This is a genomic window from Trichormus sp. NMC-1 (assembly GCF_001858025.1).
In the GTDB taxonomy this organism is placed as follows: domain Bacteria; phylum Cyanobacteriota; class Cyanobacteriia; order Cyanobacteriales; family Nostocaceae; genus Anabaena.
On sequence record NZ_LZQD01000001.1, the window covers coordinates 1,317,254 to 1,373,904 of the forward strand.

Below are 56,651 nucleotides of genomic sequence, written 5' to 3' on the forward strand. Positions count from 1 at the left end.
GGTTTCAAAGGTAACACCTTTGCCAATTTCAATATGATACCAGCATAAGCCCATAAAGAAGCGCGTGGGATAAGGGCCTGCATCACCCACGTCATCAGGATTAGATTCCATTGGCACCCAGCCAAAATTAGGGATATAGAACTCTAGCCAAACATGATTAAAGTCAGGTTGTAGAGGAACACCTTGCTGTTCTCCATAGGGAGGGCATTTATATCTACCTACAGTGCGACAAAGAATTCCATTCAAACGGCACAAAGCCAGTAATACACCTACGTATTCGCCACAAGAACCAATACCGCGTTCTAAAACTACATCAGGCGTGTCAATGTATGGCTTAATTCCATAGGATAACTCATCATAGACGTAGTTACGGATGCTGTACATTTTCCGTAACATATTAGTTTCTGAACCAACTGCTTCACGAGCAGCACGACGGACAGTAGGCGTTTCCATAGCTAAATCATCATCATCGACCAAGTAGCGTTCTTGGAATTCTGGTGTAGGTTCAGGAAGTCCTTCTACATCTTTAGGTGTGATGCGATACTTAATTCCTCGGACTTCTAAAAGTGCTTTCCAGCCAAATATATGCCGTTCACCTGGAGTCAGGGAATCAAACTTAAATACTGCTACCCGTTGCCCGTCAATGATTTCTTCTGTGAAGGGTAAACCAATCGGTTCAATTTGCTTGAGCTTTTGGCGTTCAGTTTCTGAAGGTAGGGCGATACGCCATTCTACATTGGGTAAATAAACCTCGTCGAGGGGTGCAATTTCCTCAACATAGGACATTTCTATAAGATAACCATTAGAGAGGGCGTAGCGCTTATCTGGCTGATAATGATAATACAGGGGATGAATAAAAGTCATATCCCGATAGGTTAACTCATGACAAGGGTCAGCATTGGGATTATCGCGAATATAAGGCTCCTCAGTGGCATAGGCAATGTAGAGATTTTCCTGTGTCGTATCGTTATTTCTATGTACTGCTATTCCAGTAGGAGATGCAAAAGGTGTCAGCACACTGAATCGAATTTCCCCAGTTGCCCTATCCATAGAATAAACACTTTGTTCTGTGCGATCGCAAACCCACAGAGTTTCCTGAGTTACGGCCAAATTTTCTATGCCCACACCAGGTGCATGAAACCTAGTAATTTCTTTGCGTGTCTCCCGGTCAAAGACTAAAATACAGCCAAGTCTTTGACAACTGACATAAACAGTTGATTCCCAAACAGCAACGCCATCGGCAGTATAAGGTAAAGTAACAAAATGCTCCAAACCTAAAGAGGAAAGTTTACACAGATAAACGCTATTATCACGGCTAACCCACAGAGTATCTTCCCACACGGCTAAACCCGTAACTTCAGTAAACTCCTTAACTTGGTGAGGATTGAGGATTGTACTGTTATCAGAGATGGGGTCAATCTCTAATAAATGTCCTTTGATCGTGTCGATGGCAATCAGTCTATCTTTGATGAAAGCAATGCCATATAAAGTAGCAGCAGTAAGCGGTCGGATTGTTTTTTGGCCAAACATCTGGCTAACAGTCAAACTAGGGAGTGCAAAACTCATATTATTAGTCATTAGTCATTGGTCATTAGTCATTAGTCATTGGTCATTGGTCATTAGTCATTAGTAAAAGGCAACAGGCAACAGGCAACAGGCAACAGGCAACAGATTATTCTCTGCGTCAGAGCTTAAGCGCGTCCTCTTCCGCGTCCCCGCATCCCCAATGTAACTTTAGTTGATGGAATTCCTGCCATCACTAAATTATGATCGAATTTTGTAACCATTTCCTGTGACTTACACGATGTCTGCTCATTCTTTACCTGAAGGTGCCGCTGCTTGGCATAATTTAGAAGTTGATAAAGCGCTAGACCTGCTCGATAGTAACGTAGACAGTGGGTTAACACCGCAAGAGATTCAACAAAGGTTGCAAAAATACGGACCTAACGAACTAGAAGAACATGGCGGTCGAAGCGCTTGGGAGATTCTTCTAGATCAGTTCAAGAACATCATGTTGTTGATGTTGATAGGTGTAGCCCTGATTTCTGGTTTTTTAGATTTTTGGGCGTTACGAGAAGGCACATTAAAACCTGGTGAAGTGCCATTCAAAGACACAATTGCGATTATGGCGATTGTTATCCTCAATGGTATCCTGGGCTATGTGCAGGAAAGCCGTGCTGAACAAGCCTTGGCGGCTTTGAAAAAAATGACCTCTCCTTTAGTGAGAGTCATTCGCGGGAGCAAACTAGTAGAAATTGCAGCCAAGGAATTAGTCCCTGGGGATGTGATGCTGCTGGAAGCTGGTATGCAAATAGCGGCTGATGGACGCTTAATCGAACAGTCTAATTTACAAGTGCGGGAGTCGGCACTAACGGGTGAAGCCGAAGCTGTGAATAAGCAGGCAAATCTCACATTACCAGAAGAAACATCTTTAGGCGATCGCCTGAATGTAGTCTATCAAGGAACGGAAGTTGTTCAAGGACGCGCCAAGGTTCTCGTCACTAAAACCGGGATGCAAACTGAACTGGGCAAAATTGCCACTATGTTGCAGTCGGTGGAAAGTGAACCTACTCCATTACAGCAGCGAATGACCCAACTGGGTAATGTTCTGGTAACTGGTTCTTTGATTTTGGTTTTGATTGTAGTTGTCGGTGGTGTTATTCAAGCCAGAGGCTTCAGCAACCTACAAGATCTTTTAGAAGTTTCTTTGAGTATGGCAGTGGCTGTAGTCCCAGAAGGTTTACCAGCGGTAATTACCGTCACCTTAGCACTGGGAACTCAGCGCATGGTGCGCCACAATGCTTTAATTCGTAAATTACCAGCAGTAGAAACACTAGGGTCTGTCACCACCATTTGTTCTGATAAAACCGGTACTCTGACTCAAAACAAAATGGTAGTGCAGTCAGTGTACATGAATCAGCAAAATTTCCGTGTTACGGGAGAAGGTTATGCTCCCAATGGAGATTTTCAGTTAAATGGACAAAAAGTGGCTGTAGATGAGTTTCCCGAAATACCTGCTTTGCTAGTTGCTTGCGCCGTTTGTAATGATTCTGTACTGCAAAAAGAAGCCGGGGAATGGGCAATTTTAGGCGACCCCACAGAAGGTGCATTAGTCACCCTCGCAGGGAAAGCGGGAATTGAAAAAGACCAATGGAATAGTAAATTACCCCGTGTGTCTGAGTTTCCCTTTTCTTCGGAACGCAAACGCATGAGTGTAATTTGTCAAGTGGAAGAAGTCGCCACCTCGGATGCGTCTCTGAGTGCAGTTGATCCTGTCATTGCTGGCTTTTTAGAATCTGAACAATATTTAATGTTTACCAAAGGTTCGCCAGAATTAACCTTAGCTCGTTGTACTCAGATTTATTTAGGTAATCACGCCTCTTCTATTAATGAAGCACAACGCCATCAAATTCTGGCAGCCAATGACCAAATGGCAAGTCAAGGTTTGCGGGTGTTAGGTTTTGCCTATAAACCACTGCTGGAAAGACTTCCTGACGGTTCAGAAGAAACATCAGAGCAAGATTTGGTCTGGTTGGGATTGGTGGGAATGCTTGATGCACCACGCCCAGAGGTGAGAGCCGCAGTTGCAGAATGTCGCCAAGCAGGTATTCGCCCAGTTATGATTACTGGCGACCATCAATTAACAGCCAAAGCGATCGCTGTTGATTTGGGAATTGGTCGAGATGATGATAGAGTCCTCACTGGTCAAGAATTGCAACGCATGACTGACACAGAACTGGAGGAACAAGTTGATTTAGTGAGTATTTACGCCAGAGTCTCTCCAGAACACAAACTGCGAATTGTCCAAGCATTGCAACGTCGTGGTCGATTTGTGGCTATGACGGGCGATGGAGTCAACGATGCCCCCGCCCTCAAACAAGCCGATATAGGCATCGCTATGGGCATCACAGGTACAGATGTGAGCAAAGAAGCCAGCGACATGGTGCTACTAGATGATAACTTTGCCACCATAGTTGCAGCCACCAAAGAGGGTAGAGTAGTCTATACCAACATTCGCCGTTTTATCAAATACATTTTGGGTAGTAACATTGGTGAAGTTCTCACTATTGCTGCTGCACCTTTAATTGGTTTAGGAGGTGTACCGCTAACTCCTCTACAAATTCTCTGGATGAACTTGGTGACAGACGGTTTACCAGCCCTAGCTTTGGCTGTAGAACCCCCAGAACCAGATGTCATGCAGCGTCCCCCTTTTAGCCCCCGTGAAAGTATTTTTGCCAGGGGTTTGGGTTCTTACATGATTCGCATTGGTATCATCTTTGCCATTATTAGCATTGCCTTGATGTGGTGGGCTTATAATCATACCCATGCAGCAGGGTATCAGGGTAATCCTGAAGCTTGGAAAACAATGGTATTTACGACTTTGTGTATCGCGCAAATGGGTCATGCGATCGCTATTCGTTCTAACAATCAACTCATCATTGAAATGAATCCTGGGTCTAATCCTTTTGTTTTGGGTGCTGTAGTCGTGACAACTATTTTGCAGTTAATGCTAGTATACGTTGCACCCCTACGAGATTTCTTTGGCACTCATGAACTGAGTCTCTCAGAATTAGGTGTTTGTATTGGTTTCAGTGCCTTGATGGTTGTCTGGATTGAAGGTGAAAAAATATTCTTCCGTTTGAGGGGTAAAAAAACTGTCTAAAAATTAAAAATTACAACTTCACAAAACTGGAATTTTTAATTGTTGATGAGGGCAATACTGGTGATGTGATGCTAGGAAATTGTGTAAGAATTCAGGAGTCAGGAGTCAGGAGTCAGGAGAAAGAAAGAAGGATGAAGAATATTTTCTCTTCTGTTCCCTGCTATCAAACATTCTGTATCCTGAATCCTTACGAAATTGTTTACCAAAAAATATCCTGTCACTATCATCAGTAAATTAAAATCTTTGATAGGAAAATTAAAAATTAAAAATCCTAGCAAGTTTTTTAATTTTTAATTGTTATGGCAACGGACAGGGCGGTTAGGACACCAACTGATTATAAAACCTAGACACCAAAAGACTCTTCAGACTGTCACCTGTCACCTGTCCCCTGTCACCTGCTATAAATATGTACCTGAAAACCCTACACATCCGACAGTTTCGCAATTACCAAGATCAGAAGATTGAGTTTACCGCTGCTAAAACAATTTTGGTAGGTGATAATGCTCAGGGAAAATCGAATTTGTTGGAGTCCGTGGAGTTATTAGCAACATTGCGATCGCACCGAATGGCACGCGATCGTGATTTAGTTAAAGAAGGAGAAGCGATCGCCCAAATTAATGCCACCCTAGAAAGAGCAGCTGGTATCAGTGACTTAACCCTGACACTACGCCGTAATGCTCGTCGCACTGTGGCTATTAATGGCGAAGCGGTTCGTCGTCAAATAGATTTTCTTGGCGTGATCAATGCAGTTGAGTTTTCCAGTTTGGATTTAGAACTAGTGCGCGGAAGTCCTGAAGGTCGTCGTAACTGGTTAGATACACTATTAATTCAACTCGAACCTGTTTATGCTCACATTTTGCAGCAATATCACCAAGTGCTACGTCAACGCAATGCTTGTTTGAAAAGGAGTCAGGAGTCAGGAGTCAAAAGTCAAAATGCAGAACTTGCTATTTGGGATGCACAGTTAGTCACTGCTGGAACCAGGGTAATTATCAGGCGTGATAGAGCTATTCAAAAACTAACACCTATTGCCGCTGCTTGGCACGCTAGTATAAGTGGTAGTACAGAAATTCTGAAAATCAATTATGCAGCGAATGTACCCCTAGAAAAAAATCATCCCGAAGCTGTACAACAAGCTTTTTTAGCCAAAATTCAACAGCGAACTCTGGCAGAATTACATAGAGGTATTACCCTTGTCGGTCCGCACCGTGACGAAGTGGAATTGATTATTAACCAAACACCTGCTCGTCAATATGGTTCCCAAGGACAGCAACGAACATTAGTTCTAGCTTTAAAATTAGCGGAATTACAATTAATTGAAGAAGTCGTCAACGAGCCACCCTTACTGTTGCTGGATGATGTTTTAGCAGAATTAGATCCATCCCGTCAAAATCAATTGCTTGAGGCTATTCAAGACCGTTTCCAGACTTTGATTACTACTACTCATTTAGGTTCTTTTGAACAAGATTGGTTAAAATCTTCGCAAATTCTCTATGTGAAAGCAGGAGAATTATCAACATCTGCTCAATAGGTAAGTAGCCATCATGAACTGCGTACACCAGGACACATGAAAAACTTCTTATTCCCCTCATCGCTTGCGGAGAGCAGCGCTGTGCGGGGGTTCCCCCCGTTGAGGCGACTGCGGGGGAGGGGTTAGGGGTGGGGTCTTATTTTCAAGTCAGGTAGGCGAAAATAAAGAGAACTATGTTAAGTAAGGTAACAAATTCTGAAATTAGCTCGTAGTTAGGGCTAAAGCCCGAATTTCAGGTCTAAAGACCTGACTACAAACCTTTAATTATTTACGTTACTCTACTTGGTAGCGCTTTGCAAAATTAAAAATTAAAAGTTAAAAATAAAAAAAAGCGATGAGGGGGCTAAGATGTACCTCATAAAAGCGGAAACCGCTGTATATAGCACCTGCCAAAACGGTTAGGACTGTGTTGATTGCTCAAAGTGTTGAAGTACCGGGGTTTATACTCAACTGCTATATCAAGTATTTTATGAAATGGGATTAAATATGAATCGCAGAAATTATGTATTAGATAAGAATGAAATTAAATTACTAGGTGCATCATTAAGGACAATTGAGCCAAAGCTACTCAAACCATCTCCAGAAGCAGATACAGTTAGAATTTGGTTACAAGGTGGAGAACCTTATTTTGATATTTTTATTGAATTAAGTAATAATGAAATTGTATGGTTTCAATTTACGTTGCGTGGTAAATCCCTGTCTTGGCATAGTAAAAATACTAGATTACAAACAGGTATTACCAATGAATTAAAAATTGATAATGTTAGTTTTTATGCAGCTAGTAAAACTGTAGAAAATGATGATATCTGTGATGATGAATTTATCGATTTGGTCAAATCTATTCTGCAAACAAGAGCGGAAGAAGAAATTTTTACTAAAGCATTGACATTGTTTAATTAGTCAGTATTAACTTGGATGATTACCAATGACAATTAACCAATAACTAAGGTAATCTTTCTACTTTTTTGAAAATATGGAGAACGACAACAGTGAACACAGCACCAATTAATCCTAGCTGCCATAAACCACATCCAGAAGCAATTCCTAAAGCAGCTGAAACCCAAATCGCTGCGGCTGAAGTAAGTCCGTGAATTGCTAATGAGTTTGATTGTTGAGAAGATTCGCGTAAAATTTCTCCTGCACCCAAAAATCCTACACCAGAGGCGATACCTTGAATCACCCGACTGAGAGCATCAGCACTAATTTGTTCTCCACCGACTTGGATAGCAATGATAGTAAACACAGATGAACCCAAACTGACCAACATATGGGTTCTTAAACCAGCGGGTTTATTCCTGAGTTGGCGTTCTAAGCCAATAATTCCCCCAATTATCAATGCAAGACTTAGCCGAAAACAGATGTTCAGCCAATCATTACTGGCAATGTAGTAGGAGTTTGTCAATTAATTTATGATTGCGAGAAATAATCTTATATTCTATGTTAATTGGTAATACAGCAGATTGCAGATCAATGAGGCTTCGCCGTGAGCGTCAGCCGATAGCTTGCGTGGCGTAGCCATACGGTACAGAATCAAAATTGAAACCTAGACACATTCGCCAGTTTTACTCCTGACTCCTGAACCGATAGCGCAGCGTGGCGTAAGCCATAGGTCTGCGAAGCGCCTCCTGAATTCTGCTGTATACTTTCAAAAAGTCAGTAATTAATAATATTGACCTGAAATCTGGATCATAAAACGACTGTGTAGGTTGGCATCATTAAATATAAATGCTGAAGTTGCATTTTGGCGCTGTATTCACCTCAGGCTTTAGCCTGTAGCTACACAAACAATTCCTGCCCATGCAGGCAACCTCAGCGCTTTTTGATCAAAAACTTGTATGACAACTGACACCTAAGTAATTGAGTGGATAAACTCTACTGGCTTGACCAAATTAAACTACAAGACCGCGCCAAAGTTGGCGATAAAGCGTTTTATTTGAGTAAATTTCTGCAAAAGGGCTACCCGGTAGTGCCTGGTTTTGTAGTTTCGGCGGATGTTTGGCGGCAATTTCTAGAAACCCTCAATAGCTCAGAGTCATTAGTGGCTGATTTACCTTATTCTTCTTTACATTTGGATGTAGCTAATTGGCAACAACTACAGCAGGTGGCTGGCCGCTTGCGTCAGGAAATTATTTCTGCTACTGTGCCGCAGCATTGGGTGAGTACGATTTTCCAAGCGGCTCAAACATGGGAAAAGAAATGTTTAATTTTGCGTCCCACCCTAGCAGTATCAGCCGCTACGCAGGTGATAGGGAATATTTCTGGCTTGCTAGAGTCGGTGTTTTGTCCTTGTGATCAAGAAGCGATCGCTCAAGCATTAAAGCAGGCTTGGAGCCAGTTGTTTCGTGCCAGAAGTCTACTCTACTGGCAAAATGTCGGCATTAACTTACAACAAATTAATTTAGCGGTATTGGTGCAACCAGTAGAAAATGCGATCGCTTCTGGTTTATTTAACGCCAATACGTTAAGCGCAGATATTGAAGCTACGTGGGGATTAGGTGTGGCGATTACCAACGGTGAAGTATTGCCAGATGTTTATTATATCCAAGACAAAACAGAAGTTGTCCGCGAACGACACTTGGGAAATAAAATTCTCGCTTATCGTGTTCATGATCCTGCATCTGTAGCTGTTGGGGAATCCGCATCCAAATCAGTATTAATGATAGATAACAATTGTCTGCTGGCTTATCTACTGGGTGAGGAGCAACAAAAACAGTATGCTTTACCAGAAGAATTACTGACAGAAGTCATTGTTTTAGGAAATCAACTAGTACGTGAACTAGGTACAAAGTTAACTATGAAGTGGACAATCGCCCAAGAAACTTCATCGACAAAACTCTATATCACTCAAGTTAGCGCCCCCTCATCGGCAATTCCCGGTTCATACTTTATTAAGGGAATAGGGGCGGCTAGAGGACGTGTGAGGGCTACTGCCTATGTGATTAGTTCACAACCAAAACCAGCACAAATCCCCCAGGGAGTGATTTTAATCGCATCAGCAATTACTCCTGATTGGTTGCCTTTACTGCATGATGTGGCGGGAATTATTACAGAACAAGGTGGATTAACCAGCCACGCGGCGATTTTGTCCAGAGAATTGGGTATTCCCGCCATAGTCAATGCTATAAATGCCACAAACTTGATTCAAACTGGCGAAAGACTACTGCTGGATGGTGACAGGGGAGAAGTTTATCGGAGTCGAGGAGATGGAGGAGTTGGGGAAATCGGCAGGTGGGGTGATAGGAAAGTTGAGGAAGAGAGGAAAGTCATATCTTCTCCACCTTCTTTACCACCCTCACATTCTCAATCAATGATTGCAACCCAACTACTGGTTAATCTCAGTCAGCCGAGTCTGATTTCCAAAGTGCAAGTTTTACCTGTAGATGGGGTGGGATTATTACGTTCAGAACTAATGATTCTCAACATTTTGGATGGACAAAATCCTCATGCTTGGCTTTTGAATGGACGACACACAGAATTATTAGAATTATGGTCTGAGCAGATTATGCAATTTGCTGGCGCTTTTGCACCCAGACCAATTTTTTATCGGTCTTTAGATTGGCGATCACAGGATTTGCCATCATTGAATGATAATCGACAATCTTCTGCTGAATCGATATTAGGTGAACATGGCACTTTAAGTTATTTACGAAATCCTGCTGTTTTTGAATTAGAATTAGCGGCTTTAGCTGCTGTACAGAAACGTGGTTACAGCAATGTTCATCTCATTTTACCTTTTGTGCGGACTGTAGAAGAATTTGTATTTTGCCGCCGTAAAGTTGAGCAAGCCGGATTAACTCAGAATACCCATTTTCAATTATGGATGATGGCGGAAGTACCAAGTGTGCTGTTTTTGCTGCCAGAATATATTAAAGCGGGTGTGGCTGGGATTTCTATTGGCACAAATGACCTCACCCAATTAATTTTAGGGGTAGATAGAGAGCAAGGACAACTAGGAAGTGTCTTTGATGAGCGTCATCCGGCCGTTATGGGTGCGATCGCTCAATTGATTAAAATAGCCAGAGAAGCAGGTATTCCTTGTTCAATCTGCGGTCAAGCACCAGCCTCATATCCAGAGATTATTGATAAGTTGGTGGAATGGGGTATTACTTCGATTTCTGTGGAACCGGAAGCGGTGGAGAGGACATATAGAGCGATCGCTCGTGCTGAACAAAGGTTGATTTTAGCAGCAGCACGGAAGCAATTGGGGAATTAAAATAATTTATAATTCGTAATTCGTAATTAAGAGGATGTCTGAGTGGAAGAAAAAAAATTTACATAGTAGATGGATTCAGATTTTGTAGGGTGCGTTGCCCCCCTTCGACAACACACCATTAACCATCAATATCTAAAAATAGCCGCCACCGTTGCTCCATTTGGCATTTTGTCAGATTCAAGAGTGTAAACTCTGCCACCATTTAACAGCGTGTGAACAGCAGCAAAATCTAACATATCTTCATCATCTGGTTCTGCTTCTGTGTGTAAATCCACAGTCGTTGTTTCTGAATCAAATTTACCCCATTTCTGCTCACCTACCGATACGAACAAAGAATCGACTCTCTGATAGTAAGTCGCTGGAATAATTTCTTTGATATCACTAGATGCCTTTCCATTACCTTCACCGGCGAATCGTTGATAAAGTTCTATTGCTGCCTTTTTGTTTTCCTGAAATGAAGGTGCAACAATTCTCCAAGCTTCATCATGTAATTGTCCTAAATTGATAGTTTCTGGATTACCATTAATGCTTTCTGCTAACAAATGGGGATAAGTATTTGCTTCTTGGTAAATAGGGAATAGATATTCCACTCCTGCTAATACTAATGGTGCTTTTTCTTCCCTTAATTTCTCATGTAATGCGCCATCAATAGCGTAACAAAATTGGAGAATATCTTCTTCGTGCTTCTCTCTATCTGGGCTACCTTGTCCATGAACTGAACCTGGATGTTGAGCCGCAGCCGTTGCTCCTCTGGGTGTACCAATTCTGTGCTGTACACCTTTTTGTAACTCATCTTCCAGGAGAGTTTCTGCTAGAAGATGTGGCAGATTTTCTACTTGAAGTTCATTGAGGCTATAACCTGTACCTTCAAAAAATTTCACATCTTTTTGACTCAAAGCCAAAAGATAAAATCTACCATCGTTGTTGATTAAATGCAGTAATGGTTTGAGGTGAAATTGCTCGCCAACAACAACTAATTCGGGAAATTCAGTTGGTAAACAATAGTAACGAAATAAATTTTGGGAAAGAAAAATTACCAATCCCTGATCTTGGTGTTCCCAGAAATCGCCTTTATCCAGTTCTATAGCTGGTTTGAGAAGATTTAACGCTTCAGTTTGGCTTATTCCTATTGCATCTAAGCGTTCCTCTGCTTCCCGAACTAAATTTTTGAAGCGAATGGGATTTTGTCGAATCTCTGGCCCGGCTTTGTACATAGGCATATACAGAGATACACATGGGGGATCGGGATTTGCAACTAAATTTTTGAGTTCATCAATAGACAATAGTGTCATATTATGATTTAACCCACTTCAATAAATTTGAATAATCTAGATTTATTCAACCTCTGCCGTGGTATCGCCGCATCTTTCTTTTGATAAGAAATTACACTTTCATATTCCTTTCTTTAGATAGAATCATTATGATTCGTAAATCTACCCTTTCATATTGATTTGTAATACTTGGGTCACTCTGGCTGTTAATTCAATTAATTCTGCTTTCATACGCAATAAGTTTTATTAATTTAGTATGATTTGGTTAAATTAACTATCCCTGCCTCTTTTATTGAGGTTGACTACAGTACTCATTCAGTTGATTCCCGAAGACATCTGATTGTTTACCAGCAGTTGTGGCTGCTACTGTCAGTGATGAGTCAATATCTTTTCTGGCCTTTTGAATTTTTTCCCTACCAGCAGATGAGGCTTCTGCTGTCTTAGCTGCACCAAGAGCCTTAGCTGCTGTGGAAATGGATTGACTGAGGTTATCAAAAACCTTTACGAAACTGCTTTGAAACTCTTTCAACTTGGGATCTGTTAACCGTAGTTCCCCAATAGATTTAGTAACATTTTGCAAATCTTTGGACAATTGCAAGCTAGTTGTCACCTGTTTTCCTTTATTCGTATCAATCAAAGATGTACCTTGATTGACAGCTGTAATCAATCGTTGACACTGGGAAACTTTACTCTCACTACAACCAGTCACCAACAAAGCAATACTTAGACCAACAGGAGCAATAATAGTATACTTACGTAAAATGAACATTAATTTCTTAATTTCCCAACAGCAGTAAAATCCCATTAATACTAGCCAATAATTTAGCGATTGTGGTGTAAATCAATTGGGTGGAATTTAAAATCCACAAATTCGTAATTCGAGTTATTAATTACGAATTACGAATTACGAATTATTATGAATTACCAATCTACCGGTAAACCTAACTGGTCTAAGGTTTTTCCTTCTTGCAAAAGTGGCTGAATATGGCTGTCTATTTGAATTTGACCAGCAGAGAGAACTAAAGCGCGTTGAGTAACTCTACCTAACCAATGTAGGTCATGGGAAGCAATTAACATTACTTGCACCGGCAATTTTAATAATACTTGGGCTAAATGCCTTCTCCATGCTGGATCAAGTCCGGTGGTTGGCTCGTCTAGAATGAGAATTGATGGCTCTAAGGCTAATATGGTGGCTAGAGCGGCTAAACGTCGTTGTCCTCCTGATAGTTCATGGGCAGAACGATGAGCATAAGCTTCTAGACCAAAATCAGCTAATAATTGCAGTGCTTTATCAATTGCTATTGCTGGTGCTACGCCGTAGTTACGAGGACCGAAGGTAACATCTTCCAATATGGTGGGCATAAATAATTGGTCGTTGGCATCTTGGAAGGTAAAACCGATTTGCTTCCGTATTTGGGGTAAGGTGCGTGGTTCTACGAGAGTGCCGTTGATGAAAATTGCACCACTTTGGGGATGTTTTAAGCCGATGAGGTTTTCTAGGAGGGTGCTTTTACCTGAGCCGGTTGCACCCATTAAGGCGACGCGATCGCCTGCATTCAAGCTAAAGGAAATTTCTTTTAATACTGGTTCCTGGTGGAAATAGGTATACACCAGGTTTTGCACCTCAATCACAGCATTGTGACGGTGAGAGATTGAAGTTTGGGGATTAGATGTTAAAGATGTCAAAATTCACCACTCAAATATAAATGGTCATTGGTCATTGGTCATTGGTCATTTGCATTCTGACTTGTGAGTTTTGACCTGTGACTTTTGGGGGTTAACAGGTAGTACAGCTAAAAGTAGGAATTGAAGGTTATACAAGTAGCAGTTATTCCTACTATTATTAGTGTAAAACGTTCTTTTGGTCTGAGGGTGGAATCTATGGGTAATTGCCCGTTATAACCACGGGCTATCATGGCGCTGTAAACTCGTTCTGCTCTTTCTAAAGTGCGAAGATACAAAGCCCCAATCATAGAGGCACTAGCATAGCGTAGCCATCCCCCAGCACCATTCAAACCCCGTAATTGGGCGCTACGTTGCATTCGTGCTACTTCTGAGAGCAAAATTTCTAAGTATTGTCCAGCTAGGAGTAAATTTTGCTTTAATGGGGCTGGCACGGGTAAGCCTTTGAGGGCGATACCGAAACTATGGGGCGGTAAAGTTAACAAAAAGCTATTCATGGTAATTAAACAGATTAGCGATCGCACGAGCAGAAAACTAGCTCGTTCCCATCCCAAGGGTAAAGCCATCAATGACAGAAAAATTAATTCTGTACCTAGTAACCCGCCTAATTTGCGAATGGGGACACGCAATAACCACGCCCACAAAAGTGCGATCGCTCCATACACAACCAAGTTAGACCAAGCATAATACTTTAATAAAGCTGCCCCAATCACAATTACTAGAGACAGTTGCAAGCGTAAAGGTAAAGAAAGTTTAAGCATTCTTTGGTTTAATGACTTTGGCAATTCCAAAAGCTACCGCAAAGCAAATCGCAGCACCTATCAAACCTGCAATACTAGTCCCGATTTGCTCCAAACCCTCAATACCATAATCAGCAAAGGGTGTTGGTACTTCTACTCTGACTTCCTCTGCTAAGTTGATAAAGCCTAAATTTTCCGCTACTTTTTCTAAACCATCAGGCCATGCAGAAGCAAACAGCGACAGCACACCGGCAACCAGAATAATGCTGACAATGGGTACTAACAAACCTTTGAATTTCTCTTCTTCTCCTGGTAACAAATCTGGTCTGACTGTGGCTAGGTAAGTCAGCACACCTCCTGTAATCACACCTTCACCAATACCAATCAAAATATGTACACCAGTCATGCTGGGTAAAACTATGTTGACTGGTGCTGTTCCCGAAAGGGCTAATTGAATGGCACAAGCGATCGCTGAGACAACTACACTCACACCAGCGGCAATTCCGGCTGCTAGGGGTAAACGTCCTTTAGAACCACCAAGTAGTCGTTGTAAGGTTTGAGTTAATCCCCACCCTACCCAAACACCTATTACTCCGAGGTTGAAAATATTTGCACCCAAGGCAGTAATACCACCATCAGCAAATAGCACTGCTTGAATAATTAAAACTGTTGCTATACATAGCATTCCCGCCCAAGGGCTACCCAAAATAATCGCCGCTAAAGCACCGCCGCACAAGTGTCCGCTAGTACCTCCCGCTACGGGAAAATTAATCATTTGGGCAGCAAAGATAAAGGCTGTGGTTAAGCCTAGTAGGGGAGCGCGACGAATTCCATAAGCTTCTTCTGATCGCCCAAAAGCAATAAACAAAGCTGCCGCACTCGCTAAACTAGTTGCTCCTGCAACTGGTACAGAAATAAATCCATCAGGTATATGCATATTTTGCCCTTTATTTTCATGTTTTTCTTCACACCAATGCAAGCAATTTAATTACGGCATCAATTTAATAACAAACTATAAATTTCCTTTTTTTACAATGCCATATTGGGGGATTTTTAGCTGCTACTTAGGAAGAATTTATAATAATATATACGTTAAATATTATACTTATTTTTTATATAATTAATTTTTGTCAATTTATCTTGCGGGAATGTTTATAAATCTTGAATAAACAATTTAAAATTCAAAACGCAAAGACACAAAAAACACTTTGCGTCTTTGCGCGAAACTATCCTAAATTAATTCCCTTCCCGTAACTTATCCAAAACACTGCGGTCTTCCAAAGTAGAAGTATCACCAGACACTTCCTGACCAGCTGCTAAATTCCGCAATAAACGCCGCATAATCTTACCAGAACGGGTTGCTGCCAAATTTCTTAATAAACGCCGCATAATCTTACCAGAACGGGTTTTTGGTAAAGCGTCAGTAAACCTGATTTCACCAGGACGTGCGATCGCCCCAATTTCACTAACAACGTGCTTTTTCAGTTCCTTACTCAGTTCTTCACTGGCTTGATAAGTTCCCTCTAAAGTCACAAAAGCCACGACTTCTTCACCCTTTAACTCATCCGGTTTACCCACCACCGCAGCTTCTGCAACCGCAGGATGAGACACCAATGCAGATTCTACTTCCATTGTTCCCAGGCGATGTCCAGATACATTCAGCACATCATCTACACGCCCCATTACCCAGAAATAACCGTCTTCATCTTTTCTGGCACCATCACCAGCAAAATACGTATAATTACCATTATTGGGCGGAATATGTTCCCAATAAGTACGGCGGAAGCGTTCTGGATCACCGTAAACATTCCGCATCATTCCCGGCCAAGGATGACGAACCGCTAAATATCCACCTTCGTTTTCTGGGACAGAATTACCTTCTAAATCGACTACATCGGCAATAATCCCAGGGAAAGGACGAGTTGCAGAACCGGGTTTGGTGGAAATTGCACCTGGTAGAGGTGTGATCATGATCCCACCGGTTTCGGTTTGCCACCAAGTATCAACAATCGGACAGCGTTCACCACCAATGATTTTATGATACCACATCCAAGCTTCGGGGTTAATGGGTTCACCGACAGTCCCCAGTAAACGCAATGAAGATAGATTCCGCCCATTGGGTAAATGTTCACCCATTTTAATAAACGCCCGAATTGCTGTAGGTGCTGTATAAAATGTGGTAACACCATATTTCTCAATTACATCCCAGAAGCAACCAGGATTAGATGCACGCGGCGCACCTTCATACATGACAGTGGTTGCACCGTTGGAAAGAGGCCCGTAAACAATATAGCTATGTCCAGTAATCCAACCTACATCGGCAGTACACCAATATACATCTGTATCCTGGAGGTCAAATATCCATTTGGTGGTGATGTGGGTGTATAAGTTATAACCGCCTGTGGTATGCACAACGCCTTTCGGTTTGCCGGTACTACCGGAAGTGTAAAGGACAAACAGCATATCTTCGCTGTCCATTGCTTCAGCAGGACAATCAGCGGAAACGCCTTTTTGTAAGTCATGCCACCAGTGGTCGCGCCCTGGTTCCATGTGTGTTTTTTGACCTGTGCGCTGTACGACTAGTACATCTGTCACGCTGGGAACAACGCCGTTATCTAAGGCTTTATCTACTTGTTCTTTGAGAGGGACGATGGCATCTTTACGCCAACCACCATCAGATGTGATGACTAGTTTAGCCTCAGCATCATTCAAGCGATCGCGCAAAGCTTCGGCACTAAATCCTCCAAAAACTACGCTGTGAGGTGCGCCAATTCTAGCACAGGCTAACATAGCAATAGCCGCTTCGGGTATCATGGGCATATAAATACCGATGCGATCGCCTTTTTTTGCTCCCAACTGCTTCAGCACATTGGCAAATTGACAAACTTCCCGATGTAATTGAGCATAAGTAAGAGTACGAGAATCTCCGGGTTCTCCTTCCCAAATCAAAGCTGCTTTATTTTTGCGCCAAGTCGTGAGATGTCTGTCAAGACAGTTGTAAGAAATATTAATTTTCCCATTGACAAACCACTTGGCAAAAGGTGGTTGCCAGTCTAGCACTTTGTCCCATTTTTGGAACCAGTGCAACTCTGTTTCTGCTAATTCTGCCCAGAATTTTTGAGGATCAGCTTTAGCTTGATCATACAGAAGCTGATAGTCTTCTAAGCTTTTGATATGAGCTTTTTGCGAAAATTCACTCTGAGGATGGAAGAGGCGCTTTTCTTGTAAGATGGATTCTATAGTCGGTTGAGACATGGTAATGTATGCAAACGATATTGTGACTGAAAACTATTTTTAACGGAGTTGTGTTCAATAGTGTTGAGATTTTTGTTAAGCTGGCTCAAAGTCTCCAAGTTACTTAGTTTACACCAATCGCAATTAAGCCGGGATGTGCAGTTGACGGCGGATTAAAGCTAACAAATAATATTAAGTGTAATTGAGCAAATCCCAAATTACACCTCTTGCAGCTTGCGAAAAGGTAAGATAATAGTGTATCGCTAAGTTAATAGGTATTTTACACCAATTAACTAGGTTGGAACCTGTAGTCTCATAGAATAAAATTTTGTCAATAAAAATACTTTGGAGATGTTGTCGGTGAAATCTTTTTTTAACCAAAATTTAATCACTCAACTATGATTCAGATCACTCCCAGCAAAGGTATAAATTCTTAAGAAAATTTTTAGTTACTGAAAAGTAGGGCGTAGTTTGCAAGCAAAAGAAATAAAGGATAAACTAAAGTCACTGACCGAGCAAGCCTCTTTGATAGATCCTCAATTAGCGAACAGACTAAATGAGATCAATCGTTGGGTTAAATTTATTCGGCCTGGTTCCCTGACTGCTAAACCATTTGTCCTGGCCTTTCTCCTAGAAGTAATTACGGATTCAACAATTTGGCTCATCATTCAATCCTTACCTTCAGAAGCAGCACGGAAAGAAAAGTTCGACCAAATGACACCAAATGAGAGGTATTGGTATAGTTATCTTTTTCCGAGGTGGATAAACTCAACTGATTCCAAATTTTATATTTGGAAGAAAAAAATTATGTCGGGAGAGTTCAATCAGTTTGATGGTGATACTATTAAATTAATAGCTCAAGATATTGTTCGTCGTGAAGGGAGTTTTTGGCAGCGCTATATTGCCGACCTTTCTATGGCAACAGACTTAATAGTCAGTAATCATCAACAAAAACCACTTTGTATTCAAGTTACTAGTGTTAGTGAAGAATTTCATCGCCAAAAGTATGAGAAGTGGCAAAATTCCCTGCAATTGTGGGAAATAGAGAGAGGATTGTTCTTAAGTTACAATCCCGGAGAAAGTGATTTTATCAATCAGTTAGTAAATGTGGCGCTGTATAACAGTGATCATCTGTCTGAAGGAAAGTATCTCAATTTTTCCTGAAGTCCAATTTTTGCTCTCTGTCTAATATTTTTGTCCTCACCTACATCTTTACCTGCTCAAGACAGCATTTATGATTAACCAACAAGAAATGAACAGCATTACTCAAGTGGATGAATTTGCTGAAATTTTAGCAGCGGCGCGGAGAATGCAGCAGGATTGGCTAGAACATGGTTTAAATTTTGTTCATCTTTATGTTGAAGATGTAGAAGGAGATTGGTTAGAAACTTGGGGAGATGATGAACTATCTAATTCTTTATTCGATGCTATTAAGGAATTTTTAGTTAGTAATGATGATGTAGCAGTGAAGATTAGATATCGTTTGGGAGATAAGCCACTGTTTGATTTAGCCGTAAATTTGGAAGAATGTTTGAGGATTTCTAGAGAAGATGAAAAAGCATTTGCTGTGAGAGATGTTTTAGCTGATCATTTTGATAGTTATGATATTGATTTACTTGATTTAGCAACTAGTTTGTTAGATAAATTGTTGTAATACCATAACTAGTAAATTATCCATAATCTAGAGACGTTGCATACAGCATATCTATAGCGGTTCTCAATTTAGTGATGTACAAAAACCCAACCCCCAACCCCCTCCCCGCAAGCGATGAGGGGACTATGATGTACCTCATGTGATTAGGAAACGCTATACACTACAGAAATTACCACAGTGCAGCCCTAACTTAATTGTATTTAAATATATCCCTCCTCTAAGTAAAAAACAGAGGGGGGTTAATTTTTTGGCTTCATACCCTGATAAGGAAGATCCATGCTTTTATTTATCTAAAATTTAGAAAAAAAAGTCAAAAATTGTTATTTAGCCTCAATCCCTGGGAATACTAGATTAGTCAAAGCCCAAATAAAGCCGATACCAGCATTAATGAGTAACACCGTTGAATTGTTGTATTCTTCTATAGAGAAGCTTGTTAGAGAAATTGTAGCGGTTAACCACGCTTGGAAAGTAGCTAGTGAGCTTTTTGGTGAAAATTCCTCTCTTTCTATATCTTCACGGGATTTAAAAACCGCTTTGCAGGTGCGTTTGTTAAGAAACTATGCACCTGAACAGGTTTATCTAGTTGTAGATACAGAAGCCGAAGGTGAGAAACTTTACAGCTTAAAACTCAGAGAACCTATAGACAACCACCTGTATGCAGAACATTTGCCAGTACGGGTAGCGCAAGAGGTTCTCTCTGCTGACGAGATCAAAAAATTTACCAAGTTGTAATCAAGATAGGAGGGTGCGGTATGGGAATCGGACAGATTTGGGACATAATTTGGGACAAACTTTAACTCAATTTCAAACAGATACTAGAGGGGTTTTACAACAAACAGCAGATGAAATTAATCGAGCAGTAGATCAAAGTATTATAGGAATGACATCCCAACGTAGTGCATTTGAAGCGAGTGCAGAACAAGCTGCTGCTACCTTCCGAGGTATTCGAGAAGAACTGCAAATAGCATTACACGAACGAGCAGAAGTAGAACAGGAAATGCTACAAGGTACTCGGACTGGAATCATACAAATTCTCACTCAAGCAAATACAGCCTTCCAGCAACAAAGTAATACTCTGGAAACAGTTGGGAATCAAGCTTCTGGATTAATGAATGATGCTAGAAATAATCTTTTAGCTACTTTAGAAAACATTGATGCAACACTTACAGCAACTCGTCAAACCGTACAAGATGATTTAACCCAGTTCCGCGAAGAATATCAAGCAAATTTACAATCTTTCTTCCAACAACAAAACCAATTACTAGAAGGTACTTTAAGTGAACAACGTAATGGTTTAAATCAAGTAGTTCAGAATTTAGATAAAGTTTTCCAAGAGGAAGCTACCCGTCGTAGTCAGTTAACTCAAGAAATTGATACAACAATGGATAAAATTAAGGACTCTGTAAAACAAATAAAAGATTTAGCAATTACTGCTGGTTTACATGATTCACAAAGACTAATTCAACTAAATGCACTTGCTGAAAATATCGGACAACAAGTACAGAAAGTGGATAATTCCTACAAGAATCTAGATGAAAAATTTGCTAAGAGTTTAAATACTTGGCAAACTCATCTGGAAAATTATATAAACAGAACAATCACATCACAAACACAATACTTTGAAAATGCTGATCAAGCTATGAGTCAAGTATGCGGAAATCTATTAGAAACAGCTAGAGTTTTAGTAGCTGCACAAGATGATGATAATTTGAGTAATGGAAGAAATGGACATGGATGATTTTATCAATAACGAATTTGTAGAAAATGAAAGTACCGAAGATGATGAATCTAGCATTTATCTATCTATCGGTGATCTCATGTCTGGGCTACTGATGTTTTTTGCTTTACTTTTCATTACTACACTACTACAACTTGCAGAAAGAGAAGCACCAAAAAAGGACGTTATTTCTCAGATTTTCAAGGAAATGACAAGTCAAAATATTAATGTTAAAGTCAATCCAGAAACGGGAGATGTGAGCATTGATGATTCAATTCTTTTTGATAAAGGAAGCACCCAACTTAAACCCGCAGGTAAAGAATTTCTCCGTAAGTTTATTCCTGTTTACAGTGGAGTAATTTTTTCTAAACCAGAATTTGAAAAGGAAATTAGCCGCGTCGTAATAGAAGGTCACACTAGCTCAGATGCAGACAATAAAACCAATTTAGAACTTAGTGTATTACGATCATCTTCAGTCTATAAATACATTTTTTATGAATTGAATTTTCCCACTAAACCTTCTTTAAGGCAGAAAATATTAGCCGCTGGACGCGGAGAAATAGAAGCTGATCAAAAACGTGATAACCCTGCTGATAGAAAGGTACTATTTCGTTTTCAATTTCGTAGTGATGAGTTAAATCAACAAGTTGGTAAAAAATTACCTAAAAAGGAGAAATAACCTTGAATTTTGATTATTCCATTCCTAATTTATCAGAAATACCCCAGGTATTACCTCAAAGAATGATGCAGTTAGCAAGTACATTACCAGATGTAAAACTTTCTATCCCAACTGTTGATAAAGTGTTAGCATTTATTGAACATGGAAAAGCTGATGAAGTTAGTCAATTAGAGTGGATTTATTGTATTTCTGCTAAAGAGAAATGGGATAATCAGAATATTAACCGTAGCCAATCAACATCTTCTGCAATTTGGCAGGTAGCAATTTCTAACTCTTGGTTACAACATCAACTAATATGGCGGTTAGCTTTATATTGCAATGGTCAAAAAGAACGGGTTTTACCCAAATCTCTCGTTGATTCTTTTGGTGTTTTTGCCAATAATGAGAAAATTAAAACCTTATTAAAGGTAAAAGTAATTTTAGCAATTAATAGTGAAAATACTGGTAAGAAAATAGCTAAATCGCCTGTGAATATAATTTAAATCGTGCAGATTTTATCAATGAAATTAAATCAGATATTCCTGTATGGATTTCAGTTTTTAATCAATTTGTAGAATATATAACGCCGCATTTCTGTACAATCAATAATCCCAGCAATCAACAGGTTTGTTGGTTATTAAGTTGTTTGCAGGAAATGTCAACAACACAGCAACGAACAGCAGTTGATGATTTACTAATCAATGTTAATGAAAATATTGCAAATCAACATAGTCAATTAGTATCATGGCTTAGTCAAAATTATCGAAGTGGTGAAAATTGGTTAGGACTTTCAGAACTAGCTAGAAAGAAACTAAGAAATTTAATTGGAACAATTAATTATGGTGATTTCCAAAAATTAGTTAACCTCATATTAAATAGATTAACATTACAAGACTTCGAGGAAAATAGACTACGCAGACGCAGAGATTTTTGGAGTTACTATAGCAACAGATTTGAGAAAATGCGGATTCTCTTACCTGAATCTTCATTACAAATTATTGGTAATCAGCTAACAGGAGATATTGAGGTTTTAAAAAATGATGGTAGCGAACCTACAGAAGTTTGTATATTTGATTTTGGTGATTGGATAGTAATAGAGTTCTTTAGAGGGAAAGGTAGTGAAACACGCCTTTTACCAAACAATTCTAAAAATCAACAAATACTTTTTAATCAATCTCAACTTTCAGTTAAATGTATTCGTTGTTTAGGTGGTGAAAAACACGATCATGAATATCTTTGGCAGGTATTTTCCCACTATTGGTTACAAAATAAGGGAATTATACCTAATTTAAATAGCAATACTCCCAGACAACCTACAACAGAACAATTACGAGATCGATCATACAAACTGGAAAGATGGAAAGGGGATATTGATACTTTAGAACGGGAAGCGAAGGAATACTGTAGAAGAACTGGTTGTTGCACTTGAATATTCACAAGAATCACATTTTAGTAACTGGATAATAACGCATCATCCCAATTAAATATTATTGGTGCGTTAATAACGCACCCTACAAATTGGAGATTTTTTTAATTAAAAGTCTCTAACGAACAAGAACACTCCTGAGTTCTTGAACGTGTTGTTTATAGACAAACCAAGTTTGAACATTGTCAATGTTCTGTTCACATGGAAGTGGTTTTTCAAATGTAACTTCCCAGTAGTCAGAGAGGCGTTCGCTGTTACCTTGAGGACGAGCCGGCGCATTTTGAATCTGTCTTCTAATAGAAGTCACAAAAAATTTATCATTTCGTTTAACTGGGCATTTTTCGTCAGATGTTATATCTCTTGATTGTTTAAACCAATTTTCTCGCAGCTTGAAAGTAGTACCAGAAACGGCATTAACCCTTAAAATACGGATTACAGGAGTAGTTTGAGAAGAAACGGCATCGGGATTCACCATACCAACTCCACACAATACGGACAGAAATACGAGTAATTGTTGAGGGCGCAATCTAATGTTACTAATTTCCATCTTGATTTGTCTGAGTGTTTAGTTTGACGTTAGATGTTAATAACACCATTTTTGCATAAATTACGTTTCCAGTTCTATGCCAAAAAATCAGTATTTTTTTATACTAAAAATTACTTGAGATCGATGCACTACCTTCAGAATGTGCCAGAAATACGTTAAAATAGATAAACGTAGCAGTTTATTGCCTGTTCTATATTAAATCAGCTATTCCTGTTAAGTTTAAATTTTCCCCGTTTGAGAAATTGGAATGTTAGACAAAATTTTTAATTACCTGAACTTTCATTTCAGTGTAGAAGCCTCTATAGTCCTGTTAATCTTGGTCTTCTTAGAGGCTGTGTTATCGGCTGATAATGCGATCGCTCTCGCGGCAATTGCCCAAGGACTAGAAGACAAAAAACTAGAACGTCAGGCGCTAAACATCGGTTTAGTCTTCGCTTACGTACTCCGAATTACCTTATTGCTGACAGCTACTTGGGTACAAAAATTCTGGCAATTTGAATTATTAGGGGCTGCTTACCTACTGTGGCTAGTATTCCAACACTTTACATCACAAGAAGATGAGGAAAATCATCATCACGGGCCACGTTTTAAGTCTCTATGGCAGGCTATACCCGTAATTGCCTTTACAGATTTGGCGTTTTCCTTAGATAGTGTGACAACAGCGATCGCAGTATCTCAAGAAATGTGGTTGGTAATTACCGGAACCACAATTGGTATTGTCACCCTCAGATTCATGGCCGGATTATTTATCCGCTGGTTAGATGAATATGAAAATTTAGAAGATGCCGGCTATATCACGGTGGCATTTGTGGGTTTACGGTTGTTGTTGAGAGTCATCAATGATGATTTAGTCCCACCCCAATGGATCATGATTAGTGCGATCGCCATTATTTTAACCTGGGGATTTTCCAAACGCACTGCCATACCTGCTACCAACGAAGTCATCTCATTACCTGCAGAAGCTAAGGAGCCAGAAAAGAGCGAAGTTGCATAACAGGCAGAGGTGCAGGGGGCAGGGTGCAGGGTGCAGGGTGCAGGGGGCAGGGTGCAGGGGGCAGGGGAGAAAAATACTTATCTTGTCTCTTACCTGTCACCTGTCACCTGTCACCTGTCACCTTCTTCCTACCTCTTAACAAATCTTTAACCATCCATTAAAACAGTACAGTAAATTGGTCAAGGATGAAGTAAGAATTGTAAATTTTTATGATTCATCCTTGATTTTTGATGTCGACCATCTCCCCATCACCCCATCACCTCAATGCCTAATTACTCATGCAACCAAGGAGTTAAGTGAGGTTGCCAAGTTACTAATTCTTCATCCTTAAACCACAGCGCAATTTCCTTTTGTGCCGTTTCTGGAGCATCAGAACCGTGGATCAGGTTGCGACCAACATTAATGCCAAAATCGCCGCGAATCGTTCCGGGTTCGGCGTTTAAAGGGTTTGTGGCACCAATGATTTTTCTGGCAGAAGCGATAACACCATCACCTTCCCAGACCATAGCGACAACGGGGCCAGAAGTGATAAATTCTACTAAACCAGGAAAAAATGGTCTTTCCCGGTGAACGTCGTAGTGTTGTTCAGCTAATTCTCGGCTGACTTTCTGAAATTTCAAGCCAATGAGGGTAAAGCCTTTAGTTTCAAAGCGACCAATAATCTCACTTACTAGTCCGCGCTGTACACCATCAGGCTTGATTGCTAAAAATGTGCGTTCCAAAGCTATCTCCCAAAACTTAATAAAGTTTTTATGCGTTAATTGTCAGTTGTTTAGATGTCTTTTGTCTAGTAGTGCCAGAAAATTCCGATTTTGACTCTAAGAGGATGTTTTAAAAGTTTTTAATGTATAAATAAACCCCTCTCCAAACCTCTCCCCGACGCGGGGAGAGGCTTTGAAACCCCCATTCCCTGGTAGGGAAGGGGGGCAGGGGGGTTAGGTTCTTGGAAATTATTGGTTTCATCTAATACTTTTCAAACAACCTCTAATAGAATTCAGGAGTTAAGCAGTTTATGAGTTCAGGATTTCTTCAGTTGATAGTCAACACAGAAGCCGTCCAAATTCCTGCAAATTTGATGATTTTGCAAAAATCACATTCGCTGCTGTTGTTCGTTCATCGTGACACTTAAACTCCTTAACTCCTTCTTAACAATCAAAAATTCTTACTGATTACATATCGGTTACCAGATGAATGCGCTAAATTGTTAATTCGTGGGCGAAAAACAGAGGTCAGGAATAAATGGGTGTTGAATCAACCGCTGATGAAATTGTGAAAATGCCTGCCAACGGGCATAAATCGGAATTAAAAAGCCAGAAACACAAAAAACTGCTGCCACCTAGTACAAGTACAGAAGATTTACCTCGGTCTTGGAAAATTGAAGACAGCGAAGACCTTTACCGAATTGAAGGTTGGGGAAAGCCTTATTTTTCCATCAATGCGGCTGGTCATGTTACAGTTTCCCCCAAAGGTGATCGTGGTGGTTCTCTCGATTTGTTTGAACTAGTCAATGCATTAAAGCAGCGCAATTTGGGACTTCCCATGTTAATTCGCTTTTCTGATATTTTAGAAGATCGGATTGAGCGGTTGAACGCTTGTTTTGCTAAAGCGATCGCTCGCTATAATTATCCTGGTGTTTATCGTGGTGTGTTTCCCGTTAAATGCAACCAGGAACGCCACTTAATTGAAGATTTGGTGCGTTTTGGCAAACCACATCAATTTGGGCTAGAAGCCGGTTCTAAGCCAGAATTAATGATTGCGCTGGCTGTGCTAGATACCCCTGGAGCCTTGTTAGTTTGCAATGGCTACAAAGACCGAGAATACATTGAAACGGCAATGTTATCCCAAAGGTTAGGACAAATACCAATTATTGTCATAGAACAGATTGAAGAAGTCGATTTGGTGATTGCAGCTAACCTTCAATTGGGAATTAAGCCTATTTTGGGGATCAGGGCTAAACTCAGTACTCAAGGAATGGGACGTTGGGGAACTTCCACCGGCGATCGCGCTAAATTTGGGTTAACAATTCCGGAAATAATGGAAGCAGTTGATAAGTTACGAGCAGCTGACTTACTCGATTCTTTGCAGTTGCTGCACTTCCATATCGGTTCACAAATCTCTGCCATTAATGTGATTAAAGATGCCATCCAAGAAGCCAGCCGCATCTACGTAGAGTTGGCGATGCTGGGGGCAGATATGAAATATCTGGATGTTGGTGGTGGATTGGGTGTAGACTATGACGGTTCTCAAACCAACTTCTACGCCTCGAAAAATTATAATATGCAAAACTATGCCAACGATATCGTGGCAGAGTTAAAAGATACCTGCGCTGAACGGCAAATACCCGTACCTACACTGATTAGTGAAAGTGGCAGAGCGATCGCTTCCCATCAATCAGTTCTCATCTTTGATGTTCTCAGCACTAGCGATGTCCCCCTTGAACTTCCAGAACCTCCACAAGAGGGAGAATCGCCCATTATTAATTACCTTTGGGAAACCTACCAATCCATCAACCAAGAGAACTATCAGGAGTTTTACCACGACGCTGCACAATTTAAAGAAGAAGCCATTAGCCGCTTTAACTTAGGAATTTTGCGCCTCAAAGAACGTGCTAAAGCCGAGCGTCTTTACTGGGCTTGTTGTCAAAAAATTCTCAAAATCACCAGACAACAGGAATACGTACCCGACGAATTGGAAGACCTAGAAAAAATCATGGCTTCCATCTATTATATCAATCTCTCTGTGTTTCAATCAGCACCTGATTGTTGGGCAATTGATCAACTATTTCCGATTATGCCCATACATAAGCTAGATGAAGAACCAACACAGCGAGGAATTTTGGCAGACTTAACTTGTGATAGTGATGGTAAAATTGACCGTTTTATCGACTTGCGTGATGTCAAATCCGTTCTAGAACTGCACAAATTCGTGCCTGGAGAACCATATTATATGGGAATGTTCCTCAATGGAGCTTACCAGGAAATCATGGGCAATTTACACAACCTCTTTGGTGACACCAACGCTGTTCACATCCAATTGACCCCTAAAGGCTACCAAATTGAACACGTCGTCAAGGGAGATACCATGAGTGAAGTAGTTAGCTACGTGCAGTACGACTCAGAGGATATGGTAGAAAACATCCGCCAGCGTTGTGAGAAAGCCTTAGAAGAAAAGCGCATTACCCTAGCCGAATCTCAGAGATTGTTACAAACCTATGAACAAAGTCTCCAAAGATATACTTACTTGAATAGTTAGTAGTCCCAGGTCATTAGTCATTAAATCATTTACAAAAAAAAGGGAACAGGGAATAGGGAACAGAAACTGTCTTATTCCCTACAACTTTAGTTCTGAGTTTAAAGCTCAGTCAGAAAAGAAAATTTGTTGAAAACGTAGCCCGAACAACAAAACGTCCAAGTTTTCAATCTCACTCTTTTAAGGGTTGGTTTAACTGTTAAGAGTTCCCTATGACTAATGACTAATGACTAATGACTAATGACTAAATAGAATTTGTCCCTAACAATTCCGCGATCGCTTGGCGTTCTATGGGAGTATCAGAAGGTGGTGTTTGACGAGCATCAGTAATCAGCCAGTCTAAAGCCGCAGCTTGGACATCAATGGCTGCTCCTGTTTTATCTACACAATAACGTCCAAATACCAGCTTATCTACCAAACGCACCCCTGGCCCCAAGCGTGACCATTCAAAAATCACACTGTTATCTACAGTTGCACCACTGCAAATCCAGCAATTGGGACCAATCATCGCCGGTCCAATTATTTTCGCTCCATCTTCAATTCTGGTCATACCGCCAATATAAACTGGGCCTGTAATATCCACCTTGTCCCAATTCACCGCTACATTTAGACCAGTGTAAATACCAGGAGCTATTTCATGACCGGGAATTTGCACATTTTTGATTTCCCCTAGCAACACACCTCGAATCGCCCGCCAGTAATCTGGTACTTTACCAATATCTACCCATTCAAAATCCATGGGAATAGCATAGAAAGGCGCATTAATTTCCACAAGTTTGGGGAACAAATCACCACCAATGTCAAACTCTACCTCAGAAGGAATATAGTTAAACACCTCTGGCTCAAAAATGTAAATACCTGTGTTGATATTAGTACTGAGAGCGTCCTCTGTAGAGGGTTTCTCTTGGAAAGCTTTGACGCGATTATCTTCATCCGTCACAACTACCCCATAACTAGAGACTTCTTCCTGGGGGACAGACTTTGTAATAATAGTTGCAATTGCCCCCTTGGACTTATGCCACTTTACCGCCTCAGTTAAATCTAAATCAATCAGCGCATCGCCGCACAATACCACAAAGGTATCATCAAAAAAGGGCGAAAAGTCTTGAATGCGTCGCATCCCTCCAGCCGAGCCGATTGCTTCCCCTACAAGTTTACCGTCATCATCAATTTTTCCTTCAAAAGAATAACCAATCTGCACGCCAAACCGCTGACCATCACGGAAATAATTTTCTATTTCCTCAGCTAAATGGCTAACATTGACCATAATTTCGTCAAATCCATGTTGACGTAAAAGTTCCAGTAAAAATTCCATCACTGGTTTTTGCAGGATGGGAATCATCGGTTTGGGAATGGTATAAGTAATAGGACGAACACGAGTACCCTTACCTGCTGCCAGAATCATCGCTTTCATAAGATTTTATTCCTCAACCCCAAGCCAGTTTACTTTCATCGAGTGATACTTAATCATCAGTTTTTATTGGGTTCTAAACTAAAGCTATAGCTAGATGATTAACCAGTTATCCTTTAAATTTAATCGGATTCTGGGTTTTGCTGATACAAAAGTTCAGTAAATTCTATATATAGCGTGTTTAAACAAGCTTACCTCTGGTCATCTCAATTCTGGCTACTTGCTGATCAAAAAACTCTTGGCATCAGAGTGCGGTTCCCTAATCATAAGTCTTTAACGGGACACGATATCACTTGCCCATCTGGGTTTAAGACCACCACTAACTTTACCCCAAAGCGACGGGTTTAAAGCCCGATTTGAAATTCCTTGTTCTCTGTTGGTAAGCGAATTTTAATCTCCTGATAAAATTCTTCTTGAAATAGTTCTACCTTGGATTGAGCCGACAGCAGTAGTAATGCCCAAAAAATGCTAACTAGGTGACTATGTTCTGAGTTATGGTCATCGCTATTTTTATCTGGTTTTTTTGTCTGTATCCACAACTCTAGAAGTTGTTCTAAATTTACATAATGTTCCTCTAAATTTAGCTCTTTTGTCGATAGATGCAACACCTGCTCCAGTTCTAGAGCTACTTCCGTCAGATTTTCTTGGTGAGCTAATTCTAGCGCCTCCCGCATGGTTCGCATACTGGGCTGACGCTTGGGACGGTGAGGCTGACTGGCCTTATCTACCCGTTTTAGCTGATTAGCCATAATCTGCAATTGCTTGACTAGCTCTTGTAGAGTCACGCGACGTTTTGCAGGTGGCATTGCCGCTGGACGGCGACGCAAATGTCGTTCTAATTGCAGACGATGAGCAGGATATAATACCCCATCTTCACCTTCAATCATTGCATCATCTATAACTTCTTCTTCAGTATTATCTACTGTTGACAATTGCATTAATGTATTTGCTTTAAATAAAACAAGCATTGATGCTGATAAAAAAGCCTGTCCAGATTGAGACAAGTCCGCTTCATAACCTCTGGCTGTTGCCTCTGGTGCCATTAGTTCTAAATAACGGTCAATCACCGAAATTACTTGTACATCCCAAGGGTCTATTTCTCCTTGTTCAGCTTGGTCAATCAGACGTGTAATTGTTTCTAATAGCTCGGCAGCATCCATCAATTTTAGATTTTAGATTTTAGATTTGTCTTGTCCTTCAACAGACAAAGTTTTTATTGACACAACTTTATTAAAACCTACGTATCCCTAGCGGGACAGTCAGCACTATTACGAATTACGAATTATTTTAATGATCTGTTTCAGGTGGAGATTCATAGCTAACAGTAACATTAGATACGAAATTACCATTTTTACCGTTTTTGATAGCATCAAATGTGCCTTTGATAGTACCAGCTATTGGCACAGCTACCAGTGTTCCTAACAAACCAGCAATTTCAAACCCCATCAAAATAGAGACAAAAATCCATAGGGGATTAAGTCCAATAAAGTCACCCATTAATTTAGGAGCTAAGAGGTTATCTTTAATTTGTTGTAAGATAGTTGCTACCATTGCCACTGGAAATGCTAACCAAGAACTTTGTAATAAAACCAACAATGTTACTAAGCCTATACCTAAAGCTGCCCCTACAAAGGGAATAAGTTCGGAAATACCAATAATGATCGCAAATAACAGGGCAAAGGGTATTCTCATAAATAGGAAAATTGGCGTGAGGGCGATGACCATGAATAACGCCAGCAGCAGTTGGCTGAGGAAAAAATTCTGAAAATTTAGCTGTAAGGATTTAGTGAAAGGGATGCCAATATTAGATGGTAAGAGATTGACTAGACCAGACCAGACGCGATCGCCATATAGCAGCATATAAAACGCCAGCACAAATACTAACACCACATTAAATAATCCTGACAACAGCGTCCCCGCAAACCCTACCGCACCGGAAGCTATCTGTTGCACCAAATTTTGAATATTAGCATTGATTTGATTAGTCACTAGGCTCAAATCAATATTTATACGTCGCTTACGCGCCAATACCTGTAAATTACTAAGGTTGTCTTGACTGGAAGCTAACCAATCAGGAATTTTATTTAAAAGTTGGATTGTTTGCTCAATTACCATCGGTAAGAGGGTAACACCTAAAATAATCAATAAAGCTAGAGTAATCATCAAGACAATTATTACTGACTGAGTGCGTGTAATTCTCACTCTCTCAAACAACTTCACCGGGTAATTGAGTAAAAAAGCCAGAATTGCCGCAATACTGAGAATAGTAATTGGATTCTGAAAATAACGAAACAGCACAGACAGTAGCCAGACATTAAGAGCGATAATCGGACCACTCAGACCATAAATTAACAGAGTTTGGACAGAGGCTGAACGGCGCATCTTGAGAAAAATAAAGAAAATTTGTCAATCTGGCATTGTTACTGATTCCCATGATAGATATTTTTCTCCAAGAATTGTATAAACCTATCTGATAACAAGGAACCAAAACTCTATGGATAAAAGCATAGCTGACCTTCGCAAAGACTATACCTTGCAAGATTTGAGTGAAAATCAAATTGACCCTAATCCTTTTATCCAATTTAAAATTTGGTTTAATCAGGCAACCTCAGCACAATTACCTGAACCTAATGCCATGACTTTGGCTACCTGCACACCAGACGGTAAGCCTTCAGCGCGAATGGTACTACTGAAGGATTTTGATGAACGGGGCTTTGTTTTATTCACTAACTACAACAGTCACAAAGGACAAGAAATAGCGGCAAATCCTTATGGGGCTTTGGTTTTTTGGTGGGCTGAACTAGAACGCCAAGTTAGAATTGTGGGAACTGTAGAGAAGATTTCTGCTGAAGAGTCTGATGGGTATTTTGAAGTACGCCCCCATAATAGTCGCTTAGGTGCTTGGGCTTCTAATCAAAGTGAGGTAATTCCTAGTAGGGAAGTTTTGGAGCAACAATTACAGGATTTCCAGCGCAAATATGCAAATCAGGAAGTTCCTAGACCACCTCATTGGGGAGGTTTTCGGATAATTCCCCAGGAAATTGAGTTTTGGCAAGGTCGTTCTAGCCGTTTACATGATAGGTTGCTTTATACTCGCTTAGATGATGGCAGTTGGAAAATAGAGCGTTTATCACCTTAGGTAAAATAAGCTGTTGTGCATTTAATTTGTATAAGTCTGGCGGGCAAGATGCCCACCCCACAAGATTTAACAATTTTAGGATTATCAAATTTAGGTGCTTAACAGCTTAAAATCAGCGGGAAGTGGTTCCCATGTGACAGTCGGTGTTTTTGGAGTTGGGTGAGTTTGTAAAATCATAGAATTATTTATATAGGAATCCGGTTTGATTCCTGTTCGCGGTAGCGTGCCGTAGGCATATTTACTCGTAGAGGCAGGGGACCCTTAACAGAAAAGAAGGAATATAAGGTGTACTGAGTTCGTAAGCGCAAAGCGCAGGCTGCGCCAACAAAAATCAAATATTATTCCTATAGGTGATCAGAATTAGGATTTACAGGATTTTCAATGTTAAAATCAGAAACGATTTGAAATGATTTGGATATTCTTTAACCTCCCATTTTCAACCAAGCAAATATTTGATTAACTGTTAATTCTAAATTGATTCCTTCTAAAACTGGTAACTGTTGATCATTTCTAAATAACTCCGGTTGTTGTTGGGGACGAAAAACCAAAATAGAACGATCTTCAGGATCTATCAACCAACCCAATAAACAACCATGATTTAAACAATATAAAATATTATCTATCACCCGATTTGAATTTTGTTCAGGAGACAGAATTTCAATTGTCCAATCTGGAGGTATGAAAAAATCATTAGGAACTTCTTCATCAGCAGTAAAAAGAATATTTGACCATTTAAAAACTGCAATATCAGGTACTACGGAACGCACACCAAAACTACAACGCAACTCAGGAAAAGCATAAGCAATTTTTTCGACTTCAGTGATATCGTTAATACGATTACAAAGTTTTAATTGTAAGCGGCTATGTTTCCCTTTTGGCATTGGTTTGGTAATAATTTCACCGTTGATATATTCTCTGACAGGTTTTGTTTCTGGTAGTTTGAGAAATTCTTCTAGAGTCAGGGATTGAGTGATTACTGTGGTCATTGTTCCTGAATCCTGAAAATAGGATGCAATTTTAATGTAACAGAAGTTTCTCTGCAAAACCCAAAAAGGGGTTGACAAAATTCTGATTTTTGGGTATGATTAGGTTATGCGTGGAAAATGTGCGCGCATATAATATAGGTTATTTAAAGATATTGTTTGTCTGAATCAGGATTTACAGGATTTGAGGATTTGCAGGATGTTGGTTTGCGTTCAGGTTTTTGAGTTTGAGGATTTTCATGATATTGTTGTTGTCTGAATCAGGATTTTCAGGATTTGAGGATTTGCAGGATGTTGGTTTGCGTTGAGATTTTTCGGGTTTCGGTATTTTCAGGATGCTATTGTTGGTTTTAGATTAGTATTTGTGATACATTAATTTTAATTGATTAAGAAAATTACTTCGTTTGTTTCCAACTCATTATAATCATAGTCAAAACAACATCCAATCATCTACACTCTTCAAATCCTGAAAATCCTCAAATCCTGAAAATCCTGATTCAGACAAAAAACGCGCTTCAGCGAAAGTAAAGAAGGGAAAAGAAAAAAGCGCAGAGCGCAAGAGGGAAAGAGAGCAAAGGGTTACTGAGTCCTGGAAGATACGACTACACGGAAACCCATGATGCTGTCCTTATGGACACGCGTGTTCAAGTTCCGAACGGCAGAACGACAGCCTGTACCGAAGGCGTTCCAAGAACTACTACGTATTAATCTAGTGTTAACGTTTAGACTTGTCAAGGCACTACCATCTATGGGCGCATTACTATAGTTTTGTTGATAGTCATCTAAACACCATTCATACACATTCCCGTGCATATCATACAAACCAAAAGCGTTAGGGGGAAAAGTGCCTACATCTGTGGTTTGTTGACGATACTGTCCTTTTGGTGCAGAAGCATAGGGATAATTACCATCATAGTTTACCAGATCCGGGGTAATACTTTCACCAAAATAAAAAGGTGTAGTTGTTCCCGCTCGACAAGCATACTCCCATTCAGACTCACTTGGTAATCTGTAGTTTTTTCCTGTTTTTTGGCTTAACCCCTGACAGAAAGCAACTGCATCATCCCAACTAACTTTTTCAACTGGGCGATTATTACCTTTGAAGTTTGAGGGATTAGTGCCAATAATAGCTTGATATTGTGCCTGTGTCAATTGATATTTTGCCATGAAGAAACTGGGAACAGTAACTTGATGTTGGGGACTTTCATCTGAATCTCGTTGTGCTTCATTTTCTGGTGAACCCATGTAGAATGTTCCCCCTGGTATTTCCACCATTTCCAAAGTCACACCATTTCCCAAGTCTTCGGTAAAGTAATTTGCTGAGGAGTTACTTCTACTAATAATGCTTCCTGTAGAGTCGGTTTTCACAACTTCAAAGTTGAAACTATTCAGGTTATTGGAAGAAGTTGTAATTTCAGGAGTTGGTGTATTTTGAGGAGTTGGTGTATTTGCAGAAGTTGTAATTTCTGGTGTTGATTTTTGATTTTTAGTCCCAAATATATTTTGTACAACTACTGCAACAGTCACACCACCAATAAATAAAGCACCAGTTTTAATAAAACCACGACGGGAAGAATTTGTGAATTTTGGAGGAGGTTGTAAAACCTGTAAAACTTCCTCCGCTGATTGATAACGATTTTGATATTCTAGTTGTAATAACTTATCTAAAATTTGTCCTAATTCTAAACTAACAGATTGCTGTAAATGACTCCGCCATTTTTTCACCCAACTGTAACCTTGAGTTTTCCATAACTCCCAAGGATGAACTCTAGTCATTAAATGAAAACAAGTTGCACCTAAACTAAATAAATCACTTGCAGGATAAACTTCCCTATCTTCCATTTGTTCCGCAGCAGCATAACCAAAAGTACCAATTTTTGTTCCTGGACGCATTGTCCCCTGGAGTTGTTTGGAAGCACCAAAATCAATCAAAAACAATTTACTATCACGACGACGCATGATGTTTTCTGGTTTGATATCTCGGTGAATGATATCTTGATCATGAACTGTTTTCAGAACTGGTAATAGATTAAGTAATAATTCTCGGATTTTTTGATTATCAAAAGTTTCTCCATTTGCTAATTCAATTAATAAATTCTCACCGTCGATAAAATCCTGAATTAAATATAAACAGTCATCTTCATCAAAATATGCCTGTAATTGCGGAATTTGAGAATGATTAAGGTCTTTTAGCTGTTTTGCTTCTTGATCAAACAAATCTTTGGCTTTTTTTAATGCGTAGGTATTCTGAGTTTGGGGTGCAAATTGCTTAATTACGCATTTTTCATTTAATTTATCAATATCTTGGGCTAAATAAGTTTTACCAAAACCTCCACCACCCAAAGGTTTAACCGGACGATAACGGTTTCTGAGGATAACCAAAGGAACACCGCAGTTAGGACAAAATTTGGTTTTGTCGGGAACAGGTGGGTTATAGCAGTCTGGGTTCAGACAACATATCTGAGACATGGGTGGGTTTTGGTAGATACTTTGATATTTTCAATATATACAATGATATCGGCAAGAATTACGTAAAGCACCTATTACAAGTTTTGTCTTGTTCCCAGTCTCTGACTGGGAATACCATCATAGAGTCTCTGACTCTAATATAAAGGAAGGCAGAGCCTTCAATAATTCATTCCCACACAGAGTATGGGAACCAGAAAATCCTTTCATCCTGTAAATCCTGGTTCAGATAACAATGTATATCGCAAATAAAAACCACCCCAAACAAATAGGATAATTATCAAAGCACCAATACCCAACATATTGGGAAGCCAGAAAACTACTTCTATATGGTTTAGTTCACCTGGTTTGAGTTTCCATATTAGTTGTTTACCATCTTTTTCTGGTTGAATTGCATCTTCAGTTTTTTGAATAGTTTTAACTCCCCAAGGTGTCTGCAAGCTAAAGTCTAAATTCAGAACGGAAGCAGAACCAGCTAAAACGTTTCTTTTGCTGGTAAGTGCAGAAAGGGAACGCAAATCTAAATCGTAAATCAAACGATTTCTTGATAATAGCAAAAAATTGTTTTCCTCTACAAGTAAGTTGGAAGCAATAGTTGGTATTTCTGAATCTTGGGGGACTTGATTAGGATTTTGAGAACTGCGGTAATTGAAAAAGCCGCTAAATTTTTCTTGTAATTCTCTCCCATTACTGAAGGGAATTTTCACAATTAGTTCTTCTGGAGAAATTCGCTTTGCTGAACCTTCTAATTTTCGCGCTCGACGTTCTAAACTATTTAACCATTCCCAGATATAATCACCGCTAAAGCTGGTTAATTTTTCAGATAACTGAATATGCTGTACTATTTCGCCGTTATTCGTATTGTTATAGTTAATTCCTAAATCATATTGAACGCAACCAGATAACATGAAAGCGGCAGATATTACAACCCAGGAAATAGGTTTTAGTCTGTTTTTGATAAACCTGAAAGTAATTGCTGCAATCAAAGATAATACAATTTTTTGTAAATTAGATATATTCATGATTTAATCATCTCTCAAAAACTTAACCAAACTAGATAGGAAATAGTTATACCCACAGCAATTAATGCTGCCCAGATAAAACTATTATCTCTTGTATTAACTTTGCTAAGGTCTACATATTCTGGTTCCGCAGACTTCTGTCTAGGGATAGATTTTGTAGGTTTAACAGCGACAAGTCTTTTGGAGTCGTGATCAGAAATTGCAGCCAAATCGGGGATTTCTGTCATCCATTCTTTTGGTCTTTGCAGTTTGGGCGCTTGTAAAATATAGATTAACTGCCGTGCTTGTTTCTTGGTTTCGTAGTGGGGATGACGACGAAGTTGTTGACAAAGTGCGATCGCATCATCAGTCCTTCCAGCCGCTTCATAAGCCGTTACTAACCAAATATCGACTTCACCTGCAAAGCGTGTATTCCTTGCTAACAAGACGCTGGCTTGTTCTAAATTTTCTACAGCTTCCCGATATTGCCCATTTTCAAAGGCAAGTTTTCCAGTTTCGTAATGAGATTTGGCAATTTCTAAACTTTCTGTAGTCATTGGTCATTGGGCATTGGTCATTGGGCATTGGTGGTGATTTGTAATAGGGAATTAAGAAAAGCAAAAAGGTTAGAGTTTTTCCAATTACCGATTACCAATCACCAAATTATTATTTAAACTGAGAACCCAGAATCATGGTTCCAATCCCCACATCTGTGAAGATTTCTAACAGCAGGGCGTGAGGAATGCGACCATCAATGATGTGTGCGGCTTTGACTCCTTGGGCGAGCGATCGCACACAACAAGTCACTTTAGGAATCATACCCCCGCTGACTATGCCATCGGCAATTAATTCACGAGCTTCAGGAATATCTACTTTGGCAATTAAGGTAGAAGGATCTTGATAATCTTTTAAAATCCCCCTGGTATCGGTGAGCAAAATCAACTTTTCCGCCCCCAGTGCAGCAGCTATTTCCCCCGCAACAGTATCAGCGTTGATATTGTAAGCTTGTCCGCTATCATCAGCCGCCACGCTAGAAACTACGGGAATATAACCATTTTTAGACAAAGTATCTAAAATTTTGATATTCACATTGCTGACTTCCCCCACAAAGCCAATACCTTCATCACCTTGGGGACGGGCGGTGATTAAGTGACCATCTTTACCACAAAGTCCCACCGCCATACCACCAGCTTGGTTAATCAAGGAGACAATTTCTTTATTGACTCGACCGACTAACACCATTTCCACAACATCCATTGTAGCTGCATCGGTGACGCGCAAACCATTCTTAAACTGTGCCTCAATTCCCAGTTTACCTAACCAACTGTTAATTTCTGGTCCACCGCCATGTACTAAAATTGGTCGCAATCCGACGCAAGACAAAAATACAATGTCGCGGATAACTTTATCTTTAAGGGTGCTATCTTTCATCGCTGCACCTCCGTATTTGACAACAACGGTGCGACCAGCAAATTGTTGAATGTAAGGTAGTGCTTCGCTGAGGATTTCGACGCGATTAGCTTCAGCTTGCCTGATGTACTCGTTATCGTTCACCATCATGAGGATCTTCCAATTTTGGATTTGAGATTTAGGATGTCAGGTTGTTATAGCAATACCCGGTAAGCGTAAAGCTCAGTCACAAAGCGTGCTGAGATATAAGCAACACGGGCGGTTTTAACCGCCTTCAATCATATACTACCAAGTATCTTGACAATCTTATACCGGAATCGGTAGTATAAGATTGGAGGTAGAGAGATGCTAGTTTTTGAGTTTAAGGTTTACGGAAAATCAGTTCAGTTAGCAGCAATAGATGATGCAATTCGCACTGCCCAATTCGTTCGTAATAGCTGTATTCGGCTATGGATGGACGTTAAAGATACAGGTAAAAACGACTTGCAGAAATATTGTGCTGTTTTAGCGACTAATTTTCCATTTGCCTCGGAACTCAATTCAATGGCTAGACAAGCTAGTGCTGAAAGAGCATGGTCTTCTATTACCCGATTCTATGAAAACTGTAAAAAAGGTATTGCCGGTAAGAAGGGCTTTCCTCAGTTTCAGAAAGATTGCCGTTCTGTTGAATACAAAACTTCTGGTTGGAAACTTGAGGATAATCGTAAATCCATCACTTTTACCGACAAAAAAGGTATTGGCAGATTAAAAATTAAAGGAACTCGTGACCTACATTTCTACCAAATCAACCAAATAAAACGGGTGAGATTGGTAAAACGGGCTGACGGTTATTATTGTCAATTTTGTATTGATGTTAACCGTCAAGAGAATGTAGAACCATCAGGAAATACGATTGGATTAGATGTAGGGTTAAAAGAATACTACACCGACTCTAATGGCGTAATGATTGAGAATCCTAAGTTTCTTCGTGAAGCAGACAAAGTTCTTAAACGTTCGCAGCGTCGTGTTTCTAGAAAAGTCAAATGGTCAAAAAATAGAGGCAAAGCTAAGACTTTTTTAGGAAAACGCCACCTCAAAATAAGTAGGAAACGTAAAGACCATGCTGTGAAATTAGCACGGTGCGTAGTTCAGTCTAACGACTTGATAGCCTATGAAGATTTGAGGATTAAAAACATGGCGAAAAATCATTGTTTAGCCAAGTCAATAAATGACGCATCTTGGTATCAGTTCCGTGTCTGGCTTGAATATTTTGGAAAAGTATTCAAGAAAGTCACGGTAGCGGTCAACCCGCAATATACAAGCTCTGAATGCTCTAGTTGCGGTGAAATTGTCAAGAAAACGCTATCCACTAGAACGCACGTTTGTAAATGTGGTTTTGTAATGGATAGAGACGAAAATGCAGCTAGAAACATCCTTAGTCGAGGATTGAGTACCGTAGGGCATACGGGAACTTTTGCGCTAGACAAGGCAGATGGGGGGAGATTTATTCTTCCCCCAAACTGCCGCGCAAGCAACGCTTTGGGAGATGAGACCTCTGCTCAGGCTGGAGAAATCCTGTTTAAGTAAGTCACGTCGTTGATTAAAGAATCTCAGTGTCTTTAGACCTGAGAGTGTCAAATGATCAAAACATGAAAGCAACTTAGGATCACAAAAGTTCCTCAGATCAATTTCGGTGTTGTGAATCTTCAGTTTTGAGAATGCTGGGAATTACTTCTAAGATGCGTGTGGCAATTTGTTCTGGTGTTTCTGATTCGGTGATGGTAATATGTAAATCTGCCTGAGAGTAAAGCGATTGGCGTTGTTCGAGGAGCGACCGCAATTTATCTTCAGGGTGAGAATCTTGTAAAAGTGGCCTTGTCTGATCTTCTGCTAACCGATGCAACAGAATTTCCACCGGCACATCCAGCCACACTATCAACCCGTGACGCAAATAGCCCCAATTTTCCCGCTTTAGTACAATTCCGCCACCAGTGGCTATGGTCAACTTAGTATAAGCACAAACTTGAGCTAAAATCTCACTTTCCAATTGGCGAAATGCTGCTTCCCCTTCATCTGCAAAGATCTCATTAATGGATTTTTTAGCAGCTTTGACTATAACATCATCAGTATCCAAAAACCCATAACCTAGTTGCTGTGCTAGTAAGCGCCCTACTGTCGTCTTACCCACACCCATCATCCCAATTAAATATAGGTTGACTCCTTTTAATAAATTACTCACCAAGTGACTTTACTCCAGTTTTATGATTTATTACTGATAAAGCAGATTGCAGATCAATGAGGTACAGAATCAAAATTGAAACCTAGACACATTATTCGCCAGTTTTACTCCTGACTCCTGTACGGGCGTATTGCAATACGCCCCTACTGACTCCTGAATTCTGCTGGAACTGATTTAAACCTTGCTATTAACAATACTTTTTTTCATGTCTATTTTCAATTGCGCCGCTAAAATTGGATTACGCAGCAATAGGTTACTTTCTGCGGCTAGATGAGATTTAAAATTTTCTTCCATTAAGCGTTCAATTACATAGTCCCTGAAAACGATGCCAGGTGATAAACAAAATACTTGTGTGTTCATGAGCGGGGCTGTAGAATTAACATCTGACCGCACTTTAGCTTTTTCAATCAGCGATCGCCGTTGCAGTAATTCTATCGTTTCCAGAATTAACCTTTGTGCTAATCGTGGTGACAAGCCGGGAATAATATTACTCGGTACAGTAAGCATAGAAGCGCAATCTGGATTCAGCGCCAGCCAATATATAATAGATGTCTCTAACTCCGACAAAGGATGGAACTGCTGATCTAAAATCCGGCGAATATCACCAAACGCTAAAGTACCCTGTTCCAAAAACTCATAGATACTACCACCAAATAAATCTTGAATAGTCGTAGCAACTAATTTTAAAAATAAGGGATTACCAGCATAGTAGTCAATCAATACACTACATTCAGTATATTGAAGTTCAGCGAATCCTTTAGCTTTGAGGATAACTAGGCTATCTTTCTTGCTTAAACCAGTCAAGTTTACAGAACGAACAGGTAGTTTTTTTCCTTCAATAGCCGCAATTTCCGGCGGTTTTTGTCGGCTAGTTAATAATAAGCAGCTTTGATGTTGGGAATCTCCCACCCTTCTAATTAATTCACCATAACCCTCATAACCAGGACGATATCGAATCTGTGAAATAACGTAAGGTGTATTACGTTCCGTGGGCGAAGAAACTTCAGTATTTTCTCCATCAGCACTAGATAAAATTGAGTCAACATGATCTAAGACCAAAAGACAACGAGCATTGCGTAAACTCTGAATCAGTTGGGAAATTCTGCTATTCAGAGTTGCTGTCTGATCTATCTCTAGAGTTGGCGATAATATCTGCATGATATTACTTAAGATTACATCTATCGATGGGCATAGATGTAGCGATCGCCAAATCACATACTCAAACTGATCTTGAATTCCTTCTGCTAACTTGATAGAAAAAGCAGTTTTACCAATTCCACCCATCCCCAAAAGTACAACTAACCGACAGCGCTGTTGTAAAATCCAGTCTGAAACTGTGGCTAATTCTGTCGTCCTTCCACAAAAGCCACTGACATCAACGGCTTCACCCCAATCTTGAATTTTTGGGGATTTCAGTTCAATTAACTCCGTTTCTTGCTCTTGCGTATCTTTGATCAAAGTGACGATTGGGTTTAATTGAATCCAACTTTTTTTATATCCAGCCTTTTCTAACAAATGAGTCACATGACTCCAGTTTTTGACCTTGACTGAGTATCCGGCTTGAGTACTCAGCATATCCTCTATGTATTTATATAATCCATTAGACAAATAAACTCTGACTGTACTGCTACTGCGACTTTGATAAACTCTATTCGCTATTTCCGCAGGACTACAACCACAAAGCAAACCTCTCAGGAATTTCTTTTCCAGCGGTGTTAAGGCTTTTCTCTTTGCAGAAGCTAAATCTAAGTATAATTTCTCTAACTCCCAATTTTTTTGAGCTTCTATAAATTCTTCTTCCACTGGTTGAGAACCTAGTACCATCATCATTGTTATTAGTATATTTACAGTTAGATAGCGATATACTAACGTTTGTTATGTAAAGTCAGAATAAACTAATGATAAATTTATAACGAAATTAATAACGATTGTTAGGTGCGTTCTTATTTACTACTTAGGTATTCTTGAACTTAATAGAAATTTCATATAACTTGTTTGAAACTTTAAGGAAATAAATTCTGTCAATATAAAAAAATCCCACTTTATCTGGTGAGTGAATAAAGCCTTCCTCAATACTATGTAGCTAACAAGACAGTTTTTGATTCTCAAATTGACTCATGGCCAGCCTTGATCACTTGAATCTCGATATCAAGGTGTAAACCATAACCCACTTTTCCATGTTTAGACAAAAAAGTTCTTTCTCTCTCAACTAAACTCCCATCAATCAATGTGGTATGAATGAGGTTTCAGCTATGACTCGAATTTTAGACGTTGTGCAAACAGCTTTGACAACTGGTTATTTAACTGTAGAAGCAGAAAACCAACTCAGGCAACTTTTAACCACCCAGTACAACTTAGAGGACTTTAATGCCTTCATGACTTTGCAGGAAGCTGCTATGATGGGCAAAATCAAGCAGGAATCACGAGAAAAGTGTGGTATAAATTAGGATGAATTAATTGATAAGTTTATCGGCGAGAGCCTTCATTTTCATCCTCAAATTCGTCGTCTTCAAAAAAATCCCAATCATCATCATCTGCTTGATTAGTAGTTGATGGTTGATATGGAGGGATAATTACTCGGTAATCAGCATCATAAATAGATTCAGTTTTTCCCACACCAGTATTTTTTGGTTCTTGAGCATTGTATGAGTAAACTGACCCAGGTTGAGAAGCAGTTTTAGGTGCTTGCTGGGGTTCAGCGGTTTTAGCACTGGCTGTTTGTGGTTGTTCTTCAAAATCCCAATCATCATCAGTAGGCTTTGTCTCCCAATCATCAAATTCCTGGCTAGTAGTGTAATCGGGTTTACTAGTGGCGGGTGGTGGACTACTAGGATAAGGTGTCGATTCTTTTCTGGGAGTTGTCCTCACACGTTGTGAATTTACAGGTGATTGAGAAGAAGTTCTTTCTGGTGGTTGAGCAAAATAATTAGTAAATTTCAATAAAGTGGCAATTAATATAGATGTGAAAGCACCAGTGGCGATGCTCAAGAAAATCCACAAAGCTAATGGTAATGCTTGAGTCCGCATCCCCAAAAATACCAATGGAAGCGCTGGCGACAAGTTTTGGACTAACAACAGCATCAGTCCTCCCAGCACAGCTACCAACAGAATTAAGCGAATTACAGCCATAAGAAAATGCAGAACGAACCGCGAAGACGCGAAGGACACGAAGGAAGAGAGAAAGAAGAGATCATAAAGATTCGGCGCTGTGTCTCGTAGAGATGTGACTGTCAAGTTTTGTTGATTAAAGAGATATTCCTCAACTTCATTCCTTTTATCAGTTATCACTGAACAGTGATAACTGATAACTATTTAACGATGACCTTGCCAGCGCTGGATGGGAATACAGTCAATATCTAGTTGATCTAAGGCACGGGCTACTACAAAATCAACTAAATCTTCAATGGTTTGCGGATTGTGATACCAGGCAGGAATAGCGGGGACGACTCTAACTCCTGTTTCTGCTAGGGTTGTTAAGTTCCGCAGGTGAATCAAGCTAAAAGGAGTTTCTCTGGGAACAATAACTAGTTTGCGTCCTTCTTTTATCTGGACATCCGCAGCCCGTTCTAGTAAATCGGAACTCAAGCCAACTGCCAGTTTTGCTACTGTACTCATGCTGCATGGTATAATAATCATCCCTAAAGTCCGAAAGGAACCGCTGGCGATACCAGCCCCAACATCACTCCAAGGATGACAATGCAGTTTACCTGATAGTGGCACTCCGGCTTGTTCTCGCCAAAATTGCTCTTGTCCTTCCGGGTCCGCTGGCATTCGGGTTTCTTGTTCTGCTTGCCAAACCATGTAAGTTGATTTGGAAGCCACTAGTTCAATCTTATACTCTGCTTCCAGAAGAAATTTAAGAGCGCGAACGGCGTAAATCAGACCTGATGCACCGGATACGCCCAAAATTAAAGGTTTTGTCTCATTTAGCACGCTATTATCCAGAATATTTACTCATCATCAGCATAGGGATCTACATAGGGATCTAAGTCAAGAGATTCCAGGTCATTTTGTAAGTAAATGTCTGATATATCTTGATTTCCTGTACCAATGCCCAAGTTCTTGGCTACACCATCAGCACCAACAGTGACTAAATCAATTTGCTGGCGGTAGTAATCAACACTCTTCACTTGGACTGCGACGCGATCGCCTAATCTATAGGAAGCGCGATTTTTGCGCCCAAATAGAGCCTGCTGTCTAGCACGATATTCATACCAATCATCTTTGAGTGAACTGACGTGTACTAGTCCTTCTACTCGCAACGGTGTACCTAGCTGGGAACCTATTTCTAATTCTGCGGCTGGAACTTCGATTTCTACAAAGAATCCGTATGATTGAACACCTGTGATCACGCCAGGAAAAACTTGCCCAATTCGCTGTTTCATTAGTTGGGCTTTTTGCAGTCCAGCTAAATCAGCTTCGGCTTCTTGGACTTCTTTTTCTCTGTCATTAATCTGGACAAGTACTCTGGTTAAATCACTTTGGAGTTCTTGTTGCAACTCTGGGGGGAGAACGTTCCAGTTAATTTCCGCATGACTAGAGGAGTGACGCAGGTTCACACGCTCTTTCACACGGGTATTGCGGCGATCGCGTCCGTATTCTAGTAGTGAATGGTATACCCTTTGCATGAGTAAATCTGGGTAGCGCCGCAGAGGAGAGCTAAAGTGGAGATACTGTGTTAGAGCCAAACCAAAGTGAGAACCTTTAGTTGTGCTGTATACAGATGGCTTGAGGGTATCTTGCAACAAATAGGTAAGAACTTGCTCAGATGGTGATTCAGCAAAAGCACTAGTTAAGTGTTGGTAATCTAAGGGTTGGATATCCGCATCTGGATCTAGTGTTAACTCCACACCTAAATTAATCGCCAGTTTCAGCATTTCCTGAACATCTTCGGTATCAGGCGTGCCTTGGACTCGCCAAATGGCAGGAACTCCCAACGCACTGAGGTGATCTGCCAGAAGTTGATTTACTAATAGTACCAACTCGGTTAAGAGCGATCGCACAGGTAAATCATTGACTACCACAGCCCCCATCACTCCTTCATCATAGTAGGGATTTTGACTGGGTGGGAGATTCAACTGCAAGCTACCACGAGCTAATCGCGCTTGTTTGGCTGCTTGCGCCAAACTTTCTAAGTCCTGTAATATCTCGATACTCTCAGCAGTTACTTTTGTTGATTTACCTGTGAGAATCGCTTCGGCTTGTTGTTTACTGACAGCCTTGTCTACATTGATTACACTAGGTTGAATTTCCCAGTCCAACACTTCTCCCGATTGGGGATGAATTGTGATCACAACGGATAGGGCTAAATGATCGCTACCAGGTGATAAAGAACAGCGTTCAGCTACAGCATCTGGTAACATCGGCAGAATTAATTCTCCTAGATACACTGACTTTCCGCGCTTGAGCGCCTCTCTATCTAAGGGTTCATCCGGTTGGATATAGTGGGAAAGATCCGTAATATGAACAATTAATAGCCAAGGTTTGTTTGGTATTTTTTCCAAACTAAAAGCATTTTCTACTACACGGTCATCACCATTTACCCCTTCAATGGTTAGAGTAAACAAATTACGTAAATCTACCCGATTTTTTAAATCTGCTTTGAGAAGCTTTTTAGGTAATTTAGCGGCTACATCGAGGACATTCTCAGGAAAATTACGTGAAAGATCATGCTTACAAGTTACTAAATCTATATCAGCCGCAGCTTCAGCATCACTACCGAGAATTTGCACCACTCGACCCAAGGGGGGATACTGAGCTAGTGGGTAACGCAGGACTTCTACATGGGCTAAGTGATCGAGCGCTTGCTCCAATTTCATGCCGTTTGTGAGCAGTTTCAATTCAAACAGCAAACGATCATCCAAGGGGACAGCCCGAAAACCGCCTTCTACTTGCTTAATTCGTGCCAGTAAAGTGTGATTTGAACGCTCTAGAATTAGCTTCACTTCACCTTCAGGTGAACGACGGCGACTACCTTCCTTGAGAACTCTGACCAAAACGCGATCGCCATTCCAGGCATTACTCAAATGGCTTTCGCGGATGTAAATATCCTCAGAGCCTTCCACATCTTGAATTGCAAAGCAAAACCCTTTACTAGAGCAGCGCAGTTTTGCTTCAATTAAGCCTTCTTCTGTTACCCGGCGGTATTTACCCCGTTCCTTCACCAACAGCCCTACTTTTTCCAGCACCTCCAAAGCAATGTGAAGTTTTTCTAGACTCTCTTCATCCTCACAACCGAGTTTCTTTTCCAAGACTTTACGAGCTACCAATTTATCATCGGTGAAATTGGCAAGGAGTGTAGCGATTGAAAATTCCATGCAGTGAACCGACCTTTGGTCAAAACATCATTTTTTGAGAACACTTACGTGCGGAGGTTCTCCCCCGTTGATCAGCCAGCACTGTGGGTGGGTTTCCCAACTTCAGGAGCCACTGTCTGGCTCTGGTCTAGAGAGTCGTCGCCAGTGGCTTGTGACAGGCTTTAAAGTGTCCGTTGTTTAATCTGGTTCTTCCCTGTATACCCTCACGGATTACAGAAGAAATTTACTACAAACTAATTCTCTGTAACCCTGCGGAGAAGCAAGCTATGCGTAGCGTCTCGTAGAGAAGGTAAGGCTACCGAAGTTCCTCTCAGAGAAAGCCTCTGCTCGGACTTCTCACTGCACGACACTCTCAGAATCTGTCTGGGTTAAACTTTCTTTACCTAAGCAATCTTACAAGGCACTCCTGATACTCAATTTTGCTCCACCAGGTAATTACGCTATGGGTTTTCGAGAGGTTTGGTTTAGAGAACTCTCCATCATACCCAGAAAGCTTATACCTACGGGAAACACAGGTGTTGGATTGTCTAGATTAAAGGTAATTGTCTGCCATAAGAATCTGAATTTTAACTAGGAGAAACTGCCGTTCAACCCAATTTTCCCATATGTAGAATCGGTCACAATCAGGTAAGCAGCTTAACAATCCGTGAGGGCGAACCTTATCCTTATCATTGTAGATTTAGAGCGCACTTCCAGAAAATACTTTTAGATATCGAATTGGGTAATTAGTATAGCATTGAAAGGAAGAACACCCTAAGTTACTCAACAGTAGCCAAAAATTTGCTCAAAAAACAGCTGCTGCTACAATCGTGACACATGATCATACCGCGAAAAGTACCCTGAAGTCCTACGAGGAACACTAAAATTAAAGTGACTCTCGACCAGAGTTTTCAATTCACTGAAAGGATGTAACCTGTGTACACAGAAGACATCAACCGAGTAATTAAACAGATTTAGATTGGTGGAACTATTATGTTGGCTCAATTCCAGAGCTTGTATCCTAACAGCAGTATTATCTCGGAATTAGTACAAATTTTTCAAGGAAAATATATCGTCCGAGTCACTGTGCAAATTGAAGGCATCACCCGCTCCACTGGTATGGCAGGTGCAGAAACTGTAGAAGCGGCTGAAGACCAAGCCAGAAATAGGGCGCTTATGGTCTTAGGAATCACCAAAGCAACTGGGGAAACAGGTATATTTACCCCAAAACCAATTTCCTCAATTCAGGTAAATCCCTCCTTCAATCCCAGAACTATCTCAGATGAGTCCGGAATAGTCCCTAAGGATGTTGTCAGTAATCAATCGTCAACAGTCAGCAATAGAGAAATATCGGCACCAGATACCTACAACCCAGTGTTAGGTCAAAGTTTTCCAGAACATACTACTCAAGAACAACAACTTGATCCCCCAGGGGAAAGTTTAAAGATATTATCAGATCAAGAATCTGAGCATTACCCCTTCTTACCAGAAATAACTCCCAGTAATGTCACACCATTTACCCCACGCAGTTATTCTCCTCCAGAAGATATTGGTGTGCAGTTAGGTATAGGAACAAGAAAGAGAAAAAATGAACCAGTTAATTTATCTGATGTCATTGCCCAAACAGATGTCCAAATAGAGCGTTTAGGCTGGACTAAAGAACAAGGAAGGGAATTTCTCAAAAAAACCTACGGGAAGCTAGGGCGCTCTTTACTCAGTGAAGAAGAGTTGCTAGATTTTCTTAACTACCTCAAATCTCAACCAGACCCCATTGCTGGGTTTTAGTAGAGATGGGGAGATGGGGAGATGGGGAGATGGGGAGATGGGGAGATGGGGAGATGGGGAGATGGGGAGATGGGGAGATGGGGAGATGGGGAGATGGGGAGATGGGGAGATGGGGAGATGGGGAGATGGGGAGATGGGGAGATGGGGAGATGGGGAGATGGGGAGATGGGGAGATGGGGAGATGGGGAGATGGGGAGATGGGGAGATGGGGAGATGGGGAGATGGGGAGATGGGGAGATGGGGAGATGGGGAGATGGGGAGATGGGGAGATGGGGAGATGGGGAGATGGGGAGATGGGGAGATGGGGAGATGGGGAGATGGGGAGATGGGGAGATGGGGAGATGGGGAGATGGGGAGATGGGGAGATGGGGAGATGGGGAGATGGGGAGATGGGGAGATGGGGAGATGGGGAGATGGGGAGATGGGGAGATGGGGAGATGGGGAGATGGGGAGATGGGGAGATGGGGAGATGGGGAGATGGGGAGATGGGGAGATGGGGAGATGGGGAGATGGGGAGATGGGGAGATGGGGAGATGGGGAGATGGGGAGATGGGGAGATGGGGAGATGGGGAGATGGGGAGATGGGGAGATGGGGAGATGGGGAGATGGGGAGATGGGGAGATGGGGAGATGGGGAGATGGGGAGATGGGGAGATGGGGAGATGGGGAGATGGGGAGATGGGGAGATGGGGAGATGGGGAGATGGGGAGATGGGGAGATGGGGAGATGGGGAGTCAATTAAGCCATATTCCTTAGCTTCTTCAGGAGACATGAAGAAGTCACGTTCAGTATCTTCAGCAATACGCTCAATTGGCTGACCTGTGTGATCTGCTAAAAAATCATTTAGCCTTTTCTTGTGGTATAAAATTTCCCGCGCCTGAATTTCAATATCAGTCGCTTGTCCTTGAGCGCCACCTAGAGGTTGATGAATCATAATCCGCGAATGGGGTAGACTCATTCGTTTACCTTTAGCACCAGCACTGAGGAGGAAAGCGCCCATACTAGCCGCTAATCCAGTACAAATAGTACAGACATCAGGGCGGATATGCTTCATGGTGTCGAAAATTCCCATCCCCGCCGTAACCGAACCACCGGGAGAATTGATATACATATAAATGTCTTTCTCCGAGTCTTCAGCATCTAAAAACAGCAATTGGGCAACAATCAAGTTAGCAAGACTGCTATCAACCTGTTGTCCTAAAAAGATGATGCGCTCACGTAACAGCCGTGAGTAGATATCGAAAGCGCGTTCGCCTCGACCCGATTGTTCAATAACGATAGGAATCATGGACAGGTGCTTATAGCTATTTTCCATTTATTCTATCGATGTCAATGGCTGATTGTGTTTAGATAAGCAAATGAATATTGGGAAAAAGCTTGAGAACTAGACAATATCAGCGTTTATTTCCCCATAATGAGTTCTCAACAAGCAGATTTATTACACCAAAATATCTAAAATTTAAAATCTAAAATTCTTTGACGGACACTTTTTTAGTGCGACAAGCGTCTCAGTGGCTATGGTTGTCCGAAAAGAGGGCTGAATCACAGGAAGATTAAATCCTGTTCTGTCTCTTCTCACCTGAGCTACCTCTTACCCTACACCTCTGGATTGCCTTGATTGGAAAAATGTAGATTTCGATGACTCGAAATTATTTTTCAGGTATTAGTAACTTTTTTCACATTTTTCAAATTTGTTCTGGTTAATTATCCGGACATATTCGTCAAATCTGGTAAATCGAAAATATGAGGTGTATTTAGAATAACTAGTCTTACTTGAAATGCTATCAATTAAGAGAGAAAAGTAATATGCTGGAAAGACTTATACAAGCTGCTTTGATTACCTTTTTACTGCACCTGACGGCCGGACTCAATACTAGTACTCGAATTCCGGCTAAGGGTGTATCACCTATGTCTGAAATACCAGCGTCAGTCATCGGTTCCACGTTTAACTTTTTGAAATAAGCTCATCAACTTTTAAATTGCATATCTCAGAAAAACTCTTGTGGTGCGGGCATCTTGCCCGCCATAATTATGCAAGTTAAATGTCCAAAGCTTAACAAAATTTCATCAATTGCCTGGGGATCGGTAAGATTCTTCCGCGTTGCCTGTTCTCTCTTTTCCTCACTAAGTAAGTGGGCGTTAAAAAATAGAAGATAGACCTAATTCCTTACCTGTTATGGGGAAGGGGGAGTCAAAGCCTGTCTCCTTGTAGAGGAGAGATTTACCAGAAAGGTTTTATATTTAATTGTTCCTAACTACTTAGCAATGTAACGTTTGGTAATTAGGCGAACATAATATTAAAAGGGTAGACTGAGCAAAAAAGGTTATTGCCTGTTTTGAACCATGACTAATCGCCTTGCTGAAGCCAAAAGCCTCTATCTCCGCAAACACGCCGAAAATCCGATTGACTGGTGGTCTTGGTGTGACGAAGCACTTACCACTGCCAGGGAACAAGATCAACCGATTTTTCTCTCCATTGGTTATTCTAGTTGCCACTGGTGTACGGTGATGGAAGGAGAAGCGTTTTCTGATTTAGCGATCGCTGAATACATGAATGCCAATTTTCTTCCCATTAAAGTAGACCGGGAAGAACGACCTGACCTGGATAGCATTTATATGCAGACTTTGCAGATGATGAGTGGTCAAGGGGGTTGGCCGTTAAATGTTTTTCTTTCTCCAGATGATTTAGTGCCGTTTTACGCGGGAACTTACTTCCCTGTTGATCCCCGCTATGGTCGTCCTGGATTTTTACAGGTTTTGCAAGCTTTACGCCGTTACTACGATACCGAAAAAGAAGAGTTGCGCCAACGTAAAGCGGTGGTTGTTGAGGCATTGCTGACATCTGCGGTCTTGCAAAACAGCAATACTCAGGAAACTGAAGATCAGGAATTATTGCTCAACGGTTGGGAAACTAGCACGGGGATCATTATTCCTAAGCAAGTTGGTAATAGTTTTCCGATGATCCCCTACGCTGAATTTGCATGGCGTGGAACTCGGTTTAATTATGAATCTCAGTATGATAGACAGCAAGTCTGTACTCAACGGGGATTAGATTTAGCTTTGGGTGGGATTTATGATCATGTAGGTGGTGGCTTTCATCGCTACACTGTTGATCCCACTTGGACTGTCCCCCATTTTGAAAAGATGCTTTATGATAACGGTCAGATTGTGGAGTATCTGGGAAATTTGTGGAGTGCGGGAATACAGCAACCAGCTTTTGAGAGGGCTGTCGCTGGAACTGTCAAATGGTTGCAACGAGAAATGACTGCACCCAGTGGTTACTTTTATGCTGCTCAAGATGCGGATAGTTTTACTCATCCTACAGCGGTAGAACCAGAGGAAGGCGCTTTTTATGTTTGGACTTACAGCCAATTAGAGCAACTGTTAACATCGGCAGAATTAAAGGAATTACAACAAAATTTTACGGTTACGGCTAACGGCAACTTTGAAGGACAAAATGTTTTACAAAGATTGCATCAGGGTGAACTCAGTCAAACCCTGGAAATCTCTTTGAGTAAGTTGTTTGCTGCTCGTTATGGTTCTACACCTGAGACGTTAACAATTTTTCCACCAGCGGCAGATAATCAAGAAGCAAAAACAACCGAATGGCCTGGTCGCATTCCGGCGGTAACCGATACAAAAATGATTGTAGCCTGGAATAGCTTGATGATTTCGGGTTTGGCTAGGGCTGCTGTGGTGTTTGGACAACCAAGTTATTGGGAATTAGCAGCAAAAGCGGCGAATTTTATCTTAGATAATCAGTTTGTAGATGGACGTTTCTACCGACTTAACTATCAAGGTGAAGCAAGTGTTTTAGCTCAATCTGAGGATTACGCTTTTTTTATTAAGTCGCTGTTGGATTTACACCAAGCTTCCCTTCAAAATGATTGGTTGGAAAAGGCTGTTGCTCTTCAAGAAGAATTTAACGAATTTCTCTGGAGTGTAGAACTAGGTGGTTACTTTAACACAGCTAGTGATAATAGTCAAGATTTAATCGTCAGGGAGCGTAGTTATATAGATAATGCCACACCTTCAGCAAATGGGATTGCGATCGCTAATTTAGTTCGTCTATCCTTATTGACTGATAATCTGCATTACTTAGATTTAGCTGAACAAGGTTTGAGAGCGTTTAGAGGTGTAATGAGTAACTCTCCCCAAGCTTGTCCTAGTTTATTTACAGCTTTAGATTGGTATCGTAATTCAACCTTGATTCGGAGTAACCGTGAGCAGCTAACATCTTTGATCCCCAAATATCTACCAACTACTGTCTTGGCAATGGTATCAGAGTTACCAGCAGGAAGCTTTGGTTTAGTCTGTCAAGGGTTGAAATGTCTTCCCGCAGCAGCGAGTGTAGAAGAGTTACTTCTTCAGGTGCAGCGCAGTCAAAATAGAATGTAATGATAGGTGACAGGTGACAGGTGACAGGTGACAGAGTTGAAAGTCTCTTTTTGTCTAGGTTTTATCATTAGTTCATGTCCTAACCACCTTGGCGGTCGCTATAATGACAGCCGATACAAAAATGAAATACAATTAAGGGCGGGAAAACCCGCCCCATAGAGGTTGTGCGATTTAAAACTTGACTTTACAGAGCTTAAAACCGCTATATACAGCAGGTTGCGTAGTTAGGAGGTACAAAATCTAAATTGAAACCTATACACAAAGCCAGTTTTACTCCTGACTCCTGACTCCTGACTCCTGACTCCTGAATTCTGCTGTATCAGACACAAAATGCTTACTCAGCCCAAGCGATTAACCTCGGTTCATAAGGACTAGCGAGGTGTTGGTTCTGGGGTAACACACGCAAAGACAAGCCCTGCAAACCAGAGGTGGTGTAAGTGATACTTCCTGTGTAAATGCTTAATCCTTCATGATCCTGACCTTGGTAATCCATCACCACTGGCACAGCATTAACAATATCGCCATTAGCATCAATAGAACCTTGGTATAGTTCTACTTGCACATCATCATTTTTCAAAGTTGCTAAATCAACCTTAGCTTTTACCGCTACAGTTTGATTAACTTGAAGTTCTGAGACTGCGGAGACATCAACATCTTTGATTTTGATGTTAAACCAGTGTTGACCTAGTTTTGCTTTCCAATCTGCTAATTCTTTAGCAGGGGCGTAATTATCAACAGTGAGGGTATGATAGCGATCGCTCGCGGGGAAATAAGCCCGTTGTGCATATTCCCGCACCATCCGCGCTGTATTAAAAAACGGACAATTTAACCGGATGGAATCCTTCATTTTTGCCACCCACGGACGAGGTAAGCCATCACCGTCCCGATGCTCATAAAATAAAGGTACAACTTCTTTCTCTAGCAATTCATAGAGAGCGTTGGCTTCTACCTCATCTTGGTAATTGGGATCTTCGTAATTTTCACCATGTCCAATTGCCCAACCGGTACGGACATAATCAGCCTCATCCCACCAACCATCTAGTACACTTAAATTTGGCAATCCATTCATTGCTGCCTTCATGCCGCTAGTACCAGAAGCTTCACGGGGACGACGGGGCGTATTTAACCAGATATCACAACCTGCCACCATCAACCGGGCGATGTGGATATCATAATTGGGAACAAATACGACGTGTTTTTCTAAATGCTGTTCGCGGATGAAGTGATTGATATCGCGGATCAATTCTTTACCAGGGATATCTTTAGGGTGTGCTTTCCCCGCAATCACAAATTGGACTTTGCGATCTTTGTTACTTAGCAAAATCTGCTTAATTCGTTCTAAATCGCGCATCCACAGAGTAGCGCGTTTGTAGGTAGCAAAACGACGAGCAAAGCCAATGGTTAAAACTTTGGGATCAAGCACTTCTTGGGATAGAGCGATTTCGGAAGCAGAAGCACCGCGATCGCGTAAATGCTTCACTAAATGCTCCCGAACATACAAAATCATGTCTAAACGGCAGCGTTCGTGATTGCGCCATAATTCCTCATCAGGAATAGCCTCCATCCGTTCCCACAACTGACTATCTGGTGGTGCTGATGACCAGTTTGGACCTAGATAGCGATCGTACAACTCCTGAGTTGATTTAGCAACGCAACTCCGAGCATGAACACCGTTAGTAATGGCAGTAATCGGCACTTCTTCGACTGGGACTTTCTGCCACAGACCTTGAAACATTTGCCGCGAAACTACACCGTGTAGTTGTGCCACACCATTAGAAAATGTTGCCATCTTCAGCGCCAGCACCGCCATACTAAAAGGTGCAGATAAATCCCCAGTATTTTCTCGCCCCAGTCCTAAAAATTGTTCTTTAGGTAAGCCAAAAATATCTGCGTAATATCCCAGGTAGTACAAGATTTTGTCGGGAGAAAACAAGTCAATCCCCGCTGGAACTGGTGTGTGGGTAGTAAAAATATTACTGGAAGCCACTACTTGTTTAGCTTGAGCATAACTCAGTCCTTCTTCCTGAATCAAAAGGCGGATACGCTCTAGGGCAGAGAACCCCGCGTGACCTTCATTCATGTGGTAAGCAGTTACCTTATAGCCCAACGCTTTGAGCATCTGTACACCACCAATACCCAGCATAATTTCTTGGTGAATACGCATATCGATGTCACCACCATACAGCTGGTCAGTGATATCGTGGTCGTAAGGATTGTTAGGTTCAATGTTGGTATCCAGCATATACAGGGGTACAGTTCCCACCTGCACACGCCATACTCTGGCATACACCTTACGTCCTGGATAATCTACCGCAATTATTAGCTCAGAGCCATCAGGATTCCGCTCCAAATGCAAGGGCATATTATAAAAATCGTTGATGAGGTAGCGTTCTTGCTGCCAACCATCAGCATTGAGATACTGAGCAAAGTAACCTTGTTGGTAAAGTAAGCCCACACCCACCAGCGGTAATCCCAAATCACTAGCCGATTTGAGGTGATCCCCTGCTAGTACACCTAAACCACCGGAATAGACAGGTAAACAGTCTACCAATCCAAACTCAGCCGAAAAATAAGCATAGCATTCCTTAGTTTGCTGAGGGCGTTGTTTTTGATACCACGTGCGCTCTTGCAAATAATCTTCTAACTGACGAGCCGCTCTATCCATTTGCGCTAGGAAGCCTTCATCTTCGACAACTTCCAAAAGCCGCCCTTGGCTGATAGTCCCCAGCATCAACACTGGGTTATGATGGCTAGATTCCCATAAATCGGGGTCTAAACGGCGAAATAGGTCTTTGCTCTCAACATTCCAATCAAAGTGCAGATTGTATGCTAATTTTCGCAGTGGTTCTAGTCGCTGCGGTAGTGAAGGAGATACGTTGAATGTGCGAATTGGCTGCATAGTGTGACAAAAATTTAAATTAAGCTATGGTTATTGTTTACCGTCTTTCTCCAATGTTGCCAATTCTTTATACAATGTTTGTGAATTTATGATGACTTTCTTACGCATTGAGAAAAATTCTTCCCGGCGTTGCTAAACCTTACACCAAAACACGTTATCGGTCTATAGGTTTCCTTTGTTCGTATTCCTAACTTAGTAAAATTTAATTTTTCCTTGATACTTGTATACTGCGATATACGCCAATAGATTTACCTTTAGCACTGGATTAATCAGTAGTTTAGCCTGAGGATTTCCACTACCAACTACTCTAGGACTTACGCATTGACAAAAAATATCATCTATGTAGTCTAGATAATGGCATCCTTGCGAAGGTTGGCAAAAATATGCTCACGGACAACAGAAGTAAACAGATTCCTTTGTACTTCATACCAATTGCTAATTATATTTTCAGAGCGCATAAACTCCAATTTCACAAAAGCTTGAAGTGAACAAAATATATGAGTTTTGATTGCACAGGTATCTCTAACCATGAACCGACAAATTCCACATACTTGTTTTATGGCTCGATGAAATGTTTCAATACCCCAATGGGTATCATGAATTGTGATAAAGGTACTTCTGGTTATGTCTTTGATTTTCTCCTCATCTAGTAGATATAAAATATAATGTCTAGAGTCTTCCTTTTTAAAGTCTTTCCTAAACAATTTTATAAATCCAAATTCTTTCAGATGAGTCCTTAATCCTTCTTGGGGAATAGCCAGAGTGCTTACTTGACAATACTTGTGTGGCTCATTTGAAACAGTTCTATTTTTTTCAATTCCGAATAGGAAACCCAATTTCTGGTTTTTTAGAAATTTCAAGTTTTCTACTCCAGAATACCAACTATCTCCTGTTACCATTCTGGGTTTGACTCCCCAGCTTATTATTTCAATTACCATTTCTCTAAAATAATCGTTTTTTGTTTTTCCCTCCTTTTTATCATATATTCTATAATTTATTGGTACTGAATTACCATTAATATCACTGTAATATAGACTAATTAAATTTAAGCCAATAATAGTTTTAT

Annotated in this window: 46 protein-coding genes and 1 pseudogene (1 of these 47 cut by a window edge); 21 read left to right on the plus strand and 26 right to left on the minus strand. The window is 40.7% G+C overall.

Annotated elements, in window-relative coordinates:
* Window positions 1-1,566: the 5' portion of a transglutaminase domain-containing protein gene (locus tag A9Y75_RS05920; RefSeq protein WP_071188840.1), read on the minus strand. The gene continues 105 nt to the left of window position 1, outside the view; 1,566 of the gene's 1,671 nt are visible here — the first part of the coding sequence; its start codon is at window positions 1,564-1,566; the stop codon falls past the left edge of the window.
* A gap of 238 nt (window positions 1,567-1,804) precedes the next feature.
* Between A9Y75_RS05920 and A9Y75_RS05925 the strand changes: the two genes are divergently transcribed.
* From A9Y75_RS05925 to A9Y75_RS05935, 4 genes are all read left to right on the plus strand, one after another.
* Window positions 1,805-4,663 carry a cation-translocating P-type ATPase gene (locus tag A9Y75_RS05925; protein ID WP_071188588.1) on the plus strand — a complete coding sequence of 953 codons (2,859 nt, stop codon included), beginning with the start codon at window positions 1,805-1,807 and terminating at the stop codon, window positions 4,661-4,663.
* Window positions 4,664-4,731: 68 nt separating this feature from the next.
* Window positions 4,732-4,896: a hypothetical protein gene (locus A9Y75_RS28295; RefSeq protein ID WP_177176116.1), complete on the plus strand. Its 165-nt coding sequence runs from the start codon at window positions 4,732-4,734 to the stop codon at window positions 4,894-4,896.
* Window positions 4,897-5,069: 173 nt separating this feature from the next.
* Window positions 5,070-6,194, plus strand: a complete 1,125-nt coding sequence (gene recF / locus A9Y75_RS05930; RefSeq protein ID WP_071188589.1) for a DNA replication/repair protein RecF — start codon at window positions 5,070-5,072, stop codon at window positions 6,192-6,194.
* A gap of 486 nt (window positions 6,195-6,680) precedes the next feature.
* Entirely contained in the window at window positions 6,681-7,094 is a 414-nt protein-coding gene (locus A9Y75_RS05935; protein ID WP_071188590.1) for a hypothetical protein, read from the plus strand.
* 43 nt (window positions 7,095-7,137) lie between these two features.
* Here the strand turns inward: A9Y75_RS05935 and A9Y75_RS05940 are convergent, their stop codons facing one another.
* On the minus strand, window positions 7,138-7,596 hold the full coding sequence (locus A9Y75_RS05940; protein WP_071188591.1) for an MgtC/SapB family protein: 459 nt from the start codon (window positions 7,594-7,596) through the stop codon (window positions 7,138-7,140).
* Between the two features lie 459 nt (window positions 7,597-8,055).
* Here A9Y75_RS05940 and A9Y75_RS05945 point away from each other — a divergent pair, with 459 nt between their 5' ends.
* The gene (locus A9Y75_RS05945; RefSeq protein WP_071188592.1) at window positions 8,056-10,407 is read left to right on the plus strand and encodes a putative PEP-binding protein; all 2,352 of its coding nucleotides are present in this window, start codon (window positions 8,056-8,058) and stop codon (window positions 10,405-10,407) included.
* A gap of 125 nt (window positions 10,408-10,532) precedes the next feature.
* Here A9Y75_RS05945 and A9Y75_RS05950 read toward each other — a convergent pair whose 3' ends face one another.
* The 6 genes from A9Y75_RS05950 to acs all read right to left on the minus strand — a co-directional run bounded on the left by A9Y75_RS05950 (window position 10,533) and on the right by acs (window position 17,356).
* Window positions 10,533-11,699, minus strand: a complete 1,167-nt coding sequence (locus A9Y75_RS05950; protein ID WP_071188593.1) for a hypothetical protein — start codon at window positions 11,697-11,699, stop codon at window positions 10,533-10,535.
* Window positions 11,700-11,967: 268 nt separating this feature from the next.
* Complete coding sequence (locus A9Y75_RS05955; RefSeq protein ID WP_071188841.1) at window positions 11,968-12,447, minus strand: hypothetical protein; 480 nt, start codon at window positions 12,445-12,447, stop codon at window positions 11,968-11,970.
* 152 nt (window positions 12,448-12,599) lie between these two features.
* Entirely contained in the window at window positions 12,600-13,364 is a 765-nt protein-coding gene (locus A9Y75_RS05960; RefSeq protein ID WP_071188594.1) for an ABC transporter ATP-binding protein, read from the minus strand.
* Between the two features lie 107 nt (window positions 13,365-13,471).
* Window positions 13,472-14,122 (minus strand): energy-coupling factor transporter transmembrane protein EcfT, encoded by a 651-nt coding sequence (locus A9Y75_RS05965; protein WP_071188595.1) that lies wholly within the window; start codon window positions 14,120-14,122, stop codon window positions 13,472-13,474.
* Window positions 14,115-15,038 carry an energy-coupling factor ABC transporter permease gene (locus tag A9Y75_RS05970; RefSeq protein WP_071188596.1) on the minus strand — a complete coding sequence of 308 codons (924 nt, stop codon included), beginning with the start codon at window positions 15,036-15,038 and terminating at the stop codon, window positions 14,115-14,117. The genes A9Y75_RS05965 and A9Y75_RS05970 overlap by 8 nt, the downstream gene beginning before the upstream one ends.
* Window positions 15,039-15,337: 299 nt before the next feature.
* Window positions 15,338-17,356, minus strand: coding sequence for an acetate--CoA ligase (gene acs, locus A9Y75_RS05975; RefSeq protein WP_071188597.1), 2,019 nt, complete (start codon window positions 17,354-17,356; stop codon window positions 15,338-15,340).
* A 450-nt stretch (window positions 17,357-17,806) separates the two neighbouring features.
* Here acs and A9Y75_RS05980 point away from each other — a divergent pair, with 450 nt between their 5' ends.
* From A9Y75_RS05980 to A9Y75_RS29385, 7 genes are all read left to right on the plus strand, one after another.
* On the plus strand, window positions 17,807-18,499 hold the full coding sequence (locus A9Y75_RS05980) for a hypothetical protein (RefSeq protein WP_071188598.1): 693 nt from the start codon (window positions 17,807-17,809) through the stop codon (window positions 18,497-18,499).
* 70 nt (window positions 18,500-18,569) lie between these two features.
* Complete coding sequence (locus tag A9Y75_RS05985; RefSeq protein ID WP_071188599.1) at window positions 18,570-18,989, plus strand: hypothetical protein; 420 nt, start codon at window positions 18,570-18,572, stop codon at window positions 18,987-18,989.
* A 387-nt stretch (window positions 18,990-19,376) separates the two neighbouring features.
* Entirely contained in the window at window positions 19,377-19,721 is a 345-nt protein-coding gene (locus A9Y75_RS05990) for a hypothetical protein (protein WP_071188600.1), read from the plus strand.
* Window positions 19,722-19,758: 37 nt separating this feature from the next.
* A complete protein-coding gene (locus A9Y75_RS05995; protein ID WP_143046366.1) occupies window positions 19,759-20,727 on the plus strand; it encodes a hypothetical protein in 969 nt (322 codons plus the stop codon).
* Window positions 20,720-21,385, plus strand: a complete 666-nt coding sequence (locus A9Y75_RS06000; RefSeq protein ID WP_071188602.1) for an OmpA family protein — start codon at window positions 20,720-20,722, stop codon at window positions 21,383-21,385. Before A9Y75_RS05995 ends, A9Y75_RS06000 begins: the two co-directional genes overlap by 8 nt.
* Window positions 21,386-21,387: 2 nt before the next feature.
* Window positions 21,388-21,867, plus strand: a complete 480-nt coding sequence (locus A9Y75_RS29380; RefSeq protein WP_236721336.1) for a hypothetical protein — start codon at window positions 21,388-21,390, stop codon at window positions 21,865-21,867.
* Between the two features lie 152 nt (window positions 21,868-22,019).
* Window positions 22,020-22,793, plus strand: coding sequence for an EH signature domain-containing protein (locus tag A9Y75_RS29385; protein WP_236721337.1), 774 nt, complete (start codon window positions 22,020-22,022; stop codon window positions 22,791-22,793).
* A 115-nt stretch (window positions 22,794-22,908) separates the two neighbouring features.
* On the opposite strand, the gene A9Y75_RS06010 is transcribed toward A9Y75_RS29385, so the two are convergent.
* Complete coding sequence (locus A9Y75_RS06010; protein WP_071188603.1) at window positions 22,909-23,337, minus strand: hypothetical protein; 429 nt, start codon at window positions 23,335-23,337, stop codon at window positions 22,909-22,911.
* 247 nt (window positions 23,338-23,584) lie between these two features.
* Between A9Y75_RS06010 and A9Y75_RS06015 the strand changes: the two genes are divergently transcribed.
* Window positions 23,585-24,331: a TerC family protein gene (locus tag A9Y75_RS06015; RefSeq protein WP_071188604.1), complete on the plus strand. Its 747-nt coding sequence runs from the start codon at window positions 23,585-23,587 to the stop codon at window positions 24,329-24,331.
* 272 nt (window positions 24,332-24,603) lie between these two features.
* On the opposite strand, the gene ndk is transcribed toward A9Y75_RS06015, so the two are convergent.
* Entirely contained in the window at window positions 24,604-25,053 is a 450-nt protein-coding gene (gene ndk / locus A9Y75_RS06020; protein WP_071188605.1) for a nucleoside-diphosphate kinase, read from the minus strand.
* A 517-nt stretch (window positions 25,054-25,570) separates the two neighbouring features.
* On the opposite strand from ndk, the gene speA reads away from it, so the two are divergent.
* Entirely contained in the window at window positions 25,571-27,583 is a 2,013-nt protein-coding gene (gene speA, locus A9Y75_RS06025) for a biosynthetic arginine decarboxylase (protein WP_071188606.1), read from the plus strand.
* Window positions 27,584-27,824: 241 nt separating this feature from the next.
* On the opposite strand, the gene A9Y75_RS06030 is transcribed toward speA, so the two are convergent.
* The 3 genes from A9Y75_RS06030 to A9Y75_RS06040 form a co-directional block, all read right to left on the minus strand.
* A complete protein-coding gene (locus A9Y75_RS06030) occupies window positions 27,825-28,994 on the minus strand; it encodes an NDP-sugar synthase (RefSeq protein ID WP_071188607.1) in 1,170 nt (389 codons plus the stop codon).
* Between the two features lie 341 nt (window positions 28,995-29,335).
* Window positions 29,336-30,151 carry a ScpA family protein gene (locus A9Y75_RS06035; protein WP_071188608.1) on the minus strand — a complete coding sequence of 272 codons (816 nt, stop codon included), beginning with the start codon at window positions 30,149-30,151 and terminating at the stop codon, window positions 29,336-29,338.
* 127 nt (window positions 30,152-30,278) lie between these two features.
* Complete coding sequence (locus A9Y75_RS06040; protein ID WP_071188609.1) at window positions 30,279-31,373, minus strand: AI-2E family transporter; 1,095 nt, start codon at window positions 31,371-31,373, stop codon at window positions 30,279-30,281.
* 112 nt (window positions 31,374-31,485) lie between these two features.
* Here A9Y75_RS06040 and pdxH point away from each other — a divergent pair, with 112 nt between their 5' ends.
* The gene (gene pdxH / locus A9Y75_RS06045) at window positions 31,486-32,130 is read left to right on the plus strand and encodes a pyridoxamine 5'-phosphate oxidase (protein WP_071188610.1); all 645 of its coding nucleotides are present in this window, start codon (window positions 31,486-31,488) and stop codon (window positions 32,128-32,130) included.
* 422 nt (window positions 32,131-32,552) lie between these two features.
* Here the strand turns inward: pdxH and A9Y75_RS06050 are convergent, their stop codons facing one another.
* The 5 genes from A9Y75_RS06050 to argB all read right to left on the minus strand — a co-directional run bounded on the left by A9Y75_RS06050 (window position 32,553) and on the right by argB (window position 38,140).
* The gene (locus tag A9Y75_RS06050; RefSeq protein ID WP_071188611.1) at window positions 32,553-33,116 is read right to left on the minus strand and encodes a Uma2 family endonuclease; all 564 of its coding nucleotides are present in this window, start codon (window positions 33,114-33,116) and stop codon (window positions 32,553-32,555) included.
* Between the two features lie 576 nt (window positions 33,117-33,692).
* Complete coding sequence (locus tag A9Y75_RS06055) at window positions 33,693-35,582, minus strand: bifunctional serine/threonine-protein kinase/formylglycine-generating enzyme family protein (protein WP_071188612.1); 1,890 nt, start codon at window positions 35,580-35,582, stop codon at window positions 33,693-33,695.
* Between the two features lie 203 nt (window positions 35,583-35,785).
* Window positions 35,786-36,601, minus strand: a complete 816-nt coding sequence (locus A9Y75_RS06060; protein WP_071188613.1) for a DUF3153 domain-containing protein — start codon at window positions 36,599-36,601, stop codon at window positions 35,786-35,788.
* Between the two features lie 14 nt (window positions 36,602-36,615).
* Complete coding sequence (locus tag A9Y75_RS06065; RefSeq protein ID WP_071188614.1) at window positions 36,616-37,137, minus strand: tetratricopeptide repeat protein; 522 nt, start codon at window positions 37,135-37,137, stop codon at window positions 36,616-36,618.
* Window positions 37,138-37,246: 109 nt separating this feature from the next.
* Window positions 37,247-38,140 carry an acetylglutamate kinase gene (gene argB / locus A9Y75_RS06070; protein WP_177176117.1) on the minus strand — a complete coding sequence of 298 codons (894 nt, stop codon included), beginning with the start codon at window positions 38,138-38,140 and terminating at the stop codon, window positions 37,247-37,249.
* A 195-nt stretch (window positions 38,141-38,335) separates the two neighbouring features.
* On the opposite strand from argB, the gene A9Y75_RS06075 reads away from it, so the two are divergent.
* Window positions 38,336-39,556: an RNA-guided endonuclease TnpB family protein gene (locus tag A9Y75_RS06075; protein WP_071188615.1), complete on the plus strand. Its 1,221-nt coding sequence runs from the start codon at window positions 38,336-38,338 to the stop codon at window positions 39,554-39,556.
* A 97-nt stretch (window positions 39,557-39,653) separates the two neighbouring features.
* Here the strand turns inward: A9Y75_RS06075 and A9Y75_RS06080 are convergent, their stop codons facing one another.
* Together A9Y75_RS06080 and A9Y75_RS06085 are read right to left on the minus strand one after the other, a co-directional pair.
* The gene (locus A9Y75_RS06080; RefSeq protein ID WP_071188616.1) at window positions 39,654-40,208 is read right to left on the minus strand and encodes a shikimate kinase; all 555 of its coding nucleotides are present in this window, start codon (window positions 40,206-40,208) and stop codon (window positions 39,654-39,656) included.
* A 174-nt stretch (window positions 40,209-40,382) separates the two neighbouring features.
* Window positions 40,383-42,035 carry an NB-ARC domain-containing protein gene (locus A9Y75_RS06085; protein ID WP_071188617.1) on the minus strand — a complete coding sequence of 551 codons (1,653 nt, stop codon included), beginning with the start codon at window positions 42,033-42,035 and terminating at the stop codon, window positions 40,383-40,385.
* A 425-nt stretch (window positions 42,036-42,460) separates the two neighbouring features.
* Between A9Y75_RS06085 and A9Y75_RS06090 the strand changes: the two genes are divergently transcribed.
* Window positions 42,461-42,655, plus strand: coding sequence for a hypothetical protein (locus A9Y75_RS06090; protein ID WP_071188618.1), 195 nt, complete (start codon window positions 42,461-42,463; stop codon window positions 42,653-42,655).
* Between the two features lie 19 nt (window positions 42,656-42,674).
* Here A9Y75_RS06090 and A9Y75_RS06095 read toward each other — a convergent pair whose 3' ends face one another.
* From A9Y75_RS06095 to A9Y75_RS06105, 3 genes are all read right to left on the minus strand, one after another.
* Complete coding sequence (locus A9Y75_RS06095) at window positions 42,675-43,337, minus strand: hypothetical protein (RefSeq protein WP_071188619.1); 663 nt, start codon at window positions 43,335-43,337, stop codon at window positions 42,675-42,677.
* Between the two features lie 183 nt (window positions 43,338-43,520).
* Window positions 43,521-44,141 (minus strand): flavin prenyltransferase UbiX, encoded by a 621-nt coding sequence (locus A9Y75_RS06100; RefSeq protein WP_071188620.1) that lies wholly within the window; start codon window positions 44,139-44,141, stop codon window positions 43,521-43,523.
* A gap of 17 nt (window positions 44,142-44,158) precedes the next feature.
* Window positions 44,159-46,525 carry a ribonuclease R family protein gene (locus A9Y75_RS06105; protein WP_071188621.1) on the minus strand — a complete coding sequence of 789 codons (2,367 nt, stop codon included), beginning with the start codon at window positions 46,523-46,525 and terminating at the stop codon, window positions 44,159-44,161.
* A gap of 972 nt (window positions 46,526-47,497) precedes the next feature.
* Between A9Y75_RS06105 and A9Y75_RS06110 the strand changes: the two genes are divergently transcribed.
* Together A9Y75_RS06110 and A9Y75_RS29000 are read left to right on the plus strand one after the other, a co-directional pair.
* A complete protein-coding gene (locus A9Y75_RS06110; RefSeq protein ID WP_071188622.1) occupies window positions 47,498-48,289 on the plus strand; it encodes a hypothetical protein in 792 nt (263 codons plus the stop codon).
* A gap of 37 nt (window positions 48,290-48,326) precedes the next feature.
* A complete protein-coding gene (locus A9Y75_RS29000) occupies window positions 48,327-49,106 on the plus strand; it encodes a hypothetical protein (RefSeq protein ID WP_201788385.1) in 780 nt (259 codons plus the stop codon).
* Here the strand turns inward: A9Y75_RS29000 and clpP are convergent.
* Window positions 49,022-49,576, minus strand: a pseudogene (gene clpP, locus A9Y75_RS26225) (ATP-dependent Clp endopeptidase proteolytic subunit ClpP); the annotation flags it as partial. The gene A9Y75_RS29000 and the pseudogene clpP overlap by 85 nt on opposite strands.
* Before the next feature lie 518 nt (window positions 49,577-50,094).
* Here clpP and A9Y75_RS28300 point away from each other — a divergent pair.
* Both A9Y75_RS28300 and A9Y75_RS06125 read left to right on the plus strand, forming a co-directional pair.
* Window positions 50,095-50,250: a hypothetical protein gene (locus tag A9Y75_RS28300; protein WP_177176118.1), complete on the plus strand. Its 156-nt coding sequence runs from the start codon at window positions 50,095-50,097 to the stop codon at window positions 50,248-50,250.
* A gap of 381 nt (window positions 50,251-50,631) precedes the next feature.
* On the plus strand, window positions 50,632-52,686 hold the full coding sequence (locus tag A9Y75_RS06125; protein ID WP_071188623.1) for a thioredoxin domain-containing protein: 2,055 nt from the start codon (window positions 50,632-50,634) through the stop codon (window positions 52,684-52,686).
* Window positions 52,687-53,020: 334 nt separating this feature from the next.
* Here A9Y75_RS06125 and glgP read toward each other — a convergent pair whose 3' ends face one another.
* Window positions 53,021-55,585, minus strand: a complete 2,565-nt coding sequence (glgP, locus tag A9Y75_RS06130; protein ID WP_071188624.1) for an alpha-glucan family phosphorylase — start codon at window positions 55,583-55,585, stop codon at window positions 53,021-53,023.
* A gap of 347 nt (window positions 55,586-55,932) precedes the next feature.
* Window positions 55,933-56,651: transposase (locus A9Y75_RS06135; RefSeq protein ID WP_071188625.1), on the minus strand; the 719-nt coding region annotated here is incomplete at its 5' end.

Excerpts from the sequence above, each read along its gene's own strand:
- A9Y75_RS29000 (WP_201788385.1), top strand. The coding sequence starts at position 48,327 with ATGGGGAGATGGGGAGATGGGGAGATGGGGAGATGGGGAGATGGGGAG.
- A9Y75_RS06110 (WP_071188622.1), top strand. The coding sequence starts at position 47,498 with ATGTTGGCTCAATTCCAGAGCTTGTATCCTAACAGCAGTATTATCTCG.
- A9Y75_RS06030 (WP_071188607.1), bottom strand. The coding sequence starts at position 28,994 with ATGAAAGCGATGATTCTGGCAGCAGGTAAGGGTACTCGTGTTCGTCCT.
- A9Y75_RS06055 (WP_071188612.1), bottom strand. The coding sequence starts at position 35,582 with ATGTCTCAGATATGTTGTCTGAACCCAGACTGCTATAACCCACCTGTT.
- A9Y75_RS05985 (WP_071188599.1), top strand. The coding sequence starts at position 18,570 with ATGATTAACCAACAAGAAATGAACAGCATTACTCAAGTGGATGAATTT.
- A9Y75_RS05935 (WP_071188590.1), top strand. The coding sequence starts at position 6,681 with ATGAATCGCAGAAATTATGTATTAGATAAGAATGAAATTAAATTACTA.
- A9Y75_RS06000 (WP_071188602.1), top strand. The coding sequence starts at position 20,720 with ATGGATGATTTTATCAATAACGAATTTGTAGAAAATGAAAGTACCGAA.
- A9Y75_RS06105 (WP_071188621.1), bottom strand. The coding sequence starts at position 46,525 with ATGGAATTTTCAATCGCTACACTCCTTGCCAATTTCACCGATGATAAA.
- A9Y75_RS06095 (WP_071188619.1), bottom strand. The coding sequence starts at position 43,337 with ATGGCTGTAATTCGCTTAATTCTGTTGGTAGCTGTGCTGGGAGGACTG.
- A9Y75_RS05990 (WP_071188600.1), top strand. The coding sequence starts at position 19,377 with ATGAGTAACACCGTTGAATTGTTGTATTCTTCTATAGAGAAGCTTGTT.
- A9Y75_RS29385 (WP_236721337.1), top strand. The coding sequence starts at position 22,020 with ATGTCAACAACACAGCAACGAACAGCAGTTGATGATTTACTAATCAAT.
- pdxH (WP_071188610.1), top strand. The coding sequence starts at position 31,486 with ATGGATAAAAGCATAGCTGACCTTCGCAAAGACTATACCTTGCAAGAT.
- recF (WP_071188589.1), top strand. The coding sequence starts at position 5,070 with ATGTACCTGAAAACCCTACACATCCGACAGTTTCGCAATTACCAAGAT.
- A9Y75_RS06040 (WP_071188609.1), bottom strand. The coding sequence starts at position 31,373 with ATGCGCCGTTCAGCCTCTGTCCAAACTCTGTTAATTTATGGTCTGAGT.
- A9Y75_RS06075 (WP_071188615.1), top strand. The coding sequence starts at position 38,336 with ATGCTAGTTTTTGAGTTTAAGGTTTACGGAAAATCAGTTCAGTTAGCA.
- A9Y75_RS06085 (WP_071188617.1), bottom strand. The coding sequence starts at position 42,035 with ATGATGGTACTAGGTTCTCAACCAGTGGAAGAAGAATTTATAGAAGCT.
- A9Y75_RS05955 (WP_071188841.1), bottom strand. The coding sequence starts at position 12,447 with ATGTTCATTTTACGTAAGTATACTATTATTGCTCCTGTTGGTCTAAGT.
- A9Y75_RS06060 (WP_071188613.1), bottom strand. The coding sequence starts at position 36,601 with ATGAATATATCTAATTTACAAAAAATTGTATTATCTTTGATTGCAGCA.
- A9Y75_RS28300 (WP_177176118.1), top strand. The coding sequence starts at position 50,095 with ATGCTGGAAAGACTTATACAAGCTGCTTTGATTACCTTTTTACTGCAC.
- A9Y75_RS06090 (WP_071188618.1), top strand. The coding sequence starts at position 42,461 with ATGACTCGAATTTTAGACGTTGTGCAAACAGCTTTGACAACTGGTTAT.
- A9Y75_RS06015 (WP_071188604.1), top strand. The coding sequence starts at position 23,585 with ATGTTAGACAAAATTTTTAATTACCTGAACTTTCATTTCAGTGTAGAA.
- A9Y75_RS06035 (WP_071188608.1), bottom strand. The coding sequence starts at position 30,151 with ATGGATGCTGCCGAGCTATTAGAAACAATTACACGTCTGATTGACCAA.
- A9Y75_RS05950 (WP_071188593.1), bottom strand. The coding sequence starts at position 11,699 with ATGACACTATTGTCTATTGATGAACTCAAAAATTTAGTTGCAAATCCC.
- speA (WP_071188606.1), top strand. The coding sequence starts at position 25,571 with ATGGGTGTTGAATCAACCGCTGATGAAATTGTGAAAATGCCTGCCAAC.
- glgP (WP_071188624.1), bottom strand. The coding sequence starts at position 55,585 with ATGCAGCCAATTCGCACATTCAACGTATCTCCTTCACTACCGCAGCGA.
- A9Y75_RS05925 (WP_071188588.1), top strand. The coding sequence starts at position 1,805 with ATGTCTGCTCATTCTTTACCTGAAGGTGCCGCTGCTTGGCATAATTTA.
- A9Y75_RS06050 (WP_071188611.1), bottom strand. The coding sequence starts at position 33,116 with ATGACCACAGTAATCACTCAATCCCTGACTCTAGAAGAATTTCTCAAA.
- A9Y75_RS06010 (WP_071188603.1), bottom strand. The coding sequence starts at position 23,337 with ATGGAAATTAGTAACATTAGATTGCGCCCTCAACAATTACTCGTATTT.
- argB (WP_177176117.1), bottom strand. The coding sequence starts at position 38,140 with ATGATGGTGAACGATAACGAGTACATCAGGCAAGCTGAAGCTAATCGC.
- A9Y75_RS28295 (WP_177176116.1), top strand. The coding sequence starts at position 4,732 with ATGCTAGGAAATTGTGTAAGAATTCAGGAGTCAGGAGTCAGGAGTCAG.
- acs (WP_071188597.1), bottom strand. The coding sequence starts at position 17,356 with ATGTCTCAACCGACTATAGAATCCATCTTACAAGAAAAGCGCCTCTTC.
- A9Y75_RS06065 (WP_071188614.1), bottom strand. The coding sequence starts at position 37,137 with ATGACTACAGAAAGTTTAGAAATTGCCAAATCTCATTACGAAACTGGA.
- A9Y75_RS05970 (WP_071188596.1), bottom strand. The coding sequence starts at position 15,038 with ATGCATATACCTGATGGATTTATTTCTGTACCAGTTGCAGGAGCAACT.
- A9Y75_RS06125 (WP_071188623.1), top strand. The coding sequence starts at position 50,632 with ATGACTAATCGCCTTGCTGAAGCCAAAAGCCTCTATCTCCGCAAACAC.
- A9Y75_RS05965 (WP_071188595.1), bottom strand. The coding sequence starts at position 14,122 with ATGCTTAAACTTTCTTTACCTTTACGCTTGCAACTGTCTCTAGTAATT.